General features: G+C 41.9%; 63 protein-coding genes, 1 tRNA gene and 1 pseudogene (2 of these 65 cut by a window edge). 22 read left to right on the top strand and 43 right to left on the bottom strand.

Annotated features, from left to right (window positions below; translation table 11 throughout):
* The 13 genes and pseudogenes from PR795_RS02490 to PR795_RS02430 form a co-directional block, all read right to left on the bottom strand.
* A pseudogene (locus tag PR795_RS02490) lies at positions 1-1,083 on the bottom strand (phage portal protein) (it extends 185 nt beyond the left edge of the window).
* Positions 1,083-2,819, bottom strand: a complete 1,737-nt coding sequence (locus PR795_RS02485) for a terminase large subunit (RefSeq protein ID WP_272516619.1) — start codon at positions 2,817-2,819, stop codon at positions 1,083-1,085. Before PR795_RS02485 ends, PR795_RS02490 begins: the two are co-directional and overlap by 1 nt.
* Positions 2,773-3,240 carry a phage terminase small subunit P27 family gene (locus PR795_RS02480; RefSeq protein WP_154633159.1) on the bottom strand — a complete coding sequence of 156 codons (468 nt, stop codon included), beginning with the start codon at positions 3,238-3,240 and terminating at the stop codon, positions 2,773-2,775. The genes PR795_RS02485 and PR795_RS02480 overlap by 47 nt, the downstream gene beginning before the upstream one ends.
* A gap of 109 nt (positions 3,241-3,349) precedes the next feature.
* Entirely contained in the window at positions 3,350-3,565 is a 216-nt protein-coding gene (locus PR795_RS02475; RefSeq protein WP_272516618.1) for a hypothetical protein, read from the bottom strand.
* 1 nt (position 3,566) lies between these two features.
* Positions 3,567-3,905 (bottom strand): HNH endonuclease signature motif containing protein, encoded by a 339-nt coding sequence (locus tag PR795_RS02470; RefSeq protein ID WP_272516617.1) that lies wholly within the window; start codon positions 3,903-3,905, stop codon positions 3,567-3,569.
* A 1-nt stretch (position 3,906) separates the two neighbouring features.
* Positions 3,907-4,455 (bottom strand): hypothetical protein, encoded by a 549-nt coding sequence (locus PR795_RS02465; RefSeq protein WP_272516616.1) that lies wholly within the window; start codon positions 4,453-4,455, stop codon positions 3,907-3,909.
* Between the two features lie 1,089 nt (positions 4,456-5,544).
* The gene (locus tag PR795_RS02460; protein WP_272516615.1) at positions 5,545-5,922 is read right to left on the bottom strand and encodes a hypothetical protein; all 378 of its coding nucleotides are present in this window, start codon (positions 5,920-5,922) and stop codon (positions 5,545-5,547) included.
* 58 nt (positions 5,923-5,980) lie between these two features.
* Positions 5,981-6,550, bottom strand: a complete 570-nt coding sequence (locus PR795_RS02455; RefSeq protein ID WP_272516614.1) for a lysozyme — start codon at positions 6,548-6,550, stop codon at positions 5,981-5,983.
* Entirely contained in the window at positions 6,531-6,731 is a 201-nt protein-coding gene (locus PR795_RS02450) for a phage holin family protein (protein WP_036975504.1), read from the bottom strand. The genes PR795_RS02455 and PR795_RS02450 overlap by 20 nt, the downstream gene beginning before the upstream one ends.
* Before the next feature lie 383 nt (positions 6,732-7,114).
* Positions 7,115-7,192 (bottom strand) — tRNA-Asn (locus PR795_RS02445).
* Between the two features lie 405 nt (positions 7,193-7,597).
* Positions 7,598-7,696, bottom strand: a complete 99-nt coding sequence (locus PR795_RS02440) for a phage holin (RefSeq protein WP_442959994.1) — start codon at positions 7,694-7,696, stop codon at positions 7,598-7,600.
* A gap of 122 nt (positions 7,697-7,818) precedes the next feature.
* A complete protein-coding gene (locus PR795_RS02435; RefSeq protein ID WP_272516613.1) occupies positions 7,819-7,944 on the bottom strand; it encodes a hypothetical protein in 126 nt (41 codons plus the stop codon).
* 108 nt (positions 7,945-8,052) lie between these two features.
* The gene (locus tag PR795_RS02430) at positions 8,053-8,628 is read right to left on the bottom strand and encodes a hypothetical protein (protein WP_272516612.1); all 576 of its coding nucleotides are present in this window, start codon (positions 8,626-8,628) and stop codon (positions 8,053-8,055) included.
* 552 nt (positions 8,629-9,180) lie between these two features.
* Here PR795_RS02430 and PR795_RS02425 point away from each other — a divergent pair.
* From PR795_RS02425 to PR795_RS02415, 3 genes are read left to right on the top strand one after another with little or no spacing between them, the layout of a single operon-like run.
* Positions 9,181-9,750 carry a PAAR domain-containing protein gene (locus PR795_RS02425; protein ID WP_272516611.1) on the top strand — a complete coding sequence of 190 codons (570 nt, stop codon included), beginning with the start codon at positions 9,181-9,183 and terminating at the stop codon, positions 9,748-9,750.
* 3 nt (positions 9,751-9,753) lie between these two features.
* Entirely contained in the window at positions 9,754-10,536 is a 783-nt protein-coding gene (locus PR795_RS02420; protein ID WP_272516610.1) for a hypothetical protein, read from the top strand.
* The gene (locus PR795_RS02415) at positions 10,521-10,868 is read left to right on the top strand and encodes a DUF7079 family protein (protein WP_154630936.1); all 348 of its coding nucleotides are present in this window, start codon (positions 10,521-10,523) and stop codon (positions 10,866-10,868) included. Before PR795_RS02420 ends, PR795_RS02415 begins: the two co-directional genes overlap by 16 nt.
* A gap of 92 nt (positions 10,869-10,960) precedes the next feature.
* Here the strand turns inward: PR795_RS02415 and PR795_RS02410 are convergent, their stop codons facing one another.
* The 8 genes from PR795_RS02410 to PR795_RS02375 form a co-directional block, all read right to left on the bottom strand.
* Positions 10,961-11,740 (bottom strand): antitermination protein Q, encoded by a 780-nt coding sequence (locus PR795_RS02410; protein WP_272516609.1) that lies wholly within the window; start codon positions 11,738-11,740, stop codon positions 10,961-10,963.
* An 11-nt stretch (positions 11,741-11,751) separates the two neighbouring features.
* A complete protein-coding gene (locus tag PR795_RS02405) occupies positions 11,752-12,219 on the bottom strand; it encodes a DUF968 domain-containing protein (protein ID WP_442959993.1) in 468 nt (155 codons plus the stop codon).
* Positions 12,220-12,307: 88 nt separating this feature from the next.
* On the bottom strand, positions 12,308-12,679 hold the full coding sequence (locus PR795_RS02400) for a RusA family crossover junction endodeoxyribonuclease (RefSeq protein WP_272516633.1): 372 nt from the start codon (positions 12,677-12,679) through the stop codon (positions 12,308-12,310).
* A gap of 2 nt (positions 12,680-12,681) precedes the next feature.
* A complete protein-coding gene (locus tag PR795_RS02395) occupies positions 12,682-13,008 on the bottom strand; it encodes a hypothetical protein (RefSeq protein WP_272516608.1) in 327 nt (108 codons plus the stop codon).
* On the bottom strand, positions 13,005-14,054 hold the full coding sequence (locus PR795_RS02390) for a helix-turn-helix domain-containing protein (protein ID WP_272516607.1): 1,050 nt from the start codon (positions 14,052-14,054) through the stop codon (positions 13,005-13,007). Before PR795_RS02390 ends, PR795_RS02395 begins: the two co-directional genes overlap by 4 nt.
* 9 nt (positions 14,055-14,063) lie before the next feature.
* Positions 14,064-14,243 (bottom strand): DUF4222 domain-containing protein, encoded by a 180-nt coding sequence (locus PR795_RS02385; RefSeq protein WP_272516606.1) that lies wholly within the window; start codon positions 14,241-14,243, stop codon positions 14,064-14,066.
* Between the two features lie 284 nt (positions 14,244-14,527).
* On the bottom strand, positions 14,528-14,986 hold the full coding sequence (locus PR795_RS02380; protein WP_132495228.1) for a YmfL family putative regulatory protein: 459 nt from the start codon (positions 14,984-14,986) through the stop codon (positions 14,528-14,530).
* Between the two features lie 37 nt (positions 14,987-15,023).
* A complete protein-coding gene (locus PR795_RS02375) occupies positions 15,024-15,230 on the bottom strand; it encodes a Cro/CI family transcriptional regulator (RefSeq protein ID WP_132495230.1) in 207 nt (68 codons plus the stop codon).
* Between the two features lie 100 nt (positions 15,231-15,330).
* On the opposite strand from PR795_RS02375, the gene PR795_RS02370 reads away from it, so the two are divergent.
* The 5 genes from PR795_RS02370 (at position 15,331) to PR795_RS02350 (ending at position 18,019) form a co-directional block, all read left to right on the top strand.
* The gene (locus PR795_RS02370; protein ID WP_132495232.1) at positions 15,331-15,975 is read left to right on the top strand and encodes a LexA family protein; all 645 of its coding nucleotides are present in this window, start codon (positions 15,331-15,333) and stop codon (positions 15,973-15,975) included.
* A gap of 98 nt (positions 15,976-16,073) precedes the next feature.
* Positions 16,074-16,286, top strand: a complete 213-nt coding sequence (locus tag PR795_RS02365) for a hypothetical protein (protein WP_272516605.1) — start codon at positions 16,074-16,076, stop codon at positions 16,284-16,286.
* A 25-nt stretch (positions 16,287-16,311) separates the two neighbouring features.
* Positions 16,312-16,497: a carbon storage regulator CsrA gene (csrA, locus tag PR795_RS02360; RefSeq protein WP_272516604.1), complete on the top strand. Its 186-nt coding sequence runs from the start codon at positions 16,312-16,314 to the stop codon at positions 16,495-16,497.
* A 171-nt stretch (positions 16,498-16,668) separates the two neighbouring features.
* Positions 16,669-16,911: an excisionase gene (locus PR795_RS02355; protein ID WP_154609795.1), complete on the top strand. Its 243-nt coding sequence runs from the start codon at positions 16,669-16,671 to the stop codon at positions 16,909-16,911.
* On the top strand, positions 16,892-18,019 hold the full coding sequence (locus tag PR795_RS02350; protein ID WP_132495238.1) for a site-specific integrase: 1,128 nt from the start codon (positions 16,892-16,894) through the stop codon (positions 18,017-18,019). The genes PR795_RS02355 and PR795_RS02350 overlap by 20 nt, the downstream gene beginning before the upstream one ends.
* Before the next feature lie 121 nt (positions 18,020-18,140).
* Here PR795_RS02350 and icd read toward each other — a convergent pair whose 3' ends face one another.
* Positions 18,141-19,394 carry an NADP-dependent isocitrate dehydrogenase gene (gene icd / locus PR795_RS02345; RefSeq protein WP_036975489.1) on the bottom strand — a complete coding sequence of 418 codons (1,254 nt, stop codon included), beginning with the start codon at positions 19,392-19,394 and terminating at the stop codon, positions 18,141-18,143.
* Between the two features lie 623 nt (positions 19,395-20,017).
* Here icd and rluE point away from each other — a divergent pair.
* The 8 genes from rluE (at position 20,018) to PR795_RS02305 (ending at position 27,880) form a co-directional block, all read left to right on the top strand.
* A complete protein-coding gene (gene rluE, locus PR795_RS02340; RefSeq protein WP_232373686.1) occupies positions 20,018-20,683 on the top strand; it encodes a 23S rRNA pseudouridine(2457) synthase RluE in 666 nt (221 codons plus the stop codon).
* Entirely contained in the window at positions 20,676-21,125 is a 450-nt protein-coding gene (locus PR795_RS02335) for an NUDIX domain-containing protein (protein WP_154600931.1), read from the top strand. The genes rluE and PR795_RS02335 overlap by 8 nt, the downstream gene beginning before the upstream one ends.
* A gap of 83 nt (positions 21,126-21,208) precedes the next feature.
* The gene (gene mnmA, locus PR795_RS02330) at positions 21,209-22,330 is read left to right on the top strand and encodes a tRNA 2-thiouridine(34) synthase MnmA (RefSeq protein ID WP_039862435.1); all 1,122 of its coding nucleotides are present in this window, start codon (positions 21,209-21,211) and stop codon (positions 22,328-22,330) included.
* Between the two features lie 2 nt (positions 22,331-22,332).
* On the top strand, positions 22,333-22,959 hold the full coding sequence (gene hflD / locus PR795_RS02325) for a high frequency lysogenization protein HflD (RefSeq protein ID WP_006660841.1): 627 nt from the start codon (positions 22,333-22,335) through the stop codon (positions 22,957-22,959).
* An 18-nt stretch (positions 22,960-22,977) separates the two neighbouring features.
* Entirely contained in the window at positions 22,978-24,348 is a 1,371-nt protein-coding gene (gene purB / locus PR795_RS02320; RefSeq protein ID WP_006661453.1) for an adenylosuccinate lyase, read from the top strand.
* Positions 24,349-24,532: 184 nt separating this feature from the next.
* Positions 24,533-25,207 (top strand): two-component system response regulator PhoP, encoded by a 675-nt coding sequence (phoP, locus tag PR795_RS02315; protein WP_006660839.1) that lies wholly within the window; start codon positions 24,533-24,535, stop codon positions 25,205-25,207.
* A gap of 1 nt (position 25,208) precedes the next feature.
* Entirely contained in the window at positions 25,209-26,666 is a 1,458-nt protein-coding gene (phoQ, locus tag PR795_RS02310) for a two-component system sensor histidine kinase PhoQ (RefSeq protein ID WP_006660838.1), read from the top strand.
* Positions 26,667-26,755: 89 nt separating this feature from the next.
* A complete protein-coding gene (locus PR795_RS02305) occupies positions 26,756-27,880 on the top strand; it encodes a ribosomal protein uL16 3-hydroxylase (protein WP_006660837.1) in 1,125 nt (374 codons plus the stop codon).
* Positions 27,881-27,985: 105 nt separating this feature from the next.
* On the opposite strand, the gene pepT is transcribed toward PR795_RS02305, so the two are convergent.
* On the bottom strand, positions 27,986-29,230 hold the full coding sequence (gene pepT / locus PR795_RS02300) for a peptidase T (protein WP_006661452.1): 1,245 nt from the start codon (positions 29,228-29,230) through the stop codon (positions 27,986-27,988).
* 231 nt (positions 29,231-29,461) lie between these two features.
* Between pepT and PR795_RS02295 the strand changes: the two genes are divergently transcribed.
* Positions 29,462-30,172, top strand: coding sequence for an SDR family oxidoreductase (locus PR795_RS02295; RefSeq protein ID WP_006660835.1), 711 nt, complete (start codon positions 29,462-29,464; stop codon positions 30,170-30,172).
* Positions 30,173-30,210: 38 nt separating this feature from the next.
* Here PR795_RS02295 and cobB read toward each other — a convergent pair whose 3' ends face one another.
* The gene (cobB, locus tag PR795_RS02290; protein WP_181480918.1) at positions 30,211-31,035 is read right to left on the bottom strand and encodes a Sir2 family NAD+-dependent deacetylase; all 825 of its coding nucleotides are present in this window, start codon (positions 31,033-31,035) and stop codon (positions 30,211-30,213) included.
* 294 nt (positions 31,036-31,329) lie between these two features.
* Between cobB and PR795_RS02285 the strand changes: the two genes are divergently transcribed.
* Complete coding sequence (locus PR795_RS02285) at positions 31,330-31,827, top strand: TIGR00645 family protein (RefSeq protein WP_006661450.1); 498 nt, start codon at positions 31,330-31,332, stop codon at positions 31,825-31,827.
* Positions 31,828-31,900: 73 nt separating this feature from the next.
* Here the strand turns inward: PR795_RS02285 and PR795_RS02280 are convergent, their stop codons facing one another.
* A complete protein-coding gene (locus tag PR795_RS02280) occupies positions 31,901-32,878 on the bottom strand; it encodes an alpha/beta fold hydrolase (protein WP_272516603.1) in 978 nt (325 codons plus the stop codon).
* 187 nt (positions 32,879-33,065) lie between these two features.
* On the opposite strand from PR795_RS02280, the gene PR795_RS02275 reads away from it, so the two are divergent.
* From PR795_RS02275 to PR795_RS02265, 3 genes are all read left to right on the top strand, one after another.
* Entirely contained in the window at positions 33,066-33,671 is a 606-nt protein-coding gene (locus tag PR795_RS02275; RefSeq protein WP_036961329.1) for a TetR/AcrR family transcriptional regulator, read from the top strand.
* A gap of 30 nt (positions 33,672-33,701) precedes the next feature.
* Complete coding sequence (locus PR795_RS02270) at positions 33,702-34,883, top strand: SGNH/GDSL hydrolase family protein (protein WP_181480026.1); 1,182 nt, start codon at positions 33,702-33,704, stop codon at positions 34,881-34,883.
* 132 nt (positions 34,884-35,015) lie between these two features.
* Positions 35,016-35,567: a class IV adenylate cyclase gene (locus tag PR795_RS02265; protein ID WP_272516602.1), complete on the top strand. Its 552-nt coding sequence runs from the start codon at positions 35,016-35,018 to the stop codon at positions 35,565-35,567.
* A 39-nt stretch (positions 35,568-35,606) separates the two neighbouring features.
* Here PR795_RS02265 and lolE read toward each other — a convergent pair whose 3' ends face one another.
* Genes lolE through lolC form a run of 3 tightly spaced genes read right to left on the bottom strand, consistent with a single transcriptional unit; the run spans position 35,607 to position 38,750 of the window.
* Positions 35,607-36,854: a lipoprotein-releasing ABC transporter permease subunit LolE gene (lolE, locus tag PR795_RS02260; RefSeq protein WP_006660828.1), complete on the bottom strand. Its 1,248-nt coding sequence runs from the start codon at positions 36,852-36,854 to the stop codon at positions 35,607-35,609.
* Positions 36,854-37,555 (bottom strand): lipoprotein-releasing ABC transporter ATP-binding protein LolD, encoded by a 702-nt coding sequence (gene lolD, locus PR795_RS02255; RefSeq protein WP_006660827.1) that lies wholly within the window; start codon positions 37,553-37,555, stop codon positions 36,854-36,856. Before lolD ends, lolE begins: the two co-directional genes overlap by 1 nt.
* Positions 37,548-38,750, bottom strand: a complete 1,203-nt coding sequence (lolC, locus tag PR795_RS02250; protein WP_036975479.1) for a lipoprotein-releasing ABC transporter permease subunit LolC — start codon at positions 38,748-38,750, stop codon at positions 37,548-37,550. The genes lolD and lolC overlap by 8 nt, the downstream gene beginning before the upstream one ends.
* A gap of 227 nt (positions 38,751-38,977) precedes the next feature.
* Between lolC and mfd the strand changes: the two genes are divergently transcribed.
* Positions 38,978-42,424, top strand: coding sequence for a transcription-repair coupling factor (mfd, locus tag PR795_RS02245; protein WP_006661442.1), 3,447 nt, complete (start codon positions 38,978-38,980; stop codon positions 42,422-42,424).
* 88 nt (positions 42,425-42,512) lie between these two features.
* On the opposite strand, the gene PR795_RS02240 is transcribed toward mfd, so the two are convergent.
* From PR795_RS02240 to pabC, 15 genes are all read right to left on the bottom strand, one after another.
* Positions 42,513-42,878: a tetratricopeptide repeat protein gene (locus tag PR795_RS02240; protein ID WP_006661441.1), complete on the bottom strand. Its 366-nt coding sequence runs from the start codon at positions 42,876-42,878 to the stop codon at positions 42,513-42,515.
* Between the two features lie 4 nt (positions 42,879-42,882).
* Positions 42,883-43,485 carry a UmoD family flagellar biogenesis regulator gene (umoD, locus tag PR795_RS02235; protein WP_272516601.1) on the bottom strand — a complete coding sequence of 201 codons (603 nt, stop codon included), beginning with the start codon at positions 43,483-43,485 and terminating at the stop codon, positions 42,883-42,885.
* A 518-nt stretch (positions 43,486-44,003) separates the two neighbouring features.
* Positions 44,004-45,308: an NAD(P)/FAD-dependent oxidoreductase gene (locus PR795_RS02230; protein ID WP_006660822.1), complete on the bottom strand. Its 1,305-nt coding sequence runs from the start codon at positions 45,306-45,308 to the stop codon at positions 44,004-44,006.
* Between the two features lie 296 nt (positions 45,309-45,604).
* Positions 45,605-47,224 carry a bifunctional metallophosphatase/5'-nucleotidase gene (locus tag PR795_RS02225; RefSeq protein ID WP_006661440.1) on the bottom strand — a complete coding sequence of 540 codons (1,620 nt, stop codon included), beginning with the start codon at positions 47,222-47,224 and terminating at the stop codon, positions 45,605-45,607.
* Positions 47,225-47,241: 17 nt separating this feature from the next.
* Complete coding sequence (locus tag PR795_RS02220) at positions 47,242-48,591, bottom strand: OprD family outer membrane porin (RefSeq protein ID WP_006661439.1); 1,350 nt, start codon at positions 48,589-48,591, stop codon at positions 47,242-47,244.
* 926 nt (positions 48,592-49,517) lie between these two features.
* Positions 49,518-50,555 (bottom strand): beta-N-acetylhexosaminidase, encoded by a 1,038-nt coding sequence (gene nagZ, locus PR795_RS02215; RefSeq protein ID WP_392397801.1) that lies wholly within the window; start codon positions 50,553-50,555, stop codon positions 49,518-49,520.
* A 54-nt stretch (positions 50,556-50,609) separates the two neighbouring features.
* Positions 50,610-51,494 carry a thiamine kinase gene (locus tag PR795_RS02210; RefSeq protein WP_036966022.1) on the bottom strand — a complete coding sequence of 295 codons (885 nt, stop codon included), beginning with the start codon at positions 51,492-51,494 and terminating at the stop codon, positions 50,610-50,612.
* Complete coding sequence (lpoB, locus tag PR795_RS02205) at positions 51,487-52,080, bottom strand: penicillin-binding protein activator LpoB (protein WP_006660816.1); 594 nt, start codon at positions 52,078-52,080, stop codon at positions 51,487-51,489. The genes PR795_RS02210 and lpoB overlap by 8 nt, the downstream gene beginning before the upstream one ends.
* Positions 52,077-52,496, bottom strand: coding sequence for a YcfL family protein (locus PR795_RS02200; protein WP_006661436.1), 420 nt, complete (start codon positions 52,494-52,496; stop codon positions 52,077-52,079). The genes lpoB and PR795_RS02200 overlap by 4 nt, the downstream gene beginning before the upstream one ends.
* Positions 52,497-52,502: 6 nt before the next feature.
* Positions 52,503-52,853, bottom strand: coding sequence for a purine nucleoside phosphoramidase (gene hinT / locus PR795_RS02195; RefSeq protein ID WP_006660814.1), 351 nt, complete (start codon positions 52,851-52,853; stop codon positions 52,503-52,505).
* 33 nt (positions 52,854-52,886) lie between these two features.
* Positions 52,887-53,669 (bottom strand): metal-dependent hydrolase, encoded by a 783-nt coding sequence (locus PR795_RS02190; protein WP_006660813.1) that lies wholly within the window; start codon positions 53,667-53,669, stop codon positions 52,887-52,889.
* Positions 53,670-53,681: 12 nt separating this feature from the next.
* On the bottom strand, positions 53,682-54,674 hold the full coding sequence (holB, locus tag PR795_RS02185) for a DNA polymerase III subunit delta' (RefSeq protein WP_272516600.1): 993 nt from the start codon (positions 54,672-54,674) through the stop codon (positions 53,682-53,684).
* 10 nt (positions 54,675-54,684) lie between these two features.
* On the bottom strand, positions 54,685-55,311 hold the full coding sequence (tmk, locus tag PR795_RS02180) for a dTMP kinase (RefSeq protein WP_006661434.1): 627 nt from the start codon (positions 55,309-55,311) through the stop codon (positions 54,685-54,687).
* 8 nt (positions 55,312-55,319) lie between these two features.
* Complete coding sequence (mltG, locus tag PR795_RS02175) at positions 55,320-56,342, bottom strand: endolytic transglycosylase MltG (protein WP_006661433.1); 1,023 nt, start codon at positions 56,340-56,342, stop codon at positions 55,320-55,322.
* 60 nt (positions 56,343-56,402) lie between these two features.
* Positions 56,403-57,120, bottom strand: the 3' portion of a protein-coding gene (pabC, locus tag PR795_RS02170) for an aminodeoxychorismate lyase (RefSeq protein ID WP_006661432.1). Its footprint extends 110 nt past the window's final position; only the last 718 of its 828 coding nucleotides appear in the window; its start codon lies beyond the right edge, outside the window; the stop codon is at positions 56,403-56,405.

Here is a 57,120-nt window from a genome sequence, read left to right as displayed (position 1 = left end):
GTAGCAATCCATCTAAATTATGTTCGGCATGATATTTACCAACATCACCGGGCTTTAAAAGCCATCGCGCTATACAGTTTTCCCAGCGGGAGATATATGGTTGCAAGGTATATTGAAGAAAACCTAAGTTTTGTTGCTCAATCCCCGTCCCCCAGCTTGTTGATTTTTCAACATCACCAACCAAATGAGGAGGGACGCCAAAAAATCGAGCAAGTTCACTAACCTGAAACTTACGAGAAGCCATAGTTTCAGCATCTTGAGGGCTCACACCAATATCGTCTGCCTTGAAGCCACCCTCTAATATCCACAGCCGCTTTTTAACTGGCCCACCCGCTATTTCTTTGAAGTTTTCTTCAACCTGTGTTCGCTGCTCTTTACTTAAAACTTTATCGCCAGTAGTGAGTATTTTTGGAGACTTAGCGCCATTCGCATAAAATTCACGCTGCTGATCTTCCATTGCCACGGCAGTTCCTGCCGTTTTACATGCATGTGCAATTGGAGACAACCCCACTAACCCATTGAAACCAAATCCTTTTAAGTGGAATATTTCAGAGTGTTTAAACTTTGCAAACTCCTTATCTCTTTGATATTTATAAATAAGTTTTTTCCTTCCATTCTCACATCCATATTTGCTGAAAGGAGTGGAAGCAAACTGATCACATCACCGGAGCGATTACGTTCAGCCAAAGCATAAGAATTACCATAAAAACAAAGTTGCATGGTCATTGCTTCTCTGAATTCTTGGGCTGTCATATATTGGTTTGGTGAATAACGAAGTAAACGCGCTAACGGATTACTTAAGTCGACTTTAGCTCTATTGCCTGCCTGATCTGTTTCAAAAACATCGAGTGGCAGGCAAGCCGTTAATGTTGATATCAAACTGACGCAGCGCCAAACTGTCGATATTTGCAGTATACGTTCATCGGTTATCGAGGAATCACCCAGCGTTCCTTGAGCCGAAACAGGACCCGTTTGCGAACCTTGATCGGGAGTGACAAGCCTCCCTCCAACAAAGAAGGAAGCCAGACGTGCAAACCAACTATTGTTAGTGCGCAAATCGATTGAATATTGTTTATCTGTCATCACATACTCAGTGGATTAGAGAAAAAATCATCAAGGTTGCCATTATCATCAACCTCACCCTCGGAAGCACCGATTGCCATTGCGGAAGCCACAACACCATCGATACGTCCCGTACTCTTCCTTTTCGCAAATATGCGGTTTTCCTTCTGATCGGCTTCCGTTACGGCTGATGCCGCATTCCACCGCAAACAGGGGTTTGCATGAATAACGATGACCCGGTCATCAATCAACCCTTCGAACAATTCAATTGAGTGTGGCATCCACAAGCCAGAATCTTTTGCCTTGTAATAACCTTGCCCATGAGGAACCAAAGGAACGGTGACTGCAGCCTCATCTAATTTAGGCTCTAAGTATTTGATTCTATATTGGTCAAATGCAATGGTGAGCAGATTCACGTGTGTTGTTATTTCCGCAATACGCTCAGCAACAAACTCATATTTAACTGCATTACCAGGAGGAGTATGGATAAAACCTTTTCTGGCCCACGCGTCATAAGGAACGCGGTCAGTTTTAGCCCTATCCATTAAGGTGTCTTTTGGTGTCCAGAATTCGACATACAGATATTTGATCCGAGGAAAATAAAGCGCTAACGCGGTTAAATCTCGTGTTCCTGATAAGTCGAGCCCGCCATAGCATTCCTCGCCTTGCAAGTCCTCCAATGTGAATTCTTTCTCACAACTCATCCATGTATCACCATTGATCCATGGATTATCTGCATCCACCCACTGGCAAAAATTAAGTCGCCTCACAATACTTTCTTTAGCAGGCATACCTTGAGCTTGAGTCACTTGTTCCCGTAAATAACGGTCAGTGAAGGTATAGCCTAAAGAGGGATTAGCTTTTCCCCAGCACGATTCATCCTTAAAAGGATCGTCACCCTCATCAAGTGAGCAGATATAAGAAAAGAAACTATCATCTTCAACTGAGCCTTCAGCGACTTTTCGACCGTATTCATGGTAGTCATAACACACGCTAGTTTTGTCATGGCCACTGTTGGTGATCATGAATATCAATGCCTGTCGTCGCCCTTTAGTACCGGCTCGCATCATTTCAACGACATTGTTGTTTTTATGCTCATGAATCTCATCAATGAGTGCGCAGTGAGGACGAGGTCCAGACTGCCCGTCATCAGCGCTAATTGGTCTAAAAAACGAGCCTGCCTTTAAAAAGGCTAAGTTCCATTCTTTTCCTGCGCCGCCCGACTTCATGACCCGTTGGCTGAGTGCCGGTGATTGGTCGACCATTGCAACCGCATCACGAAATAAAATCATTGCCTGATCTTTTTTGGTGGCTGCCGCATAAACCTCAGCGCGAGGCTCACCGTCTGCAACTAAGCAGTAAAGACCGACACCTGCTGATAGCGGTGACTTTCCTGAGCCCTTTCCTGACTCGACGTACACCATACGAAAACGACGGGTACCATCTTCCATTTTCCAGCCGAAAATGGAGCCAATAACAAAGCATTGCCATGGCAATAAAATAAATGGCTTACCCTCGTGCTCACCACCATTAAGCTTTAGCACCTTGGCAAAAAAATCAATGGCGCGCTGAACAGCTTCAACGTCCCAAACTAAACCCCGCTGCTTGGCTTCATTCAAATCTCTTAAGTGTCTTGCACATGAGTTTCGGATATCAGGACCAGCAAGAATTTTTCCATCGCTGACGTCTTGAGCATATTGCGTTGCGGGATCAGCCGAAGAACGCGTTGAGCGGGTCTTCCTCTTCTTCTCCACCATCGATTTTCACCTTTGAGCGAGCAGCCGGAGTTAAACCGAACTCGACTAAATAACTTTTGAAGCGACGATCCGCATCACCCAGCATGGCTACGGCGGGGTGCGCTTTAATCAGAAAATCACCCAATTGGGTTTTCGTTGTGTAAGTGCGACCTTCAATCGCTATCGTGTCGCGCAGTTGAAGAATATCAGCGTAGATATCGCAAAGCCTTTCCAAAGCCAAAGAATCAGCAATGGTTAAAACGCCCATGCCATCAAGTAACAAGGTTAATTTTGCCCACGCTATTTTACCCCAATCCGTTAAGTGTTCAGGTGGGCTTGGAATTTCGCGCCGGGGTTTAGGCTCTTTGTCGTTGAGTTTTCGTTTACCCGGATTACCAGTAACCAATTTCAAGTTGGTCGGTTTCGGGCGCCTTCCTGCCATCGGAACCTCCCAGAAAAAACTTTTCATTTCGCGGTTGTGCACGTTAATGACCACGGTCGGTAATTTAAGGCAAAGGTTTTGAACTTTTACCCCGCCCCCTACCTTACCGCTAAGACTTCAAATGAATATCAGGTGCATCAACAGCCATTTCGTTATCACAGTTGAATGTAACGATTATTTTTACTTGCTTAATCACGCCATCAGTCATGGGTAATTCAGTCGATATTTGATTACTCAATAGCTGACCATCAACACTTAATGCATGACCGACAAATCGACCTCCACGAAATAACTTGGATAATTTCACCTGCTTAGTTTCAGTCATGCTATTTATTCCAATGTGAATTAGGATCAAGTGGTATGCCATCTTCACTACAACCGACAATAACACCGCTCTTCTCCATGCGTTGCTTGGTTGAGTTATGGTGGGGCTCACATAAGCTTTGGAAGTTCTTTTTATCCCAAAAGAGCTTTTGGGCTTTGGCTATCCATTCGGCATCACCGGATGTGAGCGCATCTCGTAGTCGGTGCGGGGTGATGTGGTCAACAACTGTCGCTGCCGTAATGCGCCCTTGCTCTTTGCACATGACGCACAAAGGATTCTCATTAAGAAAGCTAAGCCTGACCTTCGCCCATCTGCCGCCGTAAACATTGGGTCTCTTCATATCAAGCAAAGCCTGAACTGTTACGCAAGGCATCAATAGAAAGCTGTCGAATTTTCTCGCCAACCACCTTACGTTCAGCTTCTTGCACTCGTGCTGCCTCTTCGAGTTCTTGCTTAATTTTATGAATAACATCTGCCGATTGCAGTGCTGCATCACAAATAACATGGCCCACTATAAGCTTGGAATTATGACTACACTCAAAATGTTCAGCAGTAAACCCTACTAACTCGCCAGCATCTTTCGTGTAATCACCACTGATAACATAGTGCTCATAACCAGCCTTATCAGCCCATGTGTTATCGGATGAAACGGTCCCAATGATATCTTGGTTAATCTTATTGATTTTATTGAGTAGCTCGACAGGCTTAGTGATGCAATCCAGATCCACTGATTTGGTATTTACGGCATTTTCATAAACTATCATTCCAGATGCAGCCATCCCACGAAGATCCATATACAGCATCGTTCTATTTTCGATTAGCTGGGATATTTTCTCCTGCAAACTAACGCAACGACCTATCGCTTCAAAATTAATTTGCTTATCTGACATAACTTTCTCCACAAATGAAAAAGCCACCAGTGATTAGCTGATGGCTATAAACCTTTACAAATATAAGGTAGCTATTATGTAGGTAACCGCGTACTGTTGCCGCGTTGAAGTATGCTTTAGCTTTGAAACCTAAACATGCATGACCTTTCAACAAAACCTAAAAACAATAAGTTCTATTAAAGCCTACGACATTAAGACCCTCTTTAGACACGGGGTCTATTTTTTAAATCTACTCTTCCAGTTGTAAAACTCCATGTTCTTCAGAGCCTTAATAAGCAATCAGACCTCCATAAATAATTTCGTCACCATCACGGATAGTGATTGCTTCATGGTGTAACACAACTGACCATCTTATTGTGTAAATTCATGTAGTGATTAATTTGCGCCTGTAACTTAATGAATCTCAGCACCTTGGAATGCCATTAAAACTAATGCCCTCGAAATGAGTCATGCGGTCAAGTACCACTACGACACTCGAATTGTATCCGGAGCCATAAGGCAGAAAGCTGTAGGTTTTCACTATGCTGTTATCTCCGTATTAATTTTCAAATGTTGGAATAATTATACCAATAAAAAAGCCCCGTATTGCGAGGCTCAGATTTGTAATATCCGCTTGAGATTACTACTTTTTTAATGTTGTGGTCATTCACGATTAACGTATAGTGAAGCTCTATTCATAAGCAGTTATTCTCATTTAGCCCCGATATCTGGGGTATTTTTATTTATCAAAAGCAAAAAGCCACCGGTGATTAGCCGATGGTTATGAACCTTTACAAATATAAGCTGGCTATTATTTGAACAATGGAGTACGTTGAATAGGCTCGCTTACCAAGCTAATATTAGCCGCGAGCATGCATGACACGTCTACTCAGACAAAACATAATAAGACTTAAACTATCCTATACATTCAGACCCTCATTAGACACGTGGGTCTATTTTTTAATTCTCTCAGCTTCAATTTCCTGTATTGCTTTAAGCTGCTCATTCGCCTTCTCTATCGTTCCTAGCAATAATCTGTTCCATAATACAGACGCTTTGAATGATAGGGTTTTACCGTCACTGTCAGGCGGCAATGGCGGTACCACAGAGTTAGTTAACGTCGATGGAATTGGAACGCATTGCGCGCTCTCGTAGCTCGTTTGTATACTCGAACAAGCCATCAGTAACAAGCTGAGGCACAAGAGAATCACAAGAAGACTCTGCTTTGAGTATCGTTTTATATTCAATGATTTTCTCCTGTGCTTTCGCATCAGCTTGAATGCTGTTCCGGTATGCTGTTGTTGCTATCTGATTAAAGCGATTGAATTGAAATGACTGACGGGCAATGACTGCACTTTGTTTGATGTTATCTTGCTTTAACTTGTCGTTGTCACTCTTAACTGCAGTGTTGTTATCATAAAGCGTTAATGCCAACCAACTAACAGCAACTAACATTAAAAAAAGCCAAAACGAGTTATCTATCTTCATAAGTTAACCTGCCGGGATTTGTTGTAATTAACCGCACTTTGGCAGCGTTTTTCTAAACTTACCTTGTCAGTGCCACCGCAGGTATTGTCATTGAGTGCGTATATGCCAGCTGCCAAACAGACGGGGATTCCGATAATGAAAGCGGATAAGCATAAGCAAACTCGCCATGGCATACGGCGTTTTCTATCTCTCTGCGTGTTATCAAGCCTTTCCACTCTTTACCCCCTGCGTATGTCCAGCGTTTAAGTTCGTTGCAAGCGCCAGCGATATCACCAGCGTTTAGCTTCTTCAGCATCGTAGAACGAGCAAAAGCACCTGTACCTACGTTGTAGGCAAACGAATAAATAGCGGCTCGTGTGTTATCGTCGATATCAACTTTAATTAGAGGGGCCACACCCTTTCTGACTTTGTTGAGGTCTTTTTCAAGCAAGGCTAAACATTCTGATTCTGTATAGGTTTTGGTGGGAATAATGTCTGCGCCGGTGTGCCCAAAACAAACCGTGGTTACGCCTACTACGTCTTTGTATGGCTTATATTCAATGCCTTCAAAATAAGCAATCATTCCGACTGTTAATGAAATTAAGCCACCAGCAGCGGCAACCTTGATTTTATTTGGTATCTTTGCCACTGTTAGCCTCTCTTAATTTGAATTCTTTCCGCTTGTAGTACCAATTCACCAAAAATGTGGCGACTGTACAGATGATCCCAATGAGTACCGCCCACTGATCTAACGATAAAGCCCCGACTGCAGTAGTGATGACTCCGAGAGCATAAGAAAAGGGGCTAGAGTATTTTTCGTGCATACGCATATCCACCCCCTGCGGAGTGTTCCGATGTTTTAGTTAATTGGTAGCCACCAGCAACTTCAATGTAGTAATTAAACATGTTGAGCTTGATTTGCTGTGGATAATATGAAAAAAGCCGCACTAGGCGACTTTATGAAATGAATGACCGTTTCCCCTGGCTAACGCCATTTAGTGTTACTCATCCACAAGTCGGGACTTACTATGGCAGCATATCCATTGTTACCACTTTCTGTTTATTTCCTCGAATTCAAAGAAATTAAAATAGAAAAGTACGCCAGATAGCCGTCGACGAAAACCTCATCTGGTGTCCATCACAACACAACTCTCAAAAATGAAGAATGTGCATATACTATAAAGCCCCACAGACGTGAGGCTTTATAGTTATTTGGTCCGCCATCGAGGCATCGAACCTCGACTCTTAGCCTTAATTAAGCTAAATACTCTTCCAGTTGAGTTAATGGCGGGATGTACTTACTTTAGCCAATCTAACGTTACGTAGATCACTAAAAACATAAGTGCAATGATAAAAACATTTTTGATGAACCTAAAAATACAGTCATAAATAATAGATCCTGCCATGGTTTTTCCTTGGGCATTTTCCCGCCGGATACCACATCTATTTTTTAGATAAAAACTTGCGATTGCAAGGCTTGCTTTTTATAGCAATGAGGTATGTTGTCTTAAACACCATAGCACACATATCGAATGGATACGCAATTAATAACAAAAATGCCTATTGACGAGGCTTCATCCTAATTAGTTAGGTGACAATGTATTCACTCTTATCACATTAGCACCTAAATTTCATAGAAAAAGTATGTAGCCACACCCAATAGTAAACTCCCTAAGACCCCAATATCCGCCCATTGCTACGATAAAAAACCATCTAATAATTGCTTTAACCAGTAAAACGTTGAACCTGTCGATGCAGCATAGGAGTCGCCAGTCGTTAATTTATCCATACGCATATACCACCCCTACGGAGTGCCCGATATTTAGTTAATAGAAAGCCACCAGCAATAGCGGCTAGATTTAGATTAATGAATTTAATCAGTATTTGAGATAAGTTAGAGGTTCAGCCCTATGTGACTTACCGAAGGGATGGCTGATGAACTTCGGTGGAGAATGTTAATGGCGCAAGCTGAATATTTAGCACTTCAACAAGCAGTTTCTGTGTTGCTACATCTTTTACCTGATGATAAAAAGAAACTTGCATACGCAATCATTGAAAGCATCAAGAATCAAAACTACGAGTCAATCCTATTGAATATGGATCCTTGTATAACAGAAAAAACTGCTAAGGAGTTTGCAGAGACAATGGAATCTACTTATTGCAAGATTTTGGAGTCTGCTCAAAGCTTTGATGATCAAAGACGCTTAAATGATGGACAATAGCAATATTAAATCCTTTTAATGCGGCAGCCGAAGCCGCATTTTTCATCGCATTAGATATTTTATCTTTTACTTTATCATCTTGATTAGTCATAACTACCTCTCCTAAACGAAAAAGGCTACACAATGGCAGCCCTTGGGATAATTTTTTGAATAAAAATAGAAAGTTACTGATAGAAATCATCAATGTACAAACACCCACAAATAAAGCAACCATACCGTGTAAACAGGTGGCTATCATTGCCCGTTCAGTATTTACATGGCTCTTTTTCCGGTTACCTAACCACTCACCCAAGGCAATTATGAAGCAAAAAAAACAATAAACACCAGCACCAAAAATAATAAAAACCATCCACAACCCTCGGTCAAGTGCTGACCATCCTCCAGAGTTATTATGTGGGCTAACTTGATTAATGATTAAAGCAATGATAAATGCAATAAGACCGAACCAAAATGCATTTAGAATTCCTTTCCCTGCGACCTTATATTCTACTTTTTCCGTATCCATATATTTTCACTCTTATTGAAATTTAGCTTAAGTTTGCCACCACTGTAATGCTAAAGTAAAAAACGGAAAACGGCTAATAGAAAATACGGCGGGCGGAATTATTCTAACGAATAATAAAATACAATCACTTAACTTAAATGGAATTTACTATGTTTCGAGACTTGGATAAATATTTAACATACGCATCAATTCTAGGCATTATTATGCCAATCTTTTTGATATTTCCACTAAAAAATCCAAAACATATCAGTTTTCTAAAACATTCAGTTATTGTGCATAACTACACATGTAACTCTGACCAAACGTAACAGCAAGTCTTATGTTTGTTTTAGGTATAAAAAAACCCCGCAATTGCGAGGTCTTGAATTGGTTTAATGCGACATAGGTATAGAATGTCCATTATTAGAAGATAATAAGCCAGTTTCGGACAAAATGCAATTTTTACTGTAAATATACACAAATATAATATTTACGACAATTTTGCTAATCTTAAGTTAAATTTAAACAATAGAAATCCAATGCATTATTGGTTATAAATTTTAAGGTAATTTAATGGCAGTAGGATACTTCTTACGTGTAGGTGATAGAACAACCTGTGGCGGTCAGATTTTAACTGGTGATAACAGCATGCAATGGTATGGTGTTGCTGGTGCGCGCGAAGGGGATTTAGTGAGCTGTGGCAAGCATTCGGGAGCATACAGAATCCTCGGAGGTATTAGCAGCATGTGGCTTGAAGATAGGAAACATGCTGGAACACTAGAAAGCTTTAGCTCTTGTCCTTGTCACTCCCGTTTCATTCCATCTATTCAAGATTGTTATAGCGGTGACAATGAATCGTCAGTGGATAAGAAAAAAGAGTTAATAAAAAGCGCAATCTCAGCTCAAGCAGTAGAAAAATGGATTACCTTTCAATTACCACTAAATAGAGACTATTCAGACCTAAAGTACATTATCACTTTAGATGATGGACAATGCATAAAAGGAACTTTTGACGAAAAAAATAATGCAAAAATACAATTAAAAACAGAAGGTAAGCAAGCTAATCTAGAAATAGAAGATCTAAATATAGACAACACCGGCAGGAGCCTTACTGAACTATTGTTGGCTAAAATAAAAGGATGAAAAATGAGCAGCGCTGAAATAACAGGCAATTACCTATTAGAAAATGAATATTTGATTCAAGCCGATTATGTTTTAGATAAAGCCGTCGCTGCTTTTGAAGGCGCCGCTACACGATTTTCTATAGATGCAATAAGTGATGCCAATGTAAGAAACAGTTATCAACAAAATATAAAACGCGTAGTAAGTGAAGTAAAAGAAATGGTAGATACTAAAAAAATATCCGTTAAGGAGGCTTCAATCTTTTGTTATGAAATGAGAAACAAAATAATGGCTGAACACAGAAAAATAACTTCACCACAAGGGTTAGGGATAGCAGAGAGACATAAAAGAAAGCCTCCATCACTAGATGACCTATTAAACAAATATGCCCAACAAAAATTTAGTACCGATATGAAAAATCTAACTATAAATCAAAAAAATTCTATCTATTACGAAATTATCGAGTCTGCGGCTAGAGACAATCAAAAATTCACCACCATGAATAAAAGATTAAATATTTTAGGTAAAGTTGGCATTGTAATAACTGCAACTATTGCAACATACGAAATACTAGATGCAGAAAACAAACCAAAGGAAGCTATCAAACAAGGTATGACAGTAGGTGGAGGCGTTTTAGGTGGTTGGTTAGCTGGCTTTGCTGTTACCCCACTATGTGGGCCAGGGGCTCCAGTTTGTGCGATAGCGGTCGTTTTATTAGGAGGGACTGCGGGTGGCATTGCTGGTTCTGTTGCTGCTGATAGTCTTGATGATGAAATAGAAGAATTTACTAAATGGGCAATACATTAAACAATGAAGAAAGTCTTAGCATAGCTTTGTCATATATCTTTGTTGACAAGGCTATCGACTATGATTACATCGCATCGATAGCGAAAAACTATGATGTTACGTATGTTGAGCATGTATTATTTAATTATGTAGCTCCTGTATGTTATTTCAATGTGATCTCACCAGTTCCTCCAGTTTGTTATTTTTTCAATGAAGAGCAGCTGCTGTTAGATATAGAAAAATTAAAAACAAGACAAAAAACCATACTAGGAAGACTAAAAATGTTTATTTTTAGTTGTTATCTTAGAAGAGAGTTTAAAAATGAATGGAATACACTAAAGTCATTATTATAACTTTCGAGCTACACTTCCTTCCCCTCTGTATTGATAAAGTTTTCTATACCAAGGGGGGATTGTTCCACTAAAGCCCCCTTTATCCATATAAGCTATTCAACTATTTTCTTAAAAACCTGTTCCGCCATGCTCTCTTCAATAAAGCACTTACTAGTTAATTTTTCATAGAACGGCTTCCAGTTTCTGCGCCATGTTCTTTCGTTAAGGTCAGGCACTAAATGCCTTATTGCATTATATACCACGGAAGACGGCACACGACTGAAACCTCTACTAGCGCAACGAGGGCAATCTTTATAAACAGGCGCCCCTTGTAATTCGGTCTGTACCTCATCTAATACTTTACCACGCCCTTTACAGCGACAACGGTGTGCTATTTGACCTTTACCATTACAAGGAACACATAACTCACCTACCTTCTCTTTTTCAACCCATGGCTCAATAACCACGGTTCCATCTAGTTTCATTATACCAGGATGCTTAGTGACATCCTTGCGACTATAAATAAGACCTTTACCATTACACGCTGAACATGGGAAAACCGCGCCAGCTGAACGGGCATAATCTTCAAATGCCATTCTTGCCAAAATAATTAAGCAATAACCCAGTTTTTTACCCGCTGCTTTAGCCACCAGCTTTGGTGTGATTTTTTTAGCGTATTGGGTTAAGGATTCCACCGTAGAAAACTTATCTTCTTCGCTAACATCATTTTTTGCCAAAAAGGCCGCCATACCAAATTCAGCTTTTGATTCCGCCATACCCATAGCTGCCATGATATCCGTACCTGTAATTCTGTCAGGTGATGTGCAGCCAGATACATTGCCAAATGTAGGTGACTTAGGGTGAAAGTTTTTAAGTGCATTTTCTAATTTCATGATATCCGCCTCTACCAACCAAAAACGCCTAGACCGATAGAGCGATCTAGAAATTTAAATAACAAAACTAACTGGCTACCGTTTTCTTGCTCCCACTGCTTTGGATCTTTGTGTAACTCGCTGTGGTGAATTCGACACAATGGGATAGTGAACAAGTCATGAGCTTTTGTGCCTATGCCGCCCTGCCCGTAGCCGATAATATGATGAGCATCGTCAGCAGTAGCACCGCATACGCAACAAGGCTGTGATTTAACCCATTTCAAGTAGTCGTCATTAGTCCAGCGCTGGAGCTTAGGAAACTTCATAAAGCTTGCTGGTGGCTCAGGATCTATAGCTAAGTTCATTACTGGTGTTAATGCTTCAATCTCATTCAACTTGTCGCTGAGGTATTGTTGAGAAAGAGAGATAAGCCCCGATGGTTTATGCTTTAATTTTGCAGGCAAAGTCATCAGCAACATTCTTCCGCTGAATGTATTCATGTGCATACCTGGCTTAAAAATCACAGCGCCAATTTCTGGTACCAATATTGGCGTTAGTATCCATTGATAACTCATGCTATTCCCCCATCTACGCAACTGCACTTGTGCTCTCATGCAAACTGATTGTTATTTCAAAACGACCGCCTTTGACAACTTCACACCACTCCATTTCCACTCTCTTCACTTGGTCATCGTCTTTCCAAATATTGGCATGTGTTAATGCGTCAAACGGTGCTTTTAAATAGTTATCAATATCTCGCTTATGATTTGTTGGCGGATACATTTTCACCTTTACAGAAACGGGCTCAGTTATCGCTATCGGTTTACGCTTCAATTGTTCATAAATAGCAACAATGGCACTCCCCCTAAATTTACGTCCCTTTTCACTGATTAGTGTTCTGCCATTCACATTACGCCAGCATGCATTTACGCTCGGTGGAAATGGCAATACGAGTGATATGCTCATCCTCTGACTCCAGCCAGTAGTGCATCAAATTTCCGAACTAAAGCAAATAAAGCAGATTCAGCAGTAATCCCGTTTGCACTCGCAGAGGAATCGTGAGAACGAAATTTCCCCTCTTTTAGCATTTGCTCACAATTAGCAGATACACGATAAAGCCCGTCCTGATCTTGATAAATCAATCCATAGTTCAATAAAGATTTGATGATAGCTGTTGCTCCAGCCCGTTTTTTCATGCTGAATTCACTGAAAAGATCATCGCGGCAAAAAGCCCTACCGTTGAAATGTGTTGTGTACTCAATATACCGACGCTTTTGTGCTGAAATCATGCCATCACCTCTTTCGCTGCTTGCTCTGCTGCCTGTTGCCAAATACCCGCCCATGCCTTGCGTCCAACAAAATCACTCATTCGACGCACACCTGATTTACCTGCTAACTCTGCCGCAATTTCTTCGATGCGATTTCGAGGCTTAGAATGTGATCCGATGATGCGAGTGAATGCCTCATCACGCTGAACTTGGTCAATTGAAACCTTTTGCTCACCCGCTAAACGGAGGGTTAAATCATCCCACTGGGTACGTAGCGTTCTTGGGCACTGAACGTTTTTCTTCCAGAACTCATCATGGCTAACGCGTTTGTAGAATTGGCAAATCTCTTTGTGGGTGCGACCGTCTTGGCTAACCATCAAGCGAACATCGTTAGCCCACTCAGTGAAATTTGGCTCTTTCGGCTCTTGCAGCCCAAGCTCTTTGAAAACTTCACACTTGCGACCAAACAACCACTCAGCACACTTGAGGTCATCCGCAGATCCCCATTTCAGGAAGTTAGGGCTGTAAATCACTGCCTCTGGGTAACGATTTAAAAAATCAATTTTAGGCTTGTCGCTGGATTCGCCAGAATTCTGCGACGAAGAGTTAGTTACTGATGGATCTTGTTTTGAAATTACTGACGGATCGCCCCCAGATTCTGACGGGTCAAAACGATTATTTTTGCTCGATTCTGACGGAACGGATTTTGATGCAACAGATTTTGACGCGTCAGGATTTGACGTATCAGATTCTGCTGGTTGAGGTAATGCGGCTCTCGCTGCTGAAGCTAATTTATTAACATTAAGCTGATAGATATTGCTCGCATTACGGTTGCCTTTGCGACGCTTTTCTCTCGATAACCAGCCATCTTTTTCTAAATCTTTGATAGCGGTACGTACAGTGCTTTCACCCGCACCGATTTGGCGGGCAATTGTTGGCACCGATGGCCAGCACACGCCCTCATCGTTTGAAAAGTCAGCGAGACGAGCCATGATAGCAACCGAGGTTATCTTCAAACCTGCTGGCGCACAGCCATCCCAAACATAACTTGATAGTTTTACGCTCATAGTTGCTACCTACTCGACTCTTCTGAATTCATCTTTAAATTTGTATAACGGAGCAAAGCATTCATACTCATAGCCTTCTCGCATGTAAATGACCCACATCTTTTCCCGGTCATAACGAACAACACAGACAGGAATGCCGCGCTTGTCGAGATAAATGCGATTGAGATTATTTGAATCTTCATCAGTCATGTGCCTCGCCTTTGCTATTGAAGTAAAAGTTAGCCCAGTCACTTCTCAACTCAGCGATATCTACCAATTTCTCATTTCTCCGGTAGTTGCCCGACTCATCTGCTGACGTTATGATTTCTACATATTGAAGCGAACCTTGTTTCGAGACTGGTAAGCATCTAAATTGCTTTATTGGTTGAATTTGGCATACACTGTTCATGCTAGTAGTTGCTCCACAAAAGTTGTTATTAGCGCCGACGCTCGGGACCGCATATCCTGAGCGTCAACCTTCCTAAATTTGGTCATTACGCTTTAACCCCATAAACAACAGGTAGTGAATCAATAAAGTGCTTTGCATAAGCAAAAACCTTTTGAGATTTTTTGTTTATCGCAGTGATTTCATCGCCAGTTAAAATGCCATCAGCTATGCTTTCTTGAATTAAAACTGCAAGCGCGCCCTGCATTGCGCCTAGCTTCATTCGAATATCAAACAGCTCAACCTGATCGAGTTTTTCAGCTTCAATGGGTTCCATCGCTGTCATGCCATGGCGATCTAGGTGATACTCCACCAGCAACTTAGTTCCCGACAGTTCTTCTATTGCCTCTAATTCGTCATGCTCAAAGAATCGACAACCATTCTTTTCATACAGCTTATTGTTGAAAGTGGTTTCAGATATCCCCAAAGCACCCGCCATCGCTGAACGACCACCAGGGAATGCTTTGCACATCTCTTTCACGACTTCTTTTAGTGTTTGTTTGCACATATCTACAATTCCGTTGTTTTATTTGTAGTTAACTCTGTTAATTGCTTTTGGTACTGTTTTGATAAAGCGCCGCGTTATATTTCAGCTCACCATTTGTTCTATAATCCGCTTCCATTGCTCGGTTTTTTGGGATTAATTGGTTTGGTCGTTTTTTCCATTGATAGAATGCTTCTGGACTAATACAAAAAAATTCTGCGATTTTATTAGTAGTGCCAAAGTATTTTTCAATCTGTTCAGTTGTCATAACGCCCCCTAAATCTAAGTTAGATTAGATAATAATTGTTAATTTATATTTGGTCAATAAAAACTAAGATAACTTAGTTTTAGCTAAAATGGATTTGTATATGAGTAATACCCAAAGCACTATTGGAAGCAGAATAAAGGCTCTCAGAAACGTCACTAAAACCACCCAGAAAGATCTTGGGAAGTATTGTGGCGTATCAGATGTTACTGTGGGGTATTGGGAAAAAGACCTAAACACCCCTAGAAGTGATGCTCTCTTGAAATTAGCTCGATATTTCAATACGACTGAAGCGTATATTTTGTATGGTATCCCATCTAAACAATCATCGAATATCATAACCAGTGCACAGAAAGTACCTGTACTATCCTATGTTCAAGCTGGTAATTTCACTGATTACGCTCCAAATCAGATATATGACGAAGACCTTGAATTTATAGAAACCACACTTAGGGTATCCCCCTTGTCATTTGCCTTGCGTGTCATTGGTGATTCCATGACTAATCCGTATGGCTTGCCATCTATACCTGAAGGCTCAACTGTAATTGTCGACCCTGAAGCTGAAATTGTGAGTGGAAAATTTGTAGTCGCTAGACTACAAGGCTCTGATGAAGTAACAGTAAAGCGTTATGTTGTAGATGGCCCCAACAAGTTTTTGATGCCTTTAAATCCTCGCTATAACAACATTCCTATCAATGGTAACTGCGAAATAGTCGGTCTAGTTCGTGGTGTCCAGTATGAGTTATAACTATCCACACAATTAAATCCTAAGTTTTCTTAGATTTTCGCATTGACACAAATCCTAAGTTGAATTAGTTTATATCTAAGACAACTTAGGAGGTAGTCATGCACACAAAACCAATCGTTACTTTTAACAACCCAATGTCCACAGATGAAATTCATGCGTGGATTTTGGAGAAAGCTGCTGCACTTAAAAAACTTGAAAGCCTTAACGCTGCCTACGCAGAACTCAAAGAAAAGCTGGTAAGAATCGAAGATGATATTTACGAGCAAACTGAGATCTGCAATGCAGGTCTAGGCCTAGCAGCAATCAACTAATCAACTATGTGGAGTAATTAGTGGAATGCTTATTTTAACTCGTCGTGCTGGTGAAACAGTTGTTATTGGTGATGATGTCAAAGTCACTGTTTTGGGAATCAAAGGATGCCAGGTGCGGATTGGTATCGAAGCACCAAAAGATACAAGTATTCACCGCGAAGTAATTTATCTTCGGATCCAAGCTGAAAATAATAATGCCAGTGCTAGTTAGTAATTATTGATAATGTTTGGCGGTGCCATGCCGCCTCTTTTTTCTAAATATAAATAAGACCATTGGCATCAGTCCATACGGGTAAATATGTGTTTAATTACTGTCAGTGGTCTTATTTATATTGTGGCTAAAATATACTTAATCTGTATGCGGCAGAATGTGGAGGTAATTATGCAAATGCTAACTTTGGAGGAATGGGCGAGCGAACGTTATAGAAGTCGCCCTCCTCGACTGGGGACATTACAACGCTATGCTAGGAGTGGCTTGTTCTATCCACCAGCACAAAAAGAAGGTGGTATTTGGCGCGTGAGAGAAGATGCCGACTTAGTCGGTAATTTGACATCACCGGTTATCAATAAGAGTGATAACCCTAAATTACAAAGGATTTTAAACGATGGCTGCCCGTCCACGTAAAAATAACGTCAATATCCCTAATCTCTACCCACTATTTAGCAGAAAAGCTAACAAGGTTTATTGGCGTTATCGCCACCCTATAACTGGCAAATATCATGCCCTCGGTGACAATGAGGCTGAAGCTCGTGAAATTGCGATTGAAGCTAATAACCGGTTAGCGGAACAACGCAGCCGTCAAGTCATGGCGATCAGTGATAGGGTAGCAAGAATTAAAGGTAAAGAGATCACCGTAAATACTTGGCTAGATCGCTACTGGGTAATACAAGAAGAGCGCCTTGCTGACGGTGATATAAAACAAAACACATATAAGCAAAAAAGAAAACCTGTGGACCTAATGCGCCACTCTCTCGCAATGAAGCCTTTGCCAGCAGTTGATGCGAGAGATATCGCATCAATACTCGATGAATATAAATCTAATGGCCAACATCGCATGGCACAAGTTATTCGATCCGTATTAATCGATGTGTTTAAAGAGGCACAACATGCTGGTGAAGTTCCACCAGGATATAACCCTGCACTCGCCACTAAGCAGCCAAAACGACGGATCACCCGCCAGCGCTTAAACTTGGAAGAATGGCAAAAAATATTTGATATTGCTGATAAACAGCATAAGTATTTAGGCAATGCGATGCTATTAGCAGTAATTACCGGACAACGACTTGGCGATATTTCAGCAATGAAGTTTAGTGATATTTGGGATGACCATTTACATATCACACAAGAAAAGACTGGGAGTAAATTAGCTATTCCATTAGCGCTAAAATCTGATGCATTGAATATGTCATTGAGAGAAGTTATTTCAAGATGTCGTGACCGCGTTGTCAGTCAGTATCTTATCCATTATTTCCATACAACTTCTCAAGCAAATCGCGGTGAGCAAGTCACAGCAAATACAATAACAACAAATTTTAAAAAAGCGCGAAATAAAACTGATATTGATTGGGGTGAAGGAACGCCAGCTTCATTTCATGAACAACGTTCTTTGTCTGAAAGGCTCTATCGCGAGCAAGGGATAAACACTAAAGATTTGCTGGGTCATAAATCGCAAAGAATGACCGATAAATATAATGATGACCGGGGTAAGAATTGGGTGAAAGTAGTTATTTAACGATCACTATTTTGATTGGTTTTGATAATTCGTTTTGATAACTTTTTGATAACCGTTTCAAATGTTACAATAAAAAACGGGAACTATTAAGTTCCCGTTATTAATCACACTACGTAATAAATTACATGTGTTTGATGATTGCGTCGCCAAATTCGCTACATTTCAGTAATTTAGCGCCTTCTAATTGACGTTCGAAATCGTAAGTTACAGTCTTAGCCGCGATTGCGCCTTCCATACCTTTAACGATTAAGTCTGCCGCTTCAACCCAACCCATATGGCGCAGCATCATCTCTGCGGACAGGATGATAGAACCTGGGTTCACTTTGTCTTGGCCTGCATATTTAGGTGCAGTACCGTGAGTTGCTTCGAATAGTGCGCATTCAGAACCGATGTTTGCACCTGGTGCAATACCGATACCGCCAACTTGTGCGGCTAATGCATCAGAAATATAGTCACCGTTCAGGTTCATACACGCAATAACATCATACTCTGCTGGACGTAACAGAATCTGCTGTAAGAATGCATCTGCGATAACATCTTTAACAATGATATCTTTGCCTGTTTTTGGATTTTTAATTTTAACCCATGGACCGCCATCGATTAATTCACCGCCAAATTCTTCTTGTGCTAACTGGTAACCCCAATCTTTAAATGCACCTTCAGTGAATTTCATAATGTTGCCTTTATGAACTAAAGTCACTGAGTCACGGTTATTATCAATAGCATATTCAATCGCAGCGCGAACTAAACGTTTAGTTCCTTCTTCAGAACATGGCTTAATACCGATACCGCAATTTTGAGGGAAACGAATTTTCGTTACACCCATTTCATTTTGCAGGAATTTAATCACTTTATCTGCTTCTGCACTACCTGCTTTCCACTCAATACCGGCATAAATATCTTCCGAGTTTTCGCGGAAAATAACCATGTCAGTGAGTTCAGGTTGTTTAACTGGGCTTGGCGTGCCTTTGTAATAACGTACAGGACGTAAGCAGATATATAAATCAAGCTGTTGACGAAGAGCAACGTTGAGGGAACGAATACCGCCACCAACTGGTGTGGTTAATGGACCTTTAATAGAAACGCGATAGTCGCGGATTAAATCGAGAGTTTCTTGTGGTAACCAGACGTCTTTACCGTATAACTGTGTGGATTTTTCACCCGTATAAATTTCCATCCAAGAAATTTTACGCTCGCCGTTATAGGCTTTTTTTACTGCTGCATCAACAACTTTCAGCATTGCAGGAGTAACATCAACCCCAATACCGTCACCTTCGATGAAAGGGATAATTGGGTTATTCGGAACGTGTAATTTGCCTTTTGCATCAATGGTAATTTTAGCGCCTTCTGCCGGAACTACTACTTTGCTATCCATTAACCTCTCCTTCACTTGCGTATTTTGCTTGTTAATTTTTTGTAAGAGACCTGTCAATACTACTGCAATCTGCGTCGAACGCCAATGATTACTAAACTAAGCTTTTATACAGATCGCATTTAACGCATTTTTTATGTGCCCAGACACTCGACACAATCAAAATAAACTCAACAAAATCAATCCATTGAAAAAGATTATTAATTCTTGAAAAAGTTAAAAACTCAGTCAAATCCCTCCGTAAGCGTTTAATCGCTATATTCCGTAGTTTATCTAAAATATCTCATTTAAACATTCGTACTGCTCACAGAAATTAATATATAGCCATATTATCTCTATGATTTAATAGGTTTAATTAAATTATTAGCATTTAATGGTTTTAATGAAGTAAAGTCAGCATCACAATGATTTCGAATGAATTTTTAATAACCTAAATTTAATCAAATTTGATTAAAATAAATAATCAAATTCTACGGTAACTTAAGATTTATAAACTGTTTATTAATGAAATAAATGAATCATTGAAATGTTAAAAAACGGATCAACCTCATTACACTGCTTGATTCACTCTTCAAAGGTGCAGTCTTACTTTATTATCAAAATATCGTTATCCTATTGCACATGACATGAATGACTCTCAATACAGTACGATGAATACACCTAATCGCAGCCACACCAAACACTTAACTTCGCAATCCAAACGACGTCGTTCACTTGCAACGAATACATCTGCACGCGCCTCTCAGCCGCGGAAAGTGATTATTTTTAATAAGCCTTTTGATGTGCTGCCTCAGTTTACTGATGAGCAAGGTCGTGAAACGTTAAAAAATTATATTCCTGTGTCTGATGTTTATGCTGCCGGACGCCTAGATAGGGACAGTGAAGGTCTGTTAGTGCTTACGAATGATGGAAAATTACAAGCAGAACTTACCCAACCACAGAAAAAAACAGGGAAAGTCTACTATGCTCAAGTAGAAGGCATTCCCGATGAAACCGCTCTCGCAAAATTCCGTCAAGGATTAACACTCAATGATGGTCCCACCTTACCAGCAGGGATTGAGCGAGTCGATGAACCGGAGTGGCTGTGGGTCAGAAATCCCCCGATTCGTGAGCGTAAAAACATTCCAACGAGTTGGTTGAAGATCACGCTTTATGAAGGACGGAATCGGCAAGTTCGCCGGATGACTGCCAATATTGGCTTTCCTACACTACGATTAATACGTTATTCCATGGGAAGTTTTACACTCAATAACTTATCTTCCGGCGAATGGAAGGAGGTCACTGTTGTTTAAACCAAATGTTACTGTTGCTACTCTTGTTCATGCTCAAGATCGTTTTTTAGTGGTAGAAGAATGGGTCAATAATAAGCCAACCTGGAACCAACCCGCAGGGCACCTTGAGGCTAATGAAACACTACTGCAAGCGGCTGCGCGTGAACTTTATGAAGAGACAGGTATCGTAGGCGAACCTCAAAAATTAATCAAAATTCATCAGTGGATTGCCCCCGACAATACGCAATTTATTCGTTTCTTATTTTCTCTCGAACTCGATGCCCCTTGTGAAACTCATCCTCATGATGACGATATCAGCGCTTGTCACTGGGTCACTGCCGATGAAATTCTAACCAGCAAATGTCTTCGCTCACCGTTAGTTGCCCAAAGTTTGCGCTGTTTCCAAGAAGGCATCAGTCACCCTGTAAGCGTTTTAGCCGCCTTTGGTCATCATTACGAGTAACATTATTTTCCTAACGCTGGTGCAATAAGGGGGCAACGTGCTAAAGTATGGGGCTTGATTTTTCCGCATTGAGACTATTTCCCATGTCAGATAACAGTACCAAATCAGATAACAGCCAAATTAAAGTCATCGTCGGTATGTCCGGTGGTGTTGATTCCTCCGTTTCCGCCTACTTGCTCCAGCAGCAAGGGTATCAGGTTATCGGGCTGTTTATGAAGAACTGGGAAGAAGATGATGATGAGGAATATTGCTCTGCGGCAACAGACCTCGCCGATGCTCAAGCTGTCTGTGACAAACTAGGTATTGAGCTTCGCACCATCAACTTTGCCGCCGAGTATTGGGATAACGTATTCGAACATTTCTTAGAAGAATACAAAGCGGGGCGCACCCCAAATCCGGATATCTTGTGTAACAAAGAGATCAAATTTAAAGCTTTCTTAGAATTTGCCGCAGAAGATCTTGGTGCAGATTACATTGCAACAGGTCACTACGTTCGTCGCCGTGATGTTGATGGCAAAAGCCAGTTGTTACGCGGATTAGACAACAATAAAGACCAAAGCTACTTCTTATACACGCTCAGCCACGAGCAGGTTGCAAAAAGTTTATTCCCTGTTGGGGAATTAGAAAAACCAGAAGTTCGCCGTATCGCGGAAGAAATTGGTCTCGTCACCGCGAAGAAAAAAGATTCTACGGGGATTTGTTTTATTGGCGAGCGTAAATTCCGTGATTTCCTTGGTCGTTACCTCCCTGCTCAACCCGGTCCGATTGTTACCGTTGATGGTGAAATTATTGGTCAGCACGAAGGATTGATGTATCACACATTAGGTCAGCGCAAAGGTTTAGGTATCGGCGGAACAAAGGAAGGTTCTGAGGAACCTTGGTATGTGGTGGATAAAGACGTTGAAAACAATCAATTGATTGTTGCGCAAGGTCATGAACATCCACGCTTAATGTCCGTGGGCTTAATTGCTCAGCAATTAGATTGGGTCGATAGACAACCTCTGACTGAGCCATTACGCTGTGTGGTGAAAACCCGCTATCGCCAAGCGGATATCCCTTGCACAATAACCCCATTGAGTGCCGAAAAAATCCAAGTGATTTTTGATTATCCGGTTGCTGCTGTTACACCGGGACAATCTGCGGTATTTTATATCGACGAAGTCTGCCTTGGTGGCGGCGTTATTGAAGCCCGTATTCAGGAGTAAATGTGGCTAAAAACTATTACGATATCACGCTTGCGTTAGCGGGTATCTGTCAAGCAAGTCTAATGGTACAAAAGCTAGCCCATGAGGGCTCATATAATGAGCAAGATGGTAAAACCATGGTAGATTGTCTGACTAACATGAATCCATCCACCACGTTGGATGTATTTGGTAATGATGAAGCGAATTTAAAAACTGGTTTAACCGCCCTAATGGGAATGTTAACGGGGGGTAATAGCGGGATCTCTGCGGAGATGACCCGCTATATGCTCAGCATCATGGCGCTAGAGCGCCGCTTAAGTAAAGATGACAAGGCAATGGAACAACTTGGTCAGCGAATTGAGCAGCTTGAACGTCAAGCCAGCTATTTTGAGCCAATGTCTGAAGGTGTTTTCAACGCATTAGCGGGTATTTATGTGGATGTTGTCAGTCCAGCAGGTCCGCGAATTCAAGTGACGGGTTCCCCTGACATCCTGAAAAATACCCTTGTCCAAGCCAAAGTTAGAGCCACATTACTCGCAGGTATTCGCTGTGCAGTTCTTTGGCAACAGGTTGGTGGCAGCCGTCTCCAACTCATGTTTTCTCGAAGCCGTCTGTCTAATCAGGCGAAACAAATTTTGTCTCACCTATAAAATCTGGAGTTGCTACCAATGGAATTATCCTCACTGACCGCTGTATCCCCGATTGACGGCCGTTACGGTGATAAAGTCAGCGCTTTACGCACTATTTTTAGTGAGTTTGGCTTACTGAAATTTCGTGTGCAAGTTGAAGTTCGCTGGCTGCAAAAACTGGCGGCAACCGCTCAAATCAAAGAGGTCCCTTCATTTGATGCTGACGCAATCGCTTACTTAGACGAAATCGTCGCGAATTTCAGCGAAAATGATGCAATGCGTATCAAAGAAATTGAGCGTACAACCAACCACGACGTTAAAGCAGTCGAGTATTTCCTGAAAGAAAAAGTAGCCCATATTCCTGCTCTGCATGCCGTTTCTGAGTTCATTCACTTTGCTTGTACTTCAGAAGACATCAACAATTTGTCCCATGCATTAATGCTGAAAACCGCTCGTGAAGACGTTTTACTGCCACAATGGCGTCAAATCATCGATAAAGTTAAAGCAATGGCTCACGAATATCGTGAGTTACCGTTACTCTCTCGCACACACGGGCAGCCAGCAACCCCATCAACTATTGGTAAAGAATTTGCAAACGTCGCTTACCGTTTAGAGCGCCAATATCGCCAGTTAGAGCAAGTCGAAATTTTAGGTAAAATCAATGGTGCCGTTGGTAACTACAACGCACACATTGCCGCTTACCCAGAAGTTAACTGGCACGAGTTTAGTGAAACTTTCGTGACCTCACTCGGCATTAAATGGAACCCATTCACAACCCAAATCGAACCACACGACTATATCGCTGAACTGTTTGATTGTGTTGCGCGTTTCAATACGATCGTTCTGGATTTTGACCGTGATATCTGGGGCTACGTTGCGTTAAACCACTTCAAGCAAAAAACCATTGCTGGTGAAATTGGTTCATCCACCATGCCACATAAAGTGAATCCTATCGACTTCGAAAACTCAGAAGGTAATTTAGGTTTATCCAATGCGGTATTAGGTCATTTAGCAAGCAAACTCCCTGTTTCCCGTTGGCAACGCGACCTGACTGACTCGACAGTTCTCCGTAACTTAGGTGTCGGTTTGGGCTATGCACTGATCGCTTACCAATCCACGATGAAAGGGTTGAACAAATTAGAAGTTAACGAACAACACTTGCTGGATGAGTTAGATCAAAACTGGGAAGTGTTAGCAGAACCAATTCAAACTGTTATGCGTCGTTATGGCATTGAAAAACCATATGAAAAATTGAAAGAGCTCACTCGAGGTAAACGCGTAACCGCCGAAGGCATGAAGCAATTTATCGATGGTTTAGCACTGCCAGAAAGTGAAAAAGAGCGCCTAAAAGCCATGACACCGGCAAACTATATTGGTTATGCAGTAAGCTTTATTGATGAAATCAAGTAATTAATCATATTAAGAACAGATGGCTTATTGTCATCTGTTCTTTTTATTTTCAAATATTTTCAGATTCGACTATTTTTCCGATCCGTTTGCCTTATATTTACTTAAGATCTTGTCCCTTGTCCCATCTCTTTTTACCATACCAATTATAATATTATTATTTACATGCTTTATATGAGGTTCTCAGATGCGCATTCTTATCGTAGAAGATAACGCCCTACTTCGTCATCATTTAACCGTTCAACTCAAAGAATTAGGTCATCAAGTGGATTCAGCTGAAGGCGCAAAAGAAGCTGATTACTTTTTGAATGAAAGCCATCCTGATATTGCTGTTGTCGATTTAGGTCTTCCTGATGAAGATGGGCTTTCCATGATCAAACGCTGGCGCAGTAACCATGTCAGTATTCCGCTTTTAGTGTTAACGGCGCGAGAAAGTTGGCAAGAAAAAGTGCAAGCGCTTAATAGCGGAGCAGATGACTATGTCACTAAGCCATTCCAATTAGAAGAGTTAGTTGCCCGTATGCAAGCGCTCATGCGCCGTAATAGCGGATTGGCATCCCAAGTGTTAGAGCTTGAAAATTTTGTCATCGACCTCTCTCGTAAAGAATTTACCGTCAACGGCGAATCCGTCAAACTGACCGCCTTCGAATACACCATCATTGAAACACTACTGCGTAATAATGGTAAAGTGGTCAGTAAAGACTCTTTAATGCGTCAACTTTACCCAGATGCTGAGCTACGTGAAAGTCATACTATCGACGTTCTCATGGGGCGTTTACGTAAAAAAATCCAGCAGTTCCATGCTCAAGAGGTTATTGTGACTGTTCGGGGTCAAGGCTACCGTTTCGATGTGAATAACTGATATGCGATTTCGTAAATTTAGGTTCAAACCACTTTCTTTACAGGCCCGTTTTATTTGCGCGACCTCAGCCGTGATCCTCGCCTTAACCTTAGCCTATGGAATTGTGGCCGTCGTCGGGTATTTGGTAAGTTTTGACCGCACAACCTATACCCTATTACGCAGCCAAAGTAACCTAATTTACAGCCTTGCCCAGTGGCAAGATAGTAAAATTGATATCCGAGTTCCGCCTAACTTTACGCTGAATAACCCCTCTTTGATTATCATTTATGATAAAAATGGGCAGGTTTTATGGCGTCAACGGGAAGTTCCCAGCATCGAGCGCCTCATTCAACTCGATTGGCTCAAAAAAAATGGGTTGTATGAAATCGACACTGATATCGATGAAACTCGTCAATTACTGAATAATAATCCTGACTACAGTAGCCGACTTAACGATATCGATAATGTCGATGAACCATTAACTCACTCAGTTTCGGTCAATCAATATTTAGAAACCGAAACCATGCCACCGCTCACCATTGTTGTTGTGGATACCTTACCGCAAGATTTGCAAAATACTGGGGTTGTCTGGGATTGGTTTGGTTATGTGATACTCGCCAACTTCCTGCTGGTCATTCCACTGTTGTGGCTTGCCGCATACTGGAGTGTCCGCCCCATTAAGTCATTAATTTCACAAATTAGTAGTCTTGAGAAAGGTGAGCGAGAAACACTGGATGAAAATCCACCAGCAGAACTCAGAGGATTAGTCCGCAATCTAAATATTTTGTTGAGTAACGAACGAAAACGTTATAGCAAATATCGCACAACCTTGTCAGACCTGACTCACAGTTTGAAAACACCGTTAGCGGTTCTGCAATCTACATTAAGGCTGCTACGCTCCGGCAAAGAGATGACTATCGAACAAGCCGAACCCATCATGCTGGAGCAGATAGGTCGAATCTCCCAACAAGTCGGTTACTATCTACACCGCGCTTCAAGCCAAGGTGATGAGAACCTCATGTTACGGGAAATTGCGTCCGTCCCCTCTATCTTAGATAGTCTATCCAGTGCGCTACATAAAGTGTATCAAAACAAAGGTGTCTCAATCACCGTAGACATTTCCCCTGAAATCACATGGTTAGGTCAACCGAATGATTTTATGGAGGTGATGGGCAACATTATGGAAAATGCTTGTAAATATTGCCTTGAGTTTGTGGAAGTCACCGCCCTTGCGGGTCACGATAGTCTAACAATTTTTGTGGATGATGATGGTCCAGGTGTTCCTGAAAGTAAGCGTAGCCTGATATTTATGCGTGGACAACGCGCCGACACACTACGACCGGGGCAAGGTCTAGGGTTATCTATTGCGGTCGATATCATCGATCAATACGATGGTGAAATCATCATTTCGGATAGCCCACTAGGCGGTGCTAGGGTCGCCGTCACATTTAGACAGCAAGCCGTCATTGAAGATAGTTAATCTGTGAACTGACGCCCTCTAACCCCTGTTTTACAATCCATTTCCGGTATACTATTTAGGAAGATTTGTCATAACTAGGGAACAATAAGATGGATTATAAACTGAATCTTGACTGGCAGAGTTTTCTGGACAGTCATTGGCAGAAACGACCTCTGCTTATCAAACAGGGTTTTACGCGTTTTATTGATCCTATCTCGCCTGATGAGCTCGCGGGATTAGCGATGGAAGATGAAGTGGATAGCCGTTTAGTCAGCCATAAAGATGGCATCTGGCAGGTAGCTCACGGACCTTTCGAAAGCTACGATCATTTAGGTGAAGAAAACTGGTCGATTTTGGTCCAAGCGGTTGACCACTGGCACCACCCAAGCGCCCAACTTATGAAACCTTTCCGCGTTCTTTCTGACTGGCGTATGGACGATTTAATGATTTCCTACTCAGTGCCGGGAGGCGGCGTGGGTCCTCATTTAGACCAATACGATGTGTTTATTATTCAAGGCGAAGGTCGTCGCCATTGGCGTGTTGGGGAAAAAATCCCAATGAAACAACACAGTCCACATCCAGACTTGCTCCAAGTACAACCTTTCGATGCCATTATTGATGAAGAAATGGAACCCGGTGATATTCTGTATATCCCACCAGGATTCCCACATGAAGGTTACGCTATTGAGCCATCCCTAAACTTTTCTGTCGGCTTTCGTGCACCCAATGCGCGTGAACTCATGAGCAGCTTTGCTGACCATTTAATTTCTAATGATTTAGGCAGTTATCGCTACAGTGATCCTGACCTCTCTTTCCGTGATAACCCGGCTGAAATTCTGCAAGGCGAACAAATTAAATTACGTGAAATGATGGAGTCTCTGATTAACGACCCTGAATTATTCCGTAAATGGTTAGGTGAATTTATTTCTCAGTCGCGCCACGAATTAGACTTAGCGCCGCCAGAGCCGCCTTATGAACAAAATGAAATCTATAACCTACTGAAAGATGAGCAAGAAACCTTATATAAACTCAATGGGTTACGAGCACTTCGCGTGGGTGACCAGTTCTTTGTTAATGGTGAGTCTTTAGAGACTAAATGCTATGAAGCCGCAGACAGCCTGTGTCGTTTCGATGCGGTCAGCTATACAAATCTTGGGGATGCCCTTGACGATGTGAATTTTATCGCATTAATTACCGCACTGATTAATAGTGGATATTGGTATTTTGACGACTAATTATTTTTATAATTAGCCGTTAATAATAGCAAAATGCCCCGAATGTCATCATCTCACATCGGGGCATTTTTATTGTCACTTTTTATATTAAGAACGTATCAAAAACTATTTCTCGGTATTACGCTTTGCATGAATAGCCGTTAATTCCGCAATTCGCATAATCACACTCACCGCCTGCTCCATACCTTCTTGAGTAATAAACTCATGTTTACTATGGAAGTTATAGCCACCCGTGAAAATATTCGGGCATGGTAAGCCTCGGTATGATAGCTGCGCGCCGTCCGTTCCCCCACGGATCGGCTTGATGACAGGTTCAATATCACAGTCCAACATCGCTTGTTTAGCTAATTCAACAACATGTGGATATTTCATCACTTCTTTATGCATATTGTAGTAACTATCATCCAATGTCAGCTCGATATAACAGCTTGGGTGCAGGCCTTCACCCACTTTTTCTGCGATACGGATAATATTTTTCTTTCTCGCTTCAAAATTGGCTAAGTCAAAATCGCGGATAATGTAGTTCATTTCGGCTTTTTCTACATTCCCCTTAATCGATGTTAGGTGGTAAAAACCTTCATAACCTTCCGTATTTTCAGGCGTCTCTTCAACAGGTAGCATAGCGTGAATACGGGTCGCCAAACCCAATGCATTCACCATCACACCTTTCGCATTACCGGGATGGGTATTATTTCCCACGATTTTGATAGAGACGTTAGCTGCATTGAAGTTTTCAAATTCAAGCTCACCGACACCGCCACCATCGACGGTATATGCCCAACGAGCATCAAACTCTTTGAAATCGATATGTTGTGCGCCGCGACCAATTTCTTCATCTGGCGTAAAGGCGACACAAATTTTTCCATGAGGAATATTTTGCCCTTCTAAACGTACTATCGCGGTAATAATTTCCGCGATACCGGCTTTATCATCCGCGCCTAATAATGTTTTACCGTCTGTCATGATCAACGTTTTGCCAATCATTTCGTGCAATACAGGGAACATGACAGGTGATAAAACTTCATCACCAATACCTAACGCTATATCCCCGCCTCGATAATTTTCAAGAACTTGCGGACACACATTTTTACCTGAATAATCAGGGGCGGTGTCCAAATGTGAAATGAACCCAATTGCCGGTACATCCCAATCCACATTGGATGGCATCATTGCCGTTAAGCAACCATGCTCGGTTAGCGTCACTTTTTCAAAGCCAAGTAAATTAAGTTCTTTGGCTAAAGCGCGGGCAAATTTTAGTTGACCTGTACTACTAGGTACTGTTTTTGCATTCAGTTTTGATTGTGTATCAAAAGCAGTATATTCAAAAAACCGCTCCAAGAGTTTGTCCATGCTACCTCCCCCTAAATATCAATGGGGATATTATGGGAAAGATCACAGAAACAATTATTGTCTCAAATCAGATTTGCAGCTAAAGAGTGAGCAAGATAACTAATTAATTTAATTTTATAGTTCATTTCCTACTGCATTTTTGGATAACTCATTGCGTTAAGTACTATGTTATATAATGGATATCTTATATAACTAAATCCACTATAAAATAATTTATTGGATGGAGGCACAATGACAAAAACATTTTTAATTTATGGTGTAAGCAAAGGATTAGGCAAAGCATTCGTTGAAGCTCTACCTGATTACACTGATACCGTTTATGGTGTTTCCCGCTCTGAGCCGCCCTTTAAAAACCCACGATTTCATTGGCTTCCCGCGGATCTGAGTGACTCTCAATCCGCATTGACTATCAAAAACCATATAGGGGAACAGCCCATTGATGTGCTTATTTATAATGTGGGTATATGGGAAAAATTAGCCTTTACCGCTGAATATGATTTTGAATCCACCAGCGATATTGAATTACTGACCATGATTCAGACCAATATCAGCGCCTGCCTATTAAATATAAAGGCGCTATTGCCCAACTTACGTTTGGGGAGCAATAGTAAAATTATTTTAATTGGCTCAACATGGGGGCTCGATAATCATAATGGTAAAGAGGTGACATTTAGTGCAACAAAATATGCACTGCGAGGGATTGTACAATCGTTAAGGGAAACCTTACGCCAAGATAAAATCGGTATTTCAATTTTGAACTTAGGCTATCTAGCCACAGAATTCCCGCTATCGATGCCTATTGATGAAGTCATTGCGAATAGTGAAGGAACGTTAATCCCATTACAAGATGTGCTGAATGCCGTACGTTTTATTCTGAGTACAAGCAACGCGACTTGTGTAAAAGAGATAACAATGCCAGCCATGCTGGATGAAAACGTTTGATCGTCATGCAATTAGGGAGCTATCGCTCCCTACTATTATCATGATTTGTGATTGAGTTTTGCAAGTAAGTCATCCACATAGTCACTCACAACTTTGCTCGCTAAACCATAATGGCGCTCTTCAAATTCACTTTCTACTTGGCTAGGTTCTAAGTTTAGCTGCACCGTATGAGCCCCTTGCAAACGCGCTTCATGCACAAAGCCCGCTGCCGGATAAACGTGTCCTGATGTGCCTATCGAAATAAACAGGGTCGCTTCCCCTAATGCTTGGTAGATCCTATCCATTTCAAATGGCATCTCCCCAAACCACACGATGTGCGGGCGTAAAGGTTGGGGAAATTGGCAACAGTGACAACGTTCCTCAACCGATAAATCCCCTTTCCACTCCAGAACTTGGTTCGACCAATTACAACGCACTTTGAGTAATTCTCCATGCATATGCACAACACGCTTGCTACCCGCACGCTCATGTAAATTATCAATATTCTGAGTAACGAGCAGAAATCTATCCCCAAGAGCGTGCTCTAATTTTGCTAATGCATAGTGCGCTGCGTTTGGCTGAATATCCTCTTGCTGTAACTGGCGACGACGTTCATTATAAAAATGCTGAACTAATTGGGGGTCACGCGCAAAACCTTCGGGTGTCGCAACATCTTCTACGCGATGCTCTTCCCACAAACCATCTGCTGAACGAAACGTTTGAATTCCTGACTCCGCAGAAATACCCGCACCCGTTAATACAACCACGTTAATATTTTGCATACACAACAGTTTATTATCAATGTAGTAAGAACGATTACGAAGTCGCTGACGGCGTTTGCATTTGTTTTTACTTGCTTTTTTCATTCTACGGCGAAATCGCAACATCGGAAATTTCCTTTCATCCTTGCAATGAATTTGTCGAAATACAACTCTAGTAAAAAAATCTAATGACAATAATTATGTCATTTATACATAATTTGAATAGTAACATACTAGCATCCATCATCCTCAGCAAAGTAAAACAATTATCCCAATAATCTCGAGTTAATAACTTTTTTATTATCAAAAGGACATTTTTTTCACTTTTTGATGACAAAAAACTTTATCCTCATCACACCTAACCGCTAAAATACCCATCATCTCTCTATTTTTGATTTTATAATTTGAAGGATTGGCATGGAAAAGTTTTTTGAAAGAATGATGTACGCATCACGTTGGATCCTCGCACCCATCTATTTAGGGCTATCGCTGACATTGCTCGCGTTAACCATTAAATTTTTCCAAGAAGTTTTTCATATCCTGCCAAATATTTTTGCCATTCCAGAGTCAGATTTAATCCTAACTCTGCTCTCACTGATTGATATGGCGCTGGTTGGTGGTTTACTGGTGATGGTCATGTTTTCAGGCTACGAAAACTTCGTCTCGCAGTTAAACTTGTCAGATCATCATGAAAAACTCAATTGGATTGGCACGATGGATGCCACCTCATTGAAAAATAAAGTGGCAGCCTCCATTGTCGCCATTTCATCAATCCACTTATTAAAAATTTTCATGAACCTCAAAAACGTCGAAAACGATAAACTTATGTGGTACGTGATATTACATCTGACCTTCGTGCTGTCGGCGTTTGTAATGGGCTATCTCGATAAAATGACCAAAAAAAACAAGTATTAATCACTAATACAGCTAATAGACAGAAAAGGAAGCCAATGTTAGCTTCCTTTTTGATTAACCTACGGTGTGTCCATTATTTTTTTAAGAATGGCAAAATGTGGCTCATTAATTGCTCAGGACACTCTTCTGTCACAAAGTGACCACATTCACCAAGTATCGTGCCTTGTAACTGAGTCGCCCGCCCTTGTAACGTCTGTTGTGGGGCATCTCGTGTTGCATGGTCGGCCCCAATCGCCAAGACTGGCATGGTCAATTTTTTCTGCGCCCGCACTTTATTTTGCTCGATAGTTTTAGGGATAGCTCGATAGTAAGCAAACCCAGCTCTCAGTCCGCCCGGTGAAGAATACGCATCAATATAAGTTTGTGCTGCAACACGATCACGACGATATGCCCAATTATCAAAGATAAAATTGAGATACTCACTCTCTTTGCCCGCGGTCAGCATTTCAGGCAAATCATGGACTTGGTTAAACATAAAATGCCAAAGAAAGATATTATCCTCAGGCGCAACAAAGATACTGGGTGCAGGTGCCAACCCTGGAATAACCGCTTCGGTTAACGCAATTTTGTTCACTTCTGATGGATAATCACTCGCCAGTGCATACCCCACCCACATGCCAATATCATGCCCTATCACTGAATAGTGAGGATGACCCAATTGCTTCATCATTTCGTGTAATGTCGTTGCGGCAGCGCCCGTATCATAGCCCTTGTCTGGCTTATCTGAATACCCTGTTCCCAGTGGATCGACAGCAATCGCGGTATAACCATTAGCAGCAAGTTCTGTCATCACATAACGCCATGTATACCACGTTTGCGGCCAGCCAGGAATCAATAATACCGGCTCCCCTTCCCCTGCGGTAACATAGTGAAGGCGCTGCCCGTTCACTTTCACATAGTGATGTTGAAAGCTGGCTTCATTCGCCTCAATGGTTGGAAGCGCAGCACTTTTGACTGTTTGAGTTAGATTTCCTGCTGCTAACGTAGCTGTTGCTTGCAAAGAGAGCGTCATCAGGGAGACGAGCAACACCTTTTTAAATACCGAATTCATATTTGTTCCATACACTTTTATGTGAGTAAAAAGCCACTCATTCACGAGTCGCATCAATTATTTGTCGATCAACAATAAATAGGTTAAAGGTTTTTTCAATTCTTTGTCAATCGATAAACAATAATTATTTGTCATTCGACAAAGAAGTGATAATATGAATGCATTATCACATAGAGGAGCAATTGTTATGGCAGGAAGACCGAGAGAGTTCGACCGTGACGCGGCATTGAATAAAGCTAAGCTTGTCTTTTGGCAGCGGGGCTATGAAGGCACGTCGATGTCTGATTTAGTGTCTGCACTGGGAATTGCATCTGCACGTATTTATGCCGCATTTGGCTCAAAAGAGAATCTTTTTCGTGAAGCTATTGATCTTTATCTTAATCAAGAAGGTGCTTTTGCAGATACTGCCCTGCAAGAACCCAATACCCGTTTCGCTATAGAGCAATTGTTAACCCAAGCCGTAGAAACCTATACCCAGAAAGAACATCCTCAAGGCTGTATGGTGGTACTCTCACTCACTAACTATGCCAGTGAAAATGAAAATATCATGTCTTGGTTAGCCAGTTATCGACAAGCTCGTACTACGGCTATCATGCAGCGCCTAAAAGATGGCGTGATCGCGGGTGATTTACCCTCTAATACCGACACTCAAGCGTTAGGTCATTATATTGCAACACTATTTCATGGCATTTCCATTCAAGCGCGCGATGGAGTGAGTCAAACACATTTACTGGCCATGGTGAATGTTGCAATGCGTGGTTTTGATTCATTTACAGCAACATCAACACGCTAATTTTAAGCGTGATTTCTAGGATAAAGCACAATGTCACCATTAAATGCATCCGCCCATCATTCATGGGTATGTACATGGCTTTCTACCTCACAACCCACAACGGACGAAGCATTTCCATTTTCTCTGGAAATACCAACATCATTGTGCGAACAAACCTTATACCAAACATTACGTATCACGTTAGGGGGTAACAAACTGCGTTTTGTTTTCTCAAACCGCTATGGCTCTCAACCTTTAGTTCTAGGAGATAACGCCATTACCGTGACGCCCCCTTTAGGAGAATCATGGACGGCTCCTATTCAGTTTAATGGTCAAGCTCAGGTCACTATCCCTGCGGGGCAAGTGATATACAGTGATGAAATAGCGCATCCCATCGCCGATTTATCCGAGATAATATTGCTCAGCTACTTTCCTGAGCTCACTCCCGTGGAAACCTTCCATTGGGATGCTCGTCACTACTCTCAATTAGCATCAGGCAACTGTGTTCATAAAGCCTATCCCAATAACAGTATGCCAATCAGTTCGCGTTTATTATTAGAACGCGTTGATACTCAATCCGATACACATAATCAAACGGTTGTCGTGATTGGCGATTCGATGGTAGATGGTAACGGCGTCGAGACGAATCGTTATCATCGCTGGGTTGATTTCCTTGCCGAGCGTGCCATTTCTCATAAAACCGCCGTAGTCAATGCAGGGCAATCGGGGTCCCGTTTGCTAAAAGATGGCATTGGGATCAGTACATTATCTCGCTTTCATCGCGATGTTATTGACTTGGAGGGCGTCACCACGTGTATCGTTCAAGTCGGCTTAAATGATATTGGGCTCGCGCAAACAGCCCTCGCCCCAATAAACTGTATACCGACTGCCTATGAATTAATCGAAGGGTATCGGCAATTAATTCGCCAAGCTCATGAACATCATATTCGCGTAGTGGGTGTCACGCTCGTTCCATTACGTTCTACAGAAGAATATGGATTAGAAAATTTCTATACTCCCGAGAAAGAAGTCATTCGCCAAGAAGTGAATCAATGGATGCGTAACAGCGGTGAATTTGATGCTGTGATTGATAATGAACAATGGGTTCGCGACCCTCAAAAACCTCAACAATTGGCTTTAGTCTATGATTCTGGTGACCATCTCCACCTTAATTATGCTGGGCATATACTCATTGCCAACGCGATTTCCCTTGATGACATTATTGGTATTTAAAACAGCAAGGCGCGAACACTTCTTCGCGCCTCATTAACTAGCCATTCTTTGATATGGCTTAACATAATCTTCAGTCTCATTATCACCCTTTATGTTACTATGCTCCCACCCTAAATCATCTTGGATAGCGGAATGAGTGAACATTTCGTCGGTAAGTATGAAGCCGAAATTAAATTCATATTGCCCAATTCAGACACATTTCTGGCGCAACTTACCCAGGATAACGCTGAAGTATTAACAGTGAATAATCATGAAGTTGATGATTTTTTTGATTACCCTGATAACCCGTTAGCTACACAAAACATCAGTATGTCGGTCAGAGAGATGACCCCATCAGGAATTAAACTGTGGATTGTCAAAGGACCCAGTTCATCTGAATGTAAAGCGATAGATATCGCAGACTGCCAGCATGTCAAAAATATGCTGACCACATTAGGTTATCAGTGTTACCTCACCCTCGCTAAGCAACGGAGTATCTACTTTTTAGATGATATCCATATCACCATTGACTACTTAGAGGGCATTGGCTGGTTTGCTGAATTTGCGATTATGACTGATGATGAGAGTGAGTTAGACAACTTGTACATAAAGTTACTGTCCACCGCCGAAAAGTACGGTTTTAATGAGGACTTAATTGAAACGCGTAGCTACAAGCAGATCTATCTCGAGTGTATGGCTAAATAATGAAAGGCGGCGCGAATATCATCATCCGCGCCGAATAGATTACTGCCCGCTTAAAATACGGGCTGGGTCTAATTTACTGGCACGTCGTGCTGGGTACCAACTTGCCAATAAACTCAAAATCACTGTCGTGAAGAGAACATAAACCACATCCATCACATGCAGCTCAGAAGGCAAGAAATCAATAAAATAGACATCTCCGGATAAAATAGGATGACCGATAATCACTTCCAATCCTTTAATCAGCGTCGTCAAATTTAACGAAACTAGCACTCCCAACACCACACCGATTAATGAGCCAATCAATCCACCAATCAACCCATACCACAGGAAGATCGCACGAATTTGCCTATCTTTTGCCCCTAATGTCCGTAATACAGCGATGTCGCTACTTTTGTCTTTCACTGCCATCACCAACGTGGAAACAATGTTAAAGCACGCTACACCGATGACTAAAATCATCGCTAAGTACATGACGCTACGTACGACTTGAATGTCATTGTACATATAGCCGTAATCGCCAATCCAGCTTTTCACCACAACGTGATGCATGGTTTTAAGACCCGCGTCATACACCACTTTATCGGCTTCAAAAGGATCTTTAGCTTTAATTTCAAAGCCACTGATACCATTACCATAACCTAAATATTCCTGAGCATCCGCCAGCGGAACGAGAGCAAGTTGATGGTCAAGCAAACCACTTAAGCGAAAAATACCCGTGACTTGAACACGAATGCGTCTAGGTTGTTGAATTTTCATGCTGTCATCAGTATTAGGGATCATGATAGTCACCCAATCCCCTACTTTCACATTCAACGAGTTAGCAACCCCTTGCCCCAAAATAATTGATTGTTTCCCCGCCTCAAAGTGCTGCCAAGCATCATTCAAAATAAACTCAGGTAACGCACTCACTTGCGATTCTGTTTCATGGGATACGCCCATAATCTGAATTGCTTTAAGATTGGCACCACGCTCAAGTAACCCCGTAAAATTCACATAAGGGCTAACCGCTTGTACACCGGGCGTTTTACGAATGACATTTTGAGCAAATTCCCAATCTTGATAAGGCGCTTCTACTGCATAAATTTGCCCATGCGGTACCACGGAGAGAACTCGGTTATTTAGCTCTCGCTCGAAGCCATTCATGGCACTTAAACCGATAATTAATACCGCAACACCCAATACAATGCCCAGCGTCGACACAATCGACACCAAAGACACCATCCCTGTCCTGCGGCGTCCTCGGCTAAATCGCAATGCCGCTAAAAGCGTCAGTGGCATGTTAATCATTACATTGCCCCCAACGTAATTTCCTGTTGCAGATGGCCATCACGCATTTCTAAACGACGGGATAAACGATTTGCAAGTTTCATATCGTGGGTAACCACCAAAAACGCCGTTTTTTGCTTGCGGTTTAATTCCCCTAGCAATTCAAAAATTGCATCCGCATTACGTAAGTCGAGGTTACCCGTAGGCTCATCTGCCAAGACTAATGCAGGGTCATTTACGAGCGCTCGTGCGATGGCCACTCGTTGACGTTCCCCGCCCGATAGCTCTGATGGGCGATGATTTGCGCGATGCTCAAGCCCTACTGCCGTCAACATTTCAGTCGCTTTCGCTAACGCAGTCGCTTTTGCCACACCACCAATTAACAGCGGCATTGCCACATTTTCTAATGCAGTAAAATCAGGTAATAAGTGGTGAAACTGATAAATAAAGCCTAAGTCTTTATTTCGAATAGCCGCACGCGCATCCGATGAAAGCTGGTTAATATGCTGCCCGCGGAAAATAACATTACCTTGAGACGGTGTATCTAGCCCACCCAGTAAATGTAATAAGGTACTTTTCCCTGAACCTGAACTCCCAACGATAGCCATTGTTTCGCCTTCGTTCATCGTGAAGCTGACATTTTTTAACACTTCTGTGGAGAGTGTGCCTTCTTGATAAATTTTGCTTAAATGTTCACAGACCAGAAGTGGTTGGTTATTCATATCGTAAAGCCTCAGCAGGTTGAACCGCTGCCGCACGCCAAGAAGGATAAAGCGTCGCCAGCAAAGAAATCAGCATCGCGCAAAGCGCAATAATTAGAATACCCGGATAATCGAGTACAATCGGGAGTGTAACTCCACGTGGTAATAAGCCAATTAACGGCATAATGACATTTAATTGGCTCGATAGTAGCGTGCCCAGAACAGTACCAATTAAAGTACCAATAATGCCCGCTCCTGCGCCTTGGATCATAAAGATAGTCAGAATTTTACTACGCTTTAGCCCTAAGGTTTTCAAAATCGCGACTTCGCCTTGTTTTTCCATCACTAATAACGATAACGACGTAATAATATTAAACGCTGCAACGGCAATAATCAGGCTCAGTAATAGCCCCATCATGTTTTTTTCCATTCTGACAGCTTGGAAAAACTCACCTTTGCGCTCACGCCAATCTGTCCAAACTAAGCCTTCTGGCAGCGTCTGCTTACTTGCCACATCCACTTGTAATGGTTCATCTAGGTATAAGCGCCAGCCTGTAATATTCCCCGCAGGATAACGCAACATACGCGCTGCATCCGGTTGAGCAACGATCAGCTCACTGGTATCTGCTTCCCCATTCGTTTGGAAAATGCCCGCAACCGTGAATAAGCGTTGGCTTGGTATGCGTCCCATTGGCGTGAGTTGACTGACACCAGGAATGATTAAACGGATTTGGTCACCACGTTTCACACCGAGTGTTTCTGCCAGTCGATTCCCGAGAAAAACGTTATATTCGCCATCAATTAAATCGTGGCGATCGCCGCTGATCAGCTTATCCAGAAGCAATGAGGATTCATCAGAACGAATTCCGCTCATCATCCCCACCCCGACGTTCGTTCGGCTTTGCAAAACCACTTCCGATTGAACAATCGGCTCGATTTTTTTCACGCCGTGTAAATTTTTCAAGTCCGTAATAGGATGTTGATTAGGATCGATATTTCCGGTACTTGAAGTCAATATAGCCTGTGGCATATAAGCAAGTATGCTATCTTGTAACGAACGTTCGAAACCATTCATCACGGACGTTACGGTAATCAATGCCGCAACACCAAGCGTAATGCCAATCGCCGACAAGCTGGACACAAAACGTCCAAATTTATCGACCGCACGCCCACGCATATAGCGTAGACCTATAAAGAGTGAGACAGATTGATGCATGAAAACGTAATGTCCCTGTTGCCAAAGCGAAGTGTTCAGGGATAATAAAGGGTACGATAGATGAATGGAACCACCCAACCGCGCTTTTGTGGTTTTTTTTGTTATTAATACTATTTGTTTAGATCACTTTCAGACTACTCAATGAGTTCTGTGGGTCGTTTAATTAATTTTTAATTGCCTAACTAATCATTAATTAACTAGTTAGCTATGAGAAGCTGAATATTTCTATGTCGTCAAATTATCGTTATGAACTTCCAAGTCGTGCTGGAGATGTCCGCCATTTAGGCTGTTTAATCGGTGCTGCGGGTCCTTTAGAATGTGCAGAGATGATCGAGCGCCATCAAGGACCTGTCGTCATTGTCACCCGTGATATGCAAAATGCATTGCGTGTTCATGATGAACTTCAACAGTTTACCCAATATCCGATCGAAACCCTCTCTGATTGGGAAACGCTACCCTACGATAATTTTTCGCCGCATCAAGAAATCATTTCTCACCGTTTATCCACGCTATACCGCTTACCAACCTTGCAAAAAGGGGCGTTGATTCTGCCGGTCAATACCTTGATGCAGAAAGTCTGCCCTGTCGATTTCCTTGCTGGGCATGCTTTAGTGATGGCAAAAGGCGATAAGCTCTCGCGTGATAACCTTCGCGAAGAGCTGGATAAAGCGGGATACCGCCATGTAGAACAAGTGCTAGAGCATGGTGAATATGCGATTCGCGGGGCTTTGCTTGACCTTTTCCCGATGGGAAGCGATTTCCCCTTTCGTATCGACTTTTTTGATGACGAGATTGACAGCCTGCGCACCTTTGACGTGGATACCCAGCGTACCTTAGAAGAAGTTAATGCCATCAATTTACTTCCAGCGCACGAATTTCCGACAGATAAAGACGCTATCGAGCGCTTTCGTAGTCAATGGCGTGAACGCTTTGAAGTTCGCCGTGACCCAGAACATATTTATCAGCAAGTCAGCAAACAAACACTACCAAGCGGTATTGAATATTGGCAACCCTTGTTCTTTGCGGAGCCATTACCGTCTTTGTTTGAATATCTACCTGCCAATACCCTGTTTGTTTCACAAAACTTACAAGAACCCGCTGAACGCTTCCAACAAGATGCTCAGCAACGTTATGAAAACCGTGGCGTTGACCCAATGCGCCCATTACTTCCGCCAAGCGAATTATGGTTAACCGTTGAACAACTGAATCAAAACTTAAAAAATTGGCCTCGTGTTCAGCTTTCTACGGAAAAACTGCCTAAAAAAGCCGCTAATACCAATTTAGATTATCAGCCACTTCCTGATATTAGCACGCAAGGACAAGGTAAAAATCCGCTAGAAAAGTTGCGACAATTCACCGAACAATTTGATGGCACTATCGTGTTTTCTGTTGAGAGTGAAGGTCGTCGTGAAACGGTCAGTGAACTACTTGGGCGCCTAAAAATTCGTCCTGACATCATCAGCAATTACTTCAGCCAAACTCAAGGTCGATTTGCCATCACCATTGGCGCAGCAGAACATGGCTTCATCCAGCCCGAAAGTCACCGCGCTTTAATTTGTGAAAGTGACTTACTGGGTGAACGCGTGGTGCGTCGCCGCAGTGATCAACGTCGAACTATCAATACCGATACACTGATTCGCAACCTTGCGGAATTACGTCCTGGTCAGCCCGTGGTACATATTGAGCATGGGGTTGGTCGTTACCAAGGTTTAATCACCCTAGAAGCTGGGGGTATTCCTGCAGAATATTTAATTCTTACCTATGCTGGTGAAGATAAACTGTATGTGCCCGTCTCTTCATTGCATTTGATTAGCCGCTATGCAGGAGGTGCCGATGAAAATGCACCGCTGCATAAACTGGGTAGCGATAGTTGGGGACGTGCGCGCCAAAAAGCAGCGGAAAAAGTGCGTGATGTGGCCGCTGAACTTCTGGATATTTACGCTCAACGTGCCGCCAAAGCCGGCTTTGCATTTAAACATGATAAAGAGCAATACCAAGAATTTTGCCAAGGCTTCCCATTTGAGACCACCCCAGACCAAGAGATGGCAATTAACGCGGTATTAAGTGATATGTGCCAACCGTTGGCGATGGATCGCTTAGTCTGTGGCGACGTTGGTTTTGGTAAAACAGAAGTGGCGATGCGCGCAGCATTCTTGGCCATCAATAATAATAAGCAAGTTGCGGTACTGGTTCCCACCACATTATTAGCGCAGCAGCATTACGATAATTTCCGTGACCGATTTGCCAATTGGCCTGTGCGTATAGAAATGTTATCGCGCTTTAAAACGGCGAAAGAACAACAACAAATTATTGCTGAAGCCGCAGAAGGTAAAGTTGATATTTTGATTGGCACTCATAAATTGCTACAAAGCGATATTCAATGGAAAGATCTCGGTTTGCTGGTTGTGGACGAAGAGCATCGATTTGGCGTTCGCCACAAAGAGCGTATTAAAGCGATGCGAGCCGATGTCGATATTCTCACCTTAACCGCAACGCCAATTCCACGAACCTTGAATATGGCAATGAGTGGCATGCGTGATTTATCGATTATCGCCACCCCACCAGCTCGCCGTTTAGCCGTGAAAACCTTTGTACGCCAATATGATGATTTAGTCGTGCGCGAAGCCATTCTACGTGAAACTCTGCGTGGGGGTCAGGTTTACTATTTATATAACGATGTCGAAAATATCGAAAAAGCCAAAGCACGCCTTGAAACACTAGTGCCTGAAGCACGATTCGTTGTCGGTCATGGGCAAATGCGTGAACGTGAGCTTGAGCGTGTGATGACAGATTTTCACCATCAACGCTTTAACGTTTTGATCTGCACAACAATTATTGAAACAGGTATTGATATCCCAACCGCCAATACGATTATTATTGAGCGAGCCGACCACTTTGGTTTGGCGCAGTTACACCAATTACGCGGTCGTGTGGGTCGTTCCCACCACCAAGCTTACGCCTACCTGCTCACACCACATCCAAAAGCTATGACAACCGATGCGCAAAAACGTCTCGAAGCAATATCCTCTCTTGAAGATTTAGGTGCTGGATTTGCATTGGCAACTCATGATCTGGAAATTCGTGGTGCAGGTGAGTTATTAGGTGAAGATCAAAGCGGACAAATGACCACGATCGGTTTCACTCTATACATGGAGTTATTGGAAAGTGCGGTCGACGCCCTGAAAGAAGGACGAGAGCCGTCACTTGAAGATCTGACTCATCAGCAAACAGAGGTGGAATTGCGTATGCCAGTGCTACTTCCTGATGAGTATATCCATGATGTAAATATTCGCCTTTCATTCTATAAACGGATTGCTAGCGCTAAAGATCACACTGAGCTGGATGAACTCCGGACTGAATTAATTGACCGTTTTGGGACATTACCGGATGCGGGTAAATTCTTGCTATCTACAGCAGGCATTCGTTTACAAGCTCAAAAGCTGGGTATGAAGCGTATTGAAGCCCACGAAAAAGGCGGCTTTATTGAATTCAATGAGCGCAATAAAGTTGACCCAATGTTCCTGATTAGCTTACTGCAAAATCAACCTAAAACCTTCCGTATGGAAGGTCCTGTTCGATTAAAATTCTTCCATGATTTATCGGACAGAGCCACTCGCTTAGCATTTATAAAACAGCTTGTTGCTGATTTTGATGAACATCAGCTAGCTTCATAGGCTCAATATTGAACAACAAAAAAGCCATCAATTCATGTTGAATCTGATGGCTTTTTTATACTGTCTGAATGTAATTTAGGTGAGATGATTACTTTTTATTGGAGTATCCTATTGCCTCTAAATGACCGAGCGCATCACTGTTACCTTGCGCCGCCGATTTTAGAAACCATTCCAAAGCTTGATGAGACTCAACCGATAAATGCTCGCTGGTTTCACACATCATCCCCATCATGTATTGCGCTTGTGAGTGCCCTTGCGTAGCCGCTTTCAAATACCATTCAATCGCTTTTGCCTCATCTTCTTCAACCCCTTCGCCTACATCATATAGGGTGGCAATTTGGTATTGTGCTTGCGCATCTCCACTTTTAGCGTTCAGCATTAATTCATTTAACGGTAGCAAGTCCGCTGAGGTAACACCCAAGAACCTCTGTAATTTTTTGAATAGGCTCGTCATTACGTTACTCAAATAACCCAAAGGTATTTTTACCTGTTTTCACTTCAAGTATGGTGGACGGTTGATAGGATTTGGGTAGATCGTTAGGCTTCATACAATAGAATGGCAAAATATCTTTTGTACCTTCACGCAACGTTTCACACGCAGCGTTGCTGGAGATGGTTAAATCTAACTGCCCATTTTCATTTAAAGGAATAAACACCGTTGGTTCATACGGCATTCTCACTTTACCAATCGTATCGCCAATACGGTAAATAACATCATAGCCGACTATAATTTGTTCCAAACTTTTGGTGATGACGCAAGTTCTCGGTTCATGACTGGAAAATGGGAGGAATGATTTACCTTGTAAGGATTGAATCATTAAGATGGTTCTACATTCTCGCTGAGCTGGGTGCCAACGGGATAACGACTCTTGCGTAAATGAACCCAAAATCCCCGTCACTGAACAATTTTCATGTTCAATCATTCGCGTCGCACGAATAGGCTCAGTAGATAATACCGTCGCAATTTTCAGCTCATCACTGCGAACAAAAGAGAAATAACCGACAACAATTAAGCAAACGGCAACAAATGCGGCTAGTAACAACTTAATTTTTAGCTTCATTCTTTGCCCTTTGATTGAAAAGTGAATGTGATAGCTATTGTAGCCTATCTATTATCAACTACATTAATAACATACAATAAATATGGTTTTTTAGATTTGTCTGAATAGAAGACTTACATCTTATTTACTTGCGCGTAATAAGTTTACCGTGAATAAGCGTAAATAATTAACCAAATCAGTTTCAATATATTACATAATTAGGGGGAAATTACCTACCCATTTGTTTTTAATAAATAAAATTAATTTTATCTATGAATGAGTACAGTGACATTATCCTAATTAATAATATGCTGTTTTTTTGTATTAAATCACACTTAACTCAAACTCATTGAGTTAATTAGCGACGTTTATAGTGTGTGTTTAATGGATAGTAATTAAAATATATGTGTCGTTTTTGATAAACCGCAATAACATATTTTAATATATGTTCATTCAGATTAGAGAATGCACACAATTATTCACCAATAATCGTGTGCATTCTTATGATGACGGTACTGAAAATAATCAATAATCGCCGATTAATGTAATTTCAGTTTTGGTCGAATAATGCGGTTAATACTACCGACAAGCATCATTAGGCCTGTTTTGATATAGCCATGCAGTGCGATCTGGTGCATACGATACAGTGAAATGTAGACAAAACGCGCAATACGCCCTTCTACCATCATATCGCCACGCATTAAGTTCCCCATCAAGCTACCCACGGTACTGAAACGAGATAATGAAACTAATGAACCGTGGTCTTTATAGATATAATTTTTTAATGGCTTATCTTTCATTAATGCCACGATATTGTCATAGCATAGGCTCGCCATTTGGTGAGCAGATTGTGCTCTCGGTGGAACAAATCCGCCTTCCGGTTTTGCACAAGATGCGCAATCACCAATCGCAAAAATGTGCTCATCCAGCGTAGTTTGTAGTGTCGGTTTAACCACTAATTGGTTAATGCGGTTAGTTTCTAACCCAGCAATATCTTTCATAAAGTCTGGCGCTTTGATCCCCGCTGCCCATACCATTAAGTCCGCATAAATTTTGCCATCTTCTTTGGTATTTAAACCATCCGCATCGGCACTGGTTACCATGGTTTTTGTTAATACTTTCACGCCAAGTTTGTTCAGTTCTTGATGGGCTGCACTGGAAATACGTGGAGGCAATGCGGGCAAAATACGCTCCCCTGCTTCTACTAAAGTCACATTCAACGCATCTGTATCTAACCCTTTGAAACCATAGCTGGTGAGTTGCTCTACAGCGTTATATAACTCGGCAGAGAGCTCTACACCTGTTGCCCCGCCGCCTACAATCGCGATATTCACTTTCTCTTCAGCATTATCGCGTACTGAATAACGCAAGAACAGGTTCAACATTTCATCATGGAAACGATGTGCTTGGGTTGGGCTATCAAGGAAAATACAGTTGTCTTTGACGCCCGGCGTACCAAAATCATTGGAGGCACTACCCAACGCCATCACTAAAATATCGTAATCAATTTCACGTAGCGGGACTAATAGTTCTCCGTCTTTATCACGCAATTCACCGAGAACGACTTTTTTATTTTCTCTGTCAATATTCGTGAGAGAACCTAATTGAAAATGAAATGCATTATGTCTTGCATGCGCTAAATAGCTAATAGCATCAACACCATCATCGAGCGAACCCGTTGCGACTTCATGTAGCAGTGGTTTCCATAAATGGCTTGGATTACGGTCAATTAGCGTGATATCCGCACGTTTTTTGCGTCCTAATTTACGCCCCAAACGAGTTGCCAGTTCTAAGCCACCAGCACCACCGCCAACAACAACGATTTTAGGTTGAGTTAAGGTCATATGCCCCTCATATAAAATATATTAATGTTATTTAAGGTTTCTAATAACAAAAAACTTAAATAACGCTAATTCACCCTTTTTTATGTTGCTTAGTCGTGAAGAATATCATGCATGGACATTTGGTCATACCAAATGTTGATGCAAATCAATTTAGTTGATTATTATGACAACGATCACAATCGTCAAATCATTTTTTGAAAAAAAAGAAACGAGTCAGCGGAATGTCGATTTAAAACAAAAAAGCCCGAGAATGGCGTTATTCTCGGGCTTGAAACCTAGTATTTTGTGAGGGTATTTTACTTCAGTTTTTTAATACGCTCGTCCGTTGGTAACTGAACTGGCGAGTTATCTTTGAAGTATTTCATCAATGCTTCGTTGTCTGGCAAGCTATAAATACGATCTTTACCTTGTTTAAAGGCTGAGAAGCGGCTACCGCCTGTGGCTAAAAATTCATTTGCTGCAACACGATAGCTTTTCTTCATATCGATTGGCTTGCCATTTAATTTCATCGAGCCTGCAATCACTTTATCGCCTACCGCACGGCTGTCATCCCATTCGTAATAAAAACCGTGGGAAACCGGCATGACTTGCGGACGTTCACGATCCCACTGTTGCTCTAACGCTTGTTTAATTTGCTCACCTGTTAGAGATTGCGTCACCACGACATTTGAGAATGGCTGCACCGTAAAGATATCACCGTAGGTCAGCTCCCCTGCTTTGAGATCAGCACGAATACCACCGCTGTTCATAAAGGCAATTTGGGCGCCGCCCGCATCTGGGGTGGCTGCGACATATAACTGAGCATCCGCGATAATTTTACCCAAAGTGGAATCACCACCAGCAGCTAATTTTTTATCTGCGGGAGCACTTAAGGTGCCCATCACCTGCTCTGCAATCGGTTTTGAGATGCGCTCGTAGTTCTGAATAAAACGGCTTAGTTTCGGGTCTTTACCATAACGGCTGGTTTCAACCGGAATGTTTTTCGCATTAATGCTGACAATGTCTTTGGTTTTTCTATCAATTTCAATATTCAATTGAGACAGCAACGTCCCGTTCGATTGCGCTGAAATGACTTTTTTACCATTGATGTCACAGTTATAGGCTTGGTGTGTATGTCCACTCACGACAAAATCCACATCGGCATCAAGCTGTTTAACAATCTCAACAATTGGCCCTTTGATATTATCGCAACGGTTAATGTCTTTCACTTTGGTATCCACTTGTTGAGTTGCCCCTTCGTGGATCAAGACACCAATACTACGAATACCCTGCGCTTTTAGTAGTTTAACTTGTTGGTTAATGGTCTCAGCTTCATTTTTAAATTCTAAGCCCGCAGTACCACTCGGCGTAACAATGGCTGGTGTTCCTTCCAGCGTTAAGCCAATGAATGCCATTGGCACACCATCAAACTGTTTCACGTAATAAGATGGGAATAATGTTTCACCTGTCTCTTTTACAATCACGTTAGCGGCTAAATAGTTAAAATCAGCCCCCGCAAAGGATTCTTTTCCTACACAGCCCGCCGTAGGATGACATCCACCATTTTGCTTTCTCAGTAATTCAACTTTACCTTTGTCGAATTCGTGGTTACCCACGGCACTGGTCTCAAGACCAATTGCGCTCAGAGCCTCAATGGTTGGTTCATCGTAGAACATGGAAGAAAGTAATGGGCTTGCGCCCACTAAATCGCCAGCACCCACAATAATCGTGTTGTCATTTTCTGCTTTTAACTGCTTCACTAATGTCGCAATCGACTCAATACCGCCAAGTTTGCCATCTCCAGGCGCTTGCAATGCGCCATGGAAATCATTAATACCAATGACTTGAACTTTAACCGTATCAGTCTGTTTCGTGGCACAACCTGCTAACAGGGCACCTGAAACCAGCAATGTCACTAAACTTATTTTATGATTCATTTATTAATTGCCTCTAATTACATTTTGAAGCGATAGGTCGTTGTCATCGAACCCGATAAAGAGTGTGCACGACGTGAGTCACCGTCATACAGTTTTGGTGTCGAGTTATCCGATTCTTGCTGATGGTGCCAGCCCATACCGCCACTTAATGAAACAGACAGATTTTCAGTCGGTTTCCAGTAAGTGAATACGCCCACTTGTCCTTGTTTTAAACGTTCGCCAGAATAAGAGAATTCACTGTAGTTGCTGTTCGCACCGACAGACCAAGTAGGGTTAACTTGATATTCGGCTTTTAATGCCAGCATAGTTTCGCCATCACGCACATAGTCGATATCCGCATAAGCTGGTGAGTTAAAACGACCACGTGTGTTACCGATTGGGTTACGGGCAAACTGACCTACACCATTTGTTTTATGTGCCGTCGTATGTGTGATACCCGTCATCAAAGTCCACGGTGTTTCCGGAACGCGCCATTCAATTTCACCCGCATAGTGCCATGCACGTTTATCAAAGTTTTGTTTACCGCGTTTGGTGTCTGTCGATGTCCGTTTACCATCGCTACCATACTCATGACCATAAATCTGAGAAGATAATGTGATATCCGAGTTTAGTTTATATTTGATTTCTAAGCCTTGCTGACGGAAAACATCATCAGCTTGACCAATGAAGTAAGACGCTTTAAGTGGTTTCGTATTGTAATTAATCCCACCAGTCACGACATGATTGATGTCGTGACTGACGCCATTTCCGTCACGGAAATACATTCTGTCAATATTTGGACTATCTCGACGCATCACTTTGCCATCAAGATACAGTAAATCTAAGTTCCAATCACTAATGGCGGTATTGGTGTAGTAACCATTATAAGTGTTTAATGACAAACGTTGGGAGTTAGTAAAAATACCCTTGTTTTTCAACGTAAACCAACCTGCTTTACCGTTAAAATTAACAGGCTCTAAATCCAATTTAAATTTTGCATAACGCTGACCTATCTTGTTATAGCCTTTAGCCTCACCGTCATCGTTATATAAAATGGCTCGGGATGCGAAGTCTTTACTTGCCGCCAGTTTGATCGCGCCGTAATAGGATGCATCAAAGCCAATAAAGTCGGCAAAATATCCAGATTGGTAATCTAGTTGAATATTTTGCCCCCAAGCTTGAGCCACTTGCTTTCTGTAACGTTTTTCGTTGGCATCGTAACGATTTTCTGATTTTAGATATTTCCACATATTTCGAGTAGAAAGCTCTAATTCAGAGTCTGCAACAAATGAGTTTTCCTTGATGGCATTTTCCCAATCGCCTGCATTAGCCCCAAATGCAACAAAACAAGATGGAAACAATATTAACGCTATTTTTTTGACTTTCATTTGAATTAAACCTAGTCGTGATTATTAGAATATAACTATCCGCATCCAATATTCATTGGATGTTATGACGCCTTACTACTTTCAATACGTAATAATTTATTTAGCTTTAATTACTGCAAGAATTTTTTTAATTATTTAATTTAAGTTTCACCTTCTATTCTTTAAGCAAACTTAATTTTTCGCCATGTAAGAATAAGTTTTAATTATTTTATAAGTCGAAATAATTCATCCAACCACACTTATTTAATTTAAGTTTTCACATGAATTCAAATTTATTTGGACGATATTTAGCCACACCCATCAAAGCGTGTTTGACATTAAATTTCATAATGAAAAGTATGCTAACGTAATTTTGTGTCAATTAATACGATCGATGTCACAACAAACTAGATGCCTTGCAAATCAGGTATCATCTGATGTGATATTAATCACTTTATTGCTTATCCGTAATTAACTAACACGCCATATTTAAACAATTTTTTTGCTAATTTAATCATTCTATATTTAATAGAATCTTCCACAAAAAAGTGAGAAATTCGGCACAGTTAGATCAACAATATTTACCCATTATTAAAACAATTAATTTAAATACCTACATCGGTCAATCATTCTATTCTTAAGCAATATACTCGTCTTAACAGCATAAAAATGTTTATCATTCCCTATACTTTAATATAATTTAATGCTTGGAAAACATTATTTCTAGGAAATATTCCTATAGGTAAAGTTATATTACGTGATATTGATGTATGATTTTCGTACATATCCTTAATGCTACTGCAATATTTCTAATCAAATATCGCAACCTATTTTTTTACTTGCTTTATTTTCCCAAAATAAGGTTACCCGTAACTTATTCAGCCTATTTAAGATAAAAAAAACCGATGAGATAATCCTCTCATCGGTCTATTTTCAGTGTAATTTAATTAGCGATTACGATGCTCTTGCCATTTTTCATGTAAATCGACTAATTGATGATGACTCTGTTTCCAACGCTCCACTGATTGCAGCTCACTTAATGTATATTGGCGACCACTGTGGTAAAGCTTAGATGCTCGGCTGTCATCTTGTTTTGGTAAATTATCCAGTACGCTCACTGCACCTTCACGATTGTTGCAAACCAAGATCATGTCACAACCTGCATTTAATGACGCTTTTGCTCGCTCTGGGTAACTTCCCATAATAGCAGCCCCTTCCATGGATAAGTCATCCGAGAAAATAACCCCGTTGAAACCAAGTTGTTCACGTAACACGGATTTCAACCAGAACGGAGAGCCACTTGCAGGACGGTCATCCGCTTGAGTGTAAATCACATGGGCTGGCATAATAGCGTCCAATAATTCACGTTGAATAAAGTCTTTAAAAATAGACATATCTTTGCCACGAATTTGCTCTAATGAGCGATCATCTCGAGGTGTTTCTTTGTGTGAGTCCGCTTTAACCGCGCCATGTCCCGGGAAATGCTTACCGGTGGTTTTCATGCCTGCGCTGCGCATTCCTCGAATAAAACGCTCTGCCATCGTCATGGCGATTTCAGGATCGGCATGGAATGAACGTTCACCAATGGCAATACTTTCATGCCCTAAATCCAACACAGGGGCAAAGCTAATATCAATATCCATGGCAATCATTTCTGCTGCCATTAACCAACCAGCTTCTTGTGCTAATTTAGCACCATCCATTTGATTATTCAGTGCGGCAAACGCCTGCGCGGACGGTAATGCAGTAAAGCCGTCACGAAAACGCTGTACGCGACCACCTTCTTGATCCACCGCAATCAATAAACGGTGTCTTGATGCATCGCGGATTTGGCGAACTAATTCCCGCAGCTGCGCCGCATCATGGAAGTTACGGGTAAATAAAATTAACCCGCCTACCAGTGGATGAGCTAAAATTTCACGCTCTTCGTTGTCCAGCTCATAACCCTGAACATCCAGCATTATCGGACCCATAACATGCCTCACTTGATTAATTTTTAACAAATTCTTGTGTATTCACTGATGTTTTCTATTGCCCGATTACAGACTAAAATAGTCTCGTAATGGGGCTGAATCATTTAAAAACTGCGCGTGCTGACGCTGACACCACTGCACTTCATACCACATTAGCGTCATGTATTTAACCCATGGCTCCCATTGCTGGCAATGACGAGCCAAATGATGTTTATCTTTATACGCACCAAACGTTTGGCAATAATGCGTCAAGAAATAATCACGTTGCTCTAGCGTCAGACTATTGAATTGAAAATAAGTTTCTAATGATAAGCCAATATCCGTATTCGCCGCATATTCCCAATCCACTAACATCGTCGGCACTTTTTGCTGACAAAGTACGTTCCCTGAATGAATGTCCATATGTGCAGGTGCAAGTTTGATAACGTTTGGCATCGGGGCGTATAGGAAATGATGATGTAATCGTTTCCATCGCGAAGATATTCTTTTTTTATCAATTCGATAGCCGTAATGCGCAATCTCATTACGTAACGGTAATCGGTAGCTTAATAACGTCTGACAATGAAGCTTGGCGACTATCTCTGCCAGTTGGTATTGAAATTTAGAGGAAAGAAATTGTGCTTGGCAAGGATGATCGCCTGCAACCCATTCGAGTAACAACCAATCAGAGTTTCGCCCTATCACATCAGGCGAGTAAGCAAAATGCTTGAGTTGTTTTAAAATACGCGCTTCTTTGCGCCGATTAACAAACAAAGCACTCTGTGCTTGCCCTTCTGCTCGGGCAATTAATTTGATCGTCGAAAACGTTTTCTCGGTTCTAGAAACGGGCTGACTTTCAAGTAAATAACTACCACCGGATAAACCCGCTAATGACGAAACTTCCCAGCATGATGGTAAAATAGCTGGGAAGCATTCACCGAGTAATGCAAACAGAGAGGAACGATTACTCAATACTCTGTTTTCCAGACCAAACAATCTCACCGGTTTGCACTTCCATTAACTGCATTTCAATGCTGCGTTCTTTCGTTGAGCCGGACATCACACTGTAAATCACATATTGTGCTTGAACATAGCGTCCTAACCCAATTGCTTTACTACGCGTCACCAGACTATCATCCTGCGATAATCCTAACGTTTTACGCGCGGCAGCGACAACACCTTGGGGGACGACCTTGAATTTATTGGTTTTCGTTACTTCATTAGTTAATGCCGCTGTCACAGCCTGTGAAGGTAGACTTCCACTGGTATTATTTTTCACGGAATCGACTAACAATACTTTGCCACTTTCAACACCATCATCCGCAACCATTTTATTCACCAATGGTTGTAATGCACTTGCCCAGTCCGTTGTTTGCTGCTTAGGCGGCATAGGTACCGTGTCGGTTGGTGGCGGTGTTAAATCAGGTTGTTTTTCAGGTTGTGTTCCTGGGGTGACGTCCGGTTGTACAGGGACAATAGGCGGTTTAGGTCCTTGCGGGACTGATGGACAACCAGCCAAAATAAATGCTGCCGCTGCGACCAATAAGATCCGTTTCATTGTGACTCTCCAGCCGTTGAAGGTAAGAAAACATAGATACGAGCATTGCGGGCAAGTGGAGATGTTGTCACCTCTTTCAGCATTACTGACGAATTCGCAGGAATCATCTGAGGCTGACTTTTCGTGGAGTCCACTCTTAAACCTTGCTCGTCGTACCAAAAAATACGATACAGCACAGTTACCGGTGTTTTTTCAATATTGCTCATATTAATGGTCGTCGTAGCCGTTACGTTTCCCACCTTGATCACCGGTTTTTCTACAATCACTCCTGCCGCTAGCACGGAGGGTTCCATCACCACACGCTGCTGCTCATTAAACGATAACCCTGTTTTTTTGTTCCAAACACAGCCACTTAAAAAAGCGGTAAGTAAGCTGAGTATCGTGGCATATTTTAAGACTAATGCAGCGCGTTTCATGATGAGTTACTTAGCTAATAATGGACCTAATGGACGTCCACCCACTAAGTGCATATGAATATGAAAAACTTCTTGTCCTGAATGTTTATTACAGTTCATGATTAAACGGTAACCATCTTCGGCAATGCCTTCTTCTTTCGCAATTTTTGCGGCAACAGTAAATAAGCGCCCTAATGCTAGCTCGTCATCCACCGTCACATCATTCACTGTTGGGATCAGCTTGTTTGGGATGATTAAAATGTGAGTGGGTGCCTGAGCAGCAATATCACGAAATGCGGTGACGAGTTCGTCTTGATAAACAATCTCAGACGGAATTTCACGTCGAATAATTTTACTGAAAATAGTTTCTTCTGCCATGACAAATTCCTTAATAATTCAATAGTTATCTATTTATTGTCCAACGTGTAAATGAAATAAACGGTTGAAGTTTTGTGTCGTAATTTCCGCCATTTCCTCGACGCTCACTCCTTTGAGCACAGCCATATACTCAACGACATCACGCACATAGGCAGGTTGGTTTTCTTTGCCGCGATGCGGGACTGGTGCTAAATAAGGCGAGTCCGTTTCCACTAAAATTCTATCTAACGGTACAACTCGTGCAGCTTCACGGATCTGTTCCGCATTACGGAACGTAACAATACCGGAGAAAGAGATATACATCCCTAAGTCGAGTAAGTCTATCGCGGTTTGTTGGTCTTCCGTAAAGCAATGCAATACGCCACCACACTCATCCACTTTTTCTTCGCGTAAAATGGTAAGAGTGTCTTCCCGTGCCGAACGAGTATGCACAATAACCGGCTTATTCACTTGGCGACCAATGCGAATATGCTGGCGAAATGACTCTTGCTGCAACGCTGCATTTTCCTGTTGATAATAATAATCTAAACCCGTTTCGCCGAGCGCGACAACTTCTTGACCTGCCGCTAGCTGTGCTAATTTTTCAAAATCATAACCTTCATCCAAATTGAGTGGATGAATGCCACAAGAAAATGCCACATTGTCGCGTTTGCCAATTAGCTGTTTCATGCTTTCAAAGCCCGGTAACGTGGTTGCTACCGCTAACATAAAGCCGACATCTCGTGTGGATGCTTTTGCGATAACATCATCGACGTTAGTATGCAATTTTTCATAATCTAAACAGTCGAGATGGCAGTGTGAATCAACAACAAACATAATCTACTCTTTTTATCTTGAGGGTGAAGCGAATAACGCTTCCCAATGTAATAACTGATTAGCCAGAATCAATTCCTGATTTAATGCAGGTACTGTTAATAATTGGTGACGACAGCCCTGCCACTGGCTATAAACATCTAATAATTGTGAACTACTCATCGATGTGGCAAGCGCGGTAACACAAGCAATTTTATCTTGGTTAACAAGGAACTGACCTGCTTTTTGTTGCAATTTTATCCCATCCGAAAGCAACCCTAATAACCAACTAATGCATTCTGGTGCATTGTCTGTGTTCAATGCAGGTAAAAGCCTTAAAAAATCCTTGTTCTGCAAGCTGCGCTCTAGCTCACTACACAATAGTTGACGTCGTTGCCATTGCGCCGGCTCAAGTAATTGCAATGCAGCAATCGGTGCGCCTTGGCATAGTCGTAATGCAGTGATTGCATCATCCGCAGATAAACCAGTCAGCTGTTTTTGCAGCCAGTATAACGCGACTTGCTGATCGGGAGAGGGTAAAAAGTGGGTCAAGCAGCGACTTCTTAAGGTCGCTAACATGCTTTCAATTTTTTCACAGCCCAACAGGAAATAGGTTTGACTTGATGGTTCTTCCAACGTCTTTAACAATGCGTTAGCGGCGGCATCTGTTAATGCTTGGGCATTTGGAATAGAAACCACTTTTGCACCACTTTGTTGTGCATGACCGCTTAAGGTTTCAGTGAGTTTACGAACGGCATCAACGCTGATTGTCGCTTTACCTTTTTCTACTTCTAAAACATGGTAGTCAGGATGCGTGCCTGCCAGCATTAAACGGCAACTATGGCATTCGCCACAGCTTTTCAGTCCATCTCTATTTTGACAAATAAGCCAACGACTAATGCCATAACTTAAAGCGTCTGCACCATTTCCTTTCATGGAATGGATTAATAATGCATGGTGCCCACGCCCCGCTTGGTAAGCGCTAATTAATTGACGATAAGCCTCATTCAGCCATGGATACCAATTCATTATCAATGCCTTATTTTGCTAACCATGCAAGTAACGTCTTGCGGATATCCGCTTGCACTTGTTCAATATTTTGACTCGCATCGATGGTTAAGATAGATTCATCTGCCGCCGCCAATTCTAAATAGCGGGCCCGTGTGCGTTCAAAAAATGCCAATGATTCTTTCTCAATACGGTCTAACTCACCACGGGAACGTGCTCGTTGTAAGCCTAATTCGGGTGGTAGGTCTAAATAGAGCGTCAATGCAGGTTTAAACCCACCTAACACTAAATCTCTGAGTGACGCCATTAATTGGCGGTCAATTTCCCGCCCGCCACCTTGATAAGCTTGAGAGGATAAATCGTGCCTATCGCCAATAACCCATTTTCCCGCCGCGAGAGCAGGTTTAATAACGGTATCGACCAATTGGACTCGTGCAGCGTACAGCATCAGCAATTCAGCTTTGTCTGTAACTTTATCACCTTCAATACCTTGCTTAATTAGCTCACGCAGTTTTTCAGCGAGTGGTGTGCCACCAGGTTCACGCGTGAATACCATATCGTGAACACCCGCTTGGGTTAATGTTTCAACAACTGTGTTGATTGCTGTTGTCTTTCCAGCCCCTTCTAAACCTTCAATAACAATAAATTGGTTTTTCATTTCGTTTATCAATTCTTTTGCTCAATTTGTCGGTAAACCTTAACGGCACGATTATGGTCATTAAGATTACGACTAAAAGTATGTCCGCCAGTACCGTCGGCGACAAAGTATAAGTAATCTGTTTTCGCTGGGTGTGCAGCCGCTTTAATCGAAGCAAGCCCCGGCATGGCAATGGGTGTTGGTGGTAAACCATCAATTTTATAGGTGTTATACGGAGTATAGTTATCTAAATCGCTGCGATAAATTTTACCACGATAATTCTCACCTAACCCATAGATTACCGTTGGATCAGTCTGTAAGCGCATATTTTTCTTTAAGCGATTGACAAAGACAGAAGCCACTTGCGCTCGTTCATTATCCACCCCTGTCTCTTTTTCAACAATCGATGCCATGATCAACATTTCATAGGCATTCTTATAGGGTAGATCTTTATCACGACCTTTCCACTCGTCTTCAACGGTCGATTTCATACGCTTATAGGCACGCTTTAATATCTCAACATCGCTAGTACCCGCAGTGTATAAATAGGTGTCTGGATAGAGCCATCCTTCAAGGTTGTCTCCCTCTTTAAAATCCAACATAGCGTATAGCTCTGTCGGTGTTGCATCTTGCGTTTTGTGCTCCAGATAAGGCGCATCTCGCAAAATGTTGCTCCAATCAGACAGCTTATTCCCTTCGATAAAACGAATATTAAATTGCGCTTCTTTACCACTTGAGATCAGCGCTAATAATTGCTCTACCGTCATGTTTGGCTGTAGTCGGTAAGTCCCTGCTTTGAACTGCGCCAATTCTGGGCGCGCTTTGAGCAGAAGCTGAAAATGATGACCTTCTTCAATGAATTTTTCTTTGATTAATAACCCTTCTAAAGCAACTCGCCCTGTACCAGCAGGTACTGTAAAAATAGTTTCTTGAACGATGTTGATTGGCTTTTTAGCATAATCAAGGACTTGGCGATATTGCAGGTACACAACAACCGCGCCGATAATCGCAAGGACAAAAACAATCAGTGTTATTTTTTTGGCTAATTTCATTATTGGTCACTTAAATGCATTGTTCGTCGATAAACGATAAGAGTGAAATTGTTATCGGATTTAAATTTGTCGCTGTAATAATAAATATTCAAACAGCTCTCTTGATTGGTATCTCACTGTTTTATTTTCTGAAAGTTGAATACTTTTCACCGGTAATATAGGCATTAACGCATTGCAAATAATGACTTCATCACACTGTGTCAAAATTGCGGGAAACCGTTCAACTTCGGCCAAATGGTACTGGCTATCTTTGAGTTTCGCTATGATCTTTTGTCTCATTAATCCATTCACACCAGACTGCTCTAGAATGGGTGTATAAACATCTCGACCGATGCGCCAAAAGATATTCGCGCTACAGCATTCAACCATCACGCCATGGGTATCTAACACGACCGCTTCATCTAGCTTAGCATCATCTATTTCTTGGCGGATCAATACTTGTTCTAAGCGATTCAAATGTTTCATACCCGCTAAGATTGGATTGCGACTTAATGGAATTCGGCTAAGCATCAAAGCTGCGCCTTGGCACTGTAATGTGGCATAGTGCTTAGGAAAAGGGGAAACCATTACCATAATGGTTGGCTGTTTGAAGCCTTGAGAACTGTAACCGCGGCCGCCAGCGCCACGACTAATCATCACCTTCACCACAAATTCATCATCAGTTTGTTGTTCACAAACCTGCTCAATATGCTGTGTCAATTGCTTCCAATCTACTGAAGGCAATTTGAGTCGCGTTGAATCTTGCTGTAGACGAAGAATATGCTGTTCTAGCATCTTA

Origin of the sequence: Providencia sp. PROV209, from assembly GCF_028479485.1 — a bacterium.
Classification (GTDB): Bacteria; Pseudomonadota; Gammaproteobacteria; order Enterobacterales; family Enterobacteriaceae; genus Providencia; species Providencia alcalifaciens.
The sequence above is the reverse complement of the archived record's forward strand: the minus strand, read 5'-3'. Positions and strand labels throughout refer to the sequence as shown.

What these genes read in the sequence shown, in the direction of transcription:
- lolD (WP_006660827.1), bottom strand. Translation starts at nt 37,555, where the DNA reads ATGAATAACCAACCACTTCTGGTCTGTGAACATTTAAGCAAAATTTAT.
- PR795_RS02420 (WP_272516610.1), top strand. Translation starts at nt 9,754, where the DNA reads ATGAGCAGCGCTGAAATAACAGGCAATTACCTATTAGAAAATGAATAT.
- PR795_RS02265 (WP_272516602.1), top strand. Translation starts at nt 35,016, where the DNA reads ATGAGTGAACATTTCGTCGGTAAGTATGAAGCCGAAATTAAATTCATA.
- PR795_RS02200 (WP_006661436.1), bottom strand. Translation starts at nt 52,496, where the DNA reads ATGAAACGCGCTGCATTAGTCTTAAAATATGCCACGATACTCAGCTTA.
- PR795_RS02485 (WP_272516619.1), bottom strand. Translation starts at nt 2,819, where the DNA reads ATGGTGGAGAAGAAGAGGAAGACCCGCTCAACGCGTTCTTCGGCTGAT.
- PR795_RS02460 (WP_272516615.1), bottom strand. Translation starts at nt 5,922, where the DNA reads ATGAAGATAGATAACTCGTTTTGGCTTTTTTTAATGTTAGTTGCTGTT.
- lolC (WP_036975479.1), bottom strand. Translation starts at nt 38,750, where the DNA reads ATGCATCAATCTGTCTCACTCTTTATAGGTCTACGCTATATGCGTGGG.
- phoQ (WP_006660838.1), top strand. Translation starts at nt 25,209, where the DNA reads ATGCGATTTCGTAAATTTAGGTTCAAACCACTTTCTTTACAGGCCCGT.
- PR795_RS02440 (WP_442959994.1), bottom strand. Translation starts at nt 7,696, where the DNA reads ATGCGTATGGATAAATTAACGACTGGCGACTCCTATGCTGCATCGACA.
- PR795_RS02220 (WP_006661439.1), bottom strand. Translation starts at nt 48,591, where the DNA reads ATGAAAGTCAAAAAAATAGCGTTAATATTGTTTCCATCTTGTTTTGTT.
- PR795_RS02365 (WP_272516605.1), top strand. Translation starts at nt 16,074, where the DNA reads ATGCACACAAAACCAATCGTTACTTTTAACAACCCAATGTCCACAGAT.
- tmk (WP_006661434.1), bottom strand. Translation starts at nt 55,311, where the DNA reads ATGAAAAACCAATTTATTGTTATTGAAGGTTTAGAAGGGGCTGGAAAG.
- PR795_RS02450 (WP_036975504.1), bottom strand. Translation starts at nt 6,731, where the DNA reads ATGCGTATGCACGAAAAATACTCTAGCCCCTTTTCTTATGCTCTCGGA.
- holB (WP_272516600.1), bottom strand. Translation starts at nt 54,674, where the DNA reads ATGAATTGGTATCCATGGCTGAATGAGGCTTATCGTCAATTAATTAGC.
- mnmA (WP_039862435.1), top strand. Translation starts at nt 21,209, where the DNA reads ATGTCAGATAACAGTACCAAATCAGATAACAGCCAAATTAAAGTCATC.
- csrA (WP_272516604.1), top strand. Translation starts at nt 16,312, where the DNA reads ATGCTTATTTTAACTCGTCGTGCTGGTGAAACAGTTGTTATTGGTGAT.
- PR795_RS02240 (WP_006661441.1), bottom strand. Translation starts at nt 42,878, where the DNA reads ATGACGAGCCTATTCAAAAAATTACAGAGGTTCTTGGGTGTTACCTCA.
- PR795_RS02375 (WP_132495230.1), bottom strand. Translation starts at nt 15,230, where the DNA reads ATGACAACTGAACAGATTGAAAAATACTTTGGCACTACTAATAAAATC.
- PR795_RS02355 (WP_154609795.1), top strand. Translation starts at nt 16,669, where the DNA reads ATGCAAATGCTAACTTTGGAGGAATGGGCGAGCGAACGTTATAGAAGT.
- PR795_RS02410 (WP_272516609.1), bottom strand. Translation starts at nt 11,740, where the DNA reads ATGAAATTAGAAAATGCACTTAAAAACTTTCACCCTAAGTCACCTACA.
- PR795_RS02390 (WP_272516607.1), bottom strand. Translation starts at nt 14,054, where the DNA reads ATGAGCGTAAAACTATCAAGTTATGTTTGGGATGGCTGTGCGCCAGCA.
- PR795_RS02405 (WP_442959993.1), bottom strand. Translation starts at nt 12,219, where the DNA reads ATGAATACATTCAGCGGAAGAATGTTGCTGATGACTTTGCCTGCAAAA.
- PR795_RS02425 (WP_272516611.1), top strand. Translation starts at nt 9,181, where the DNA reads ATGGCAGTAGGATACTTCTTACGTGTAGGTGATAGAACAACCTGTGGC.
- PR795_RS02430 (WP_272516612.1), bottom strand. Translation starts at nt 8,628, where the DNA reads ATGGATACGGAAAAAGTAGAATATAAGGTCGCAGGGAAAGGAATTCTA.
- PR795_RS02475 (WP_272516618.1), bottom strand. Translation starts at nt 3,565, where the DNA reads ATGACTGAAACTAAGCAGGTGAAATTATCCAAGTTATTTCGTGGAGGT.
- icd (WP_036975489.1), bottom strand. Translation starts at nt 19,394, where the DNA reads ATGGATAGCAAAGTAGTAGTTCCGGCAGAAGGCGCTAAAATTACCATT.
- PR795_RS02225 (WP_006661440.1), bottom strand. Translation starts at nt 47,224, where the DNA reads ATGAATCATAAAATAAGTTTAGTGACATTGCTGGTTTCAGGTGCCCTG.
- PR795_RS02470 (WP_272516617.1), bottom strand. Translation starts at nt 3,905, where the DNA reads ATGAAGAGACCCAATGTTTACGGCGGCAGATGGGCGAAGGTCAGGCTT.
- PR795_RS02230 (WP_006660822.1), bottom strand. Translation starts at nt 45,308, where the DNA reads ATGACCTTAACTCAACCTAAAATCGTTGTTGTTGGCGGTGGTGCTGGT.
- PR795_RS02190 (WP_006660813.1), bottom strand. Translation starts at nt 53,669, where the DNA reads ATGTTTGTTGTTGATTCACACTGCCATCTCGACTGTTTAGATTATGAA.
- umoD (WP_272516601.1), bottom strand. Translation starts at nt 43,485, where the DNA reads ATGAAGCTAAAAATTAAGTTGTTACTAGCCGCATTTGTTGCCGTTTGC.
- PR795_RS02280 (WP_272516603.1), bottom strand. Translation starts at nt 32,878, where the DNA reads ATGAATTCGGTATTTAAAAAGGTGTTGCTCGTCTCCCTGATGACGCTC.
- hinT (WP_006660814.1), bottom strand. Translation starts at nt 52,853, where the DNA reads ATGGCAGAAGAAACTATTTTCAGTAAAATTATTCGACGTGAAATTCCG.
- PR795_RS02385 (WP_272516606.1), bottom strand. Translation starts at nt 14,243, where the DNA reads ATGACTGATGAAGATTCAAATAATCTCAATCGCATTTATCTCGACAAG.
- mfd (WP_006661442.1), top strand. Translation starts at nt 38,978, where the DNA reads ATGTCGTCAAATTATCGTTATGAACTTCCAAGTCGTGCTGGAGATGTC.
- PR795_RS02435 (WP_272516613.1), bottom strand. Translation starts at nt 7,944, where the DNA reads ATGCAAGTTTCTTTTTATCATCAGGTAAAAGATGTAGCAACACAGAAA.
- purB (WP_006661453.1), top strand. Translation starts at nt 22,978, where the DNA reads ATGGAATTATCCTCACTGACCGCTGTATCCCCGATTGACGGCCGTTAC.
- mltG (WP_006661433.1), bottom strand. Translation starts at nt 56,342, where the DNA reads ATGAAATTAGCCAAAAAAATAACACTGATTGTTTTTGTCCTTGCGATT.
- pepT (WP_006661452.1), bottom strand. Translation starts at nt 29,230, where the DNA reads ATGGACAAACTCTTGGAGCGGTTTTTTGAATATACTGCTTTTGATACA.
- PR795_RS02270 (WP_181480026.1), top strand. Translation starts at nt 33,702, where the DNA reads ATGTCACCATTAAATGCATCCGCCCATCATTCATGGGTATGTACATGG.
- PR795_RS02370 (WP_132495232.1), top strand. Translation starts at nt 15,331, where the DNA reads ATGAGTAATACCCAAAGCACTATTGGAAGCAGAATAAAGGCTCTCAGA.
- lolE (WP_006660828.1), bottom strand. Translation starts at nt 36,854, where the DNA reads ATGATTAACATGCCACTGACGCTTTTAGCGGCATTGCGATTTAGCCGA.
- rluE (WP_232373686.1), top strand. Translation starts at nt 20,018, where the DNA reads ATGAATGACTCTCAATACAGTACGATGAATACACCTAATCGCAGCCAC.
- PR795_RS02285 (WP_006661450.1), top strand. Translation starts at nt 31,330, where the DNA reads ATGGAAAAGTTTTTTGAAAGAATGATGTACGCATCACGTTGGATCCTC.
- PR795_RS02350 (WP_132495238.1), top strand. Translation starts at nt 16,892, where the DNA reads ATGGCTGCCCGTCCACGTAAAAATAACGTCAATATCCCTAATCTCTAC.
- phoP (WP_006660839.1), top strand. Translation starts at nt 24,533, where the DNA reads ATGCGCATTCTTATCGTAGAAGATAACGCCCTACTTCGTCATCATTTA.
- PR795_RS02465 (WP_272516616.1), bottom strand. Translation starts at nt 4,455, where the DNA reads ATGTCAGATAAGCAAATTAATTTTGAAGCGATAGGTCGTTGCGTTAGT.
- PR795_RS02295 (WP_006660835.1), top strand. Translation starts at nt 29,462, where the DNA reads ATGACAAAAACATTTTTAATTTATGGTGTAAGCAAAGGATTAGGCAAA.
- PR795_RS02380 (WP_132495228.1), bottom strand. Translation starts at nt 14,986, where the DNA reads ATGTGCAAACAAACACTAAAAGAAGTCGTGAAAGAGATGTGCAAAGCA.
- PR795_RS02480 (WP_154633159.1), bottom strand. Translation starts at nt 3,240, where the DNA reads ATGGCAGGAAGGCGCCCGAAACCGACCAACTTGAAATTGGTTACTGGT.
- PR795_RS02395 (WP_272516608.1), bottom strand. Translation starts at nt 13,008, where the DNA reads ATGATTTCAGCACAAAAGCGTCGGTATATTGAGTACACAACACATTTC.
- lpoB (WP_006660816.1), bottom strand. Translation starts at nt 52,080, where the DNA reads ATGAAACGGATCTTATTGGTCGCAGCGGCAGCATTTATTTTGGCTGGT.
- PR795_RS02415 (WP_154630936.1), top strand. Translation starts at nt 10,521, where the DNA reads ATGGGCAATACATTAAACAATGAAGAAAGTCTTAGCATAGCTTTGTCA.
- PR795_RS02275 (WP_036961329.1), top strand. Translation starts at nt 33,066, where the DNA reads ATGGCAGGAAGACCGAGAGAGTTCGACCGTGACGCGGCATTGAATAAA.
- PR795_RS02305 (WP_006660837.1), top strand. Translation starts at nt 26,756, where the DNA reads ATGGATTATAAACTGAATCTTGACTGGCAGAGTTTTCTGGACAGTCAT.